This window comes from Pleurocapsa sp. PCC 7319 (genome assembly GCF_000332195.1).
GTDB lineage: Bacteria > Cyanobacteriota > Cyanobacteriia > Cyanobacteriales > Xenococcaceae > Waterburya.
This window is the reverse complement of record NZ_KB235922.1, coordinates 2,336,924-2,394,248: the sequence shown is the minus strand read 5'-3', so window position 1 is coordinate 2,394,248 and position 57,325 is coordinate 2,336,924. Positions and strand designations below refer to the sequence as shown.

Genomic DNA, 57,325 nt, shown 5'->3' with positions numbered 1-57,325 from the left:
GTTTTTCTTCTGTTAGAACAGTTTCCATAAGATAAAATTCTTGTGGACATAGTGAACTAATAGTTTCTAATTCAGTATTAATTTTCTTAGTTAGTTGTTCTAGTCCTCCCCCAGCATAAACAAAATTAATTTCTGACCATTGAAATTGCAGAGCGTCGGTAATTTTTTGTTGGTATAAACCTAAAATATAACTATGAATATATTCAGTACAGTTTGAATACTCAACAGTGAGATATATGTACTTTTTTTGCTCTTCTTGAATAATTTTGAGTTGGGATTCTTGAATAACCTGTTGAATAGTAAATATCCAACTATTAGAGATAAATGGATTTAAATAATCACTTCTTGAATGGTTAATATTTTGTTGAATACATTTAAAAAACTGCTGTTTATCTCGATTTATTTTATTGAAAGCTTGACGGATTTTCGACTGATATTGCTCTGGGGGTTCTCCTTGAAGGTATTTATCTTTAGTTTGCTTTATCTCTCGCCATACATTTTTGATCTCTGTTGCAAAAAAATGCTGAATTTTAGTGATTGATTGTTCGACTATCCTGGCTACAAATTTTTCTTTTACTGGTTTAGATAGCTCAAATAGCAACTGCTGATAAACTATAATATTTTGCTCATCATCCAAGTTGATAAAGTCTTCTAAAGGTAATAGTAGCTGATTGAGTTGGGAACAGTTTTGGGCTGCTAGCCAATCTGTTAAATTAGCATAAAGCGTATTTATTTCCTGCTGTTCAACCAAAAGGATTAAACTAATATTATTTTTATTTGCTAGTTTAATTAATTTCTGATGAGCGGCGAGAATATTTTGGCTTGAGTTATAAATTAAACAAATTACATCACAGTCTATAGTTATTTTCTTGAGTTGTTTGATTGGAGAAACAACCTGAAATTCATAAAGCGATCGCAATTCTTGATTAGCTTCATTTATTGCTTGAAATTTTGTTGCCAGAGTTAAACAGGGACTAACAATTTTAATGATAGGTTTATTAGCTATTTTGAGATTATAAATTTCTGAGTCTAGTGTTTCGATTAATTTACTATAACTAGGTTCAGCTAAAACTTTTTGCGATAGATAATGATTACTTTTCTCTAAAATATTAATTAATTTACTAAGTTCAATATGGTTAGACCCCATGGAATAATAAATTTATGATGATAAATTTTATTACAAATAACGTAAAATCTAACACAAATAAATCGCGTCTACTCCTAACCCCAGTAAGGGCAAACGGCTGTTCGCCCCTACCAATTCTGAACTATCCACCACTAACGGGAGGAATTAAGACAACTTCATCTCCATCCTGAAGCTGTGTGTCCGATGAGACAAACTTTAAATTAACACCAAAACGAGTAACTTCTTGCCATTTAGCCAACTGAGGCTTTTGCTCAATTAAAGACTGCAAAACATTATTTACCGTAGACTGTGGAAGAAGAACTAAATCTAGCTCAGGTGTATCAAAAACCTCTTGATAAATCGCAAATAATTTAACTTTAACTTGAATAGTTTTAATAGTTGATTCAACCATTACTGATTACTGATTACTGATTACTTAATTACCTACTCTTCAACTTGATAACCAAACTCAGCAAGCCTAATTCGAGATTGTCGCCATTGGGGTTCAACTTTGACAAATAATTCTAAGTAAACCCCTCCAGAAATTAGCTTTTGAATTTGTTTACGTGCTGCTGTACCAATAGTTTTTAACATACTACCTTTCTTGCCGATGATAATACCTTTTTGGGAACTGCGCTCAATATTGATTGCAGCATTGATTTTGGTGATTTTTGGCGTTTCCTCCATTTTTTCAATTGTAATTGCTACGGAATGAGGAATCTCTTGACGAGTATGTAACAAAATTTGCTCTCTAATTAATTCGGCAATAATAAAGCGTTCAGGCTGATCGGTAACTAAATCGGGAGGATAATAATAAGGGCCTGATTCGAGATTTTCGATTAACGCTTGTTGTAGCTGCTCTGTCCCTACACCAGTAGTAGCTGAAAACTTAACTGTTGACCAATCAGTATCGGCAATTAAATCGGCATAGCTATCATCAATAAATTGATAATTTTTAGGCTGCAAATCTACTTTATTTAACCCTAGTATTACAGGGACAGAAAGATGTTTTAAAATATTAAAAATAAAGTGATCGCCTGTGCCAGCATCCGTAGAACTATCGACGACAAATAAGACTAAATCTACTGACTTGATAGCTGTCTTGGCATTTTGAACTAAAAGTTTTCCTAGTTCATGGTGGGGCTTGTGAATACCAGGAGTGTCAACAAAAATAATTTGGGCTTCTGAAGTTGTTAAAATGCCCTGTAGACGATTACGAGTAGTTTGGGCAACAGGGGAAGTGATGGCAATTTTTTGACCAATCAAATGATTCATTAAAGTGGATTTACCCACATTAGGTCTACCGACAATGGCAACAAAACCTGACTTAAACCCTTCTGGGGCAATAGGAACTATAGCAGATTGATTATTGACACTTAATTCTTGTAATTCTTGCGAGTCCATAAATTATTACGATTAAATAATAGCTAGTTAACAATCCAAAATATCCATAACATATTCACCCTGATTAACACATTGATTGGCAGAAATATCAAACACTATTCCGTTATTTTCGGCACAGATATTAATTATTTCTGGTATTTGCCCTTGTTTATTAAAACTCAAAAGCTGATAGATTTGAGTGCCTACATTAACTTTAGTTTTTAAGGGTAATCTCGATTGAATCATACCACCGGTGGGGGCATAATAGCTTTTGATTTTATCCCTGGGAACTAGAGTTATAGCTGTCGTTGCAATTGGCTCAGGTATGGATAAAATCTTTTTATAGGCTAAGTAGTTTTTAATCCCAGCAAATCCTCTAGCAACTGAAGTAGGATTCATAACCATTCCTGTACCTAATTCTAGCGTCCAAGATTCGATATCAAATTTAATTTCTTTACCTAAGCTAGCTAACTCTTTTTCTAAAGCTAACCAAGGTTTTAAAAAAGCCTCGTCAAAAGCATCGCCATCATATTCATTCATCAAAATGCCATATTCTAGTAATAGATATTTGGCACTAATAATTCTTTCCTTAAAGCAAAATGTAAAGTCGATCCCTTGATTACTAGAACTATGAATATCAATTACATAATTTGCATCTAAACATAATGACTGTAATTGATAACGATATTGCCGACTAAGAGGCACACTACTGGGTCGATTGATAGCATCTAGTTCTTCTTGCCAAGCTTGCTTAATTTTAGCCAGATAATTACTCCGAATTGTTTTTGGATCATGATCAATCTGCGTTTGGGCAAACTCAGTCAAATCTTTTGCTTCTTTCTCATAATCCCAGAAAATACGATTCCAGTTTTTACCATCGTAACTATTAAATCTACCTGTGGAAAAAAAATGCGATCGCTGATTTACTCCTAGAGGATTACATACCGGTACCAACCATATTTCTCCCTGTAATTGAGAGTCATCTAAAGTGGTTAAAAACTCAATTAACTGCTGGATCACAGCATTTCCCACTATTTCTGCACCGTGTAAATTAGCTTGGATATAAGCCTTTTTTCCAGGTTGCTTACCTCTAAACTTATATAGTTGCAAAGATAAGACATCACCAGAAGCTAATTTAAATAAATCTATGCTGGAAATACTGGGAATCATAATCAAAAAATTCGAAGTCAGCAAGCAGTATCGCAGAGATTTAATATAGCAGCTAATTAAGCCGAAATGCTGACTGTTTATTTACTAACTGCAATTGCTGCATTCTAGCTATTGAATTAAGCGATATTTATTGTAGAAAGTTATCTAATTTAATTTTGTTGCCTAATTGCATTTTAAAATTATATGTAACGTATAAAAACATATAAATAAAATTTAGATAAAAACTGGCATTTTGAAACATTTATTATTTTTTTAGCACTACAATTGTATTAGAGCAACTTATTATTTAATTTATATCTTTAAAAATATAATCACCTTTTTCAGTGGAGTAATGACGATGAAATTCAACTTATTAGCTCAAACCATTATTGGACTGAGTGTAGTTGTCAGTTCGATCGCTGCTAGAGCAGAATCTAGCTATGCTCAAGATCGTTTCTATTGTGACGGCAATCAAATTGCTACCACAGTTCAAACCGAAAGAGGTGCAATTCCTCTGATTAGATGGACAGATCGTTCCTTTCCGCCTCCATTTACTCCTGAACAACGTTGCCAAATTGTATCAGATAGATTCCAAAAATTTGATAATAACGGGACATTAAAATATATCAAGGCAGATACCCTCAATAACTTGCCTGTTCTATGTGTAGCAGCTTATAAAGGTGGTTCTTGCTTACCTGATGGACTATTAGTAACTTTAAAACCAGGTACAGATGCCAATCAAACTCTACTCAGAATCTTAGACCGTCGTGTCTGGGCAGCAAGTGGTCCAATCCCACTTAATAGCCAAAGTAATGATCCAGAAACCTTAATTTCTGAAGTAAACGGAGAAACCTATGTCAATATGGAAATGTTTCTTAACTGGAGTGACCCAACTCAGCCCTAGTTACTTAATGTTTTCTTGGTAACTGAGTAAATTGACATCATTCACAGCAACTATGTCAAGGAGAATAAATCTACTAGTACTATTGTATGGAAGTAGCAGTAGCAAGTAGCAAGCAATATATTGTGGGATTTTTCGCTTTATAGTGAGTTTATTTCGGTCCATGTCTAATAGTGACTGGTGACTTCTTACTTGATTAAACTATTGATATTAAACTTCAAATATTTAATTACTTTAATTACTTTTTATCGACTAATGAATTTTCCTCAAAAACTAGCTACCTTAATGGTTGGTTTATCCCTTATAGTTTTGCCCTTACAATCCACTAGGGTTATGAGCGAGGCTTTAGATCAAAATGAGATTCGTAATCGAGCAAAAAGTATTACTGTCAAAATTGTGGAATCTAATTCTTCTAGTAATGGTTCTGGGGTCATTTTTAATCGTCAAAATAATGTCTATTCTGTTTTAACTAATCAACATGTAGTTGGTCATAATGGAAATTATCAAATTCATACTCCTGACGGGCAAAAACACGCTATCACCAATAAAGAAGAAATTCCTGGTTTAGATCTTATGGTTGTACAGTTTAAAAGTAATAATGATTACCAAACTGCTCCCATGGGAGACTCGGAAGAAATCGCCCCTCTACAGCAAGTCTATGTATCTGGTTTTCCTGCTATCCAAGCAGATTTAGATATTGTGGATGGCAGAATTAGAAGTATTAGACAGGACGTTTTGAAAAATCCGCAAAAACAATTAGGTTATGCCTTAATTTATACTAACCAAACTCTTCCTGGCAGTAGTGGTGGTGCCGTCCTCGATGATCAAGGTCGTTTAGTGGGGATTAATGGCGAGGCAGAAAGAGATATTAGGAGTGGCAGAGATATTAGTCGAGGAATTCCCATTAATTTATTTATTTCTTTATCTATTAACTATCCACCTGGAGAAGCACCCGAAGAGGAAACACCCGAAGAGGAAGAACCTGAAGAAGAAATATCTGAAGAAGAAATATCTGAAGAAGAACCACCTGAAGCCGAAGTTGACCCAGAACCAGAGGAACAGATTGCTTATGTTCCGCAAGTCACAGGAAATTCTAATTACTCACTGGCATATAACCTGGCAAAACATCAAGATGAAATTAAAAGTGTCTCAATTACTCCTAACGGACAAACTGTTGTAACTGGCGGCAGAGATCGCGAAATCAAAGTATGGAATGCACTATCGGGGAGTTTGGAACAGACGATACCTGCTCATGATGAAGAGATTAAAAGTGTAGCCATTAGTGCTAATGGCAATGTCATTGTCAGTGCGGGGAGCGATCGCAAGATTAAAATTTGGAACCGCAGAACAGGGCAGTTAGAACGAACCCTAGAAGGTCATGAAGATGTTGTTAACAGCATCGCTCTCAGTTTAAACGGAGATACCATTGTTAGCGGTAGCGACGATCATAAAATTAAAATTTGGAACCGCAGGACAGGACAGTTAGAACGAACCTTAGAAGGTCATGAAGATGTCGTTAATACTGTGGCGATTAGTGCTGATGGAAATACTATTGTTAGCGGTAGTCAAGATACCAAAGTAAAAGTTTGGAGTTGGCGTACTTGGGAATTAAAGCAGACTCTGGAAGGTCATGAAGAAGAAATTCGGACGGTGGCAGTTAGTCCAAATGGGAACACCATTGTTAGTGGTGGCGACGACCATACCATTAGAGTTTGGGATGCTGCGGGCAATCTTAAACATACTCTGCGAGGTCATACGGACAACATCCATGGCTTAGTCGTTAGTACTGATGGACAAACCATCATTAGCGGTAGTCGCGATCGCAGTATCAAAACTTGGAATATCGCCACGGGAGCATTAGAACAAAGCCTCAAAACTGATCACTCTGACATTATTAACAGTATTGCTGCTAGTGCTGGCGAACAGGTAGTCATTAGCGGGAACAGAGATAGAACCTTAGCAATTTGGTATTTGAAACAGTAATTGTAGCCGTACAAAGTTGTATTAGGACAAGTTTATTTGATTGTTCGTAAGTAATGAGTAATGAGTAATGAGTGTCCTAGTGTAAGTCCGTATTGCTATAAAAATTATGACTTAAAATTTATGACTTTCCAGATTGTGTTTTTGAAGATTTTTTGCTGTCTAAAACTGGAATACGAACTATAAAGCAACTACCAATATTAAGCTCACTAGTGACGATAATCTTGCCACCATGTCGTTTAGCGATCGCCTTGGAGATTGCTAAGCCCAGACCTGTGCCACCTTGGCGACGAGAGCGAGCTTTGTTAGCCCGCCAAAAACGATCAAATACTTTAGAAATTTGGTCAGGGGCAATACCGATACCAGTATCACGAACACTAACCATTGCATAACGATTTTGTTTATATAAATCTAGACTTACTCGACCTTCCTCGGGAGTATATTGCAAAGCATTTTCTAAAAGATTAGAAAATAAACGCGAAAGCTGGGCTGTATCTCCCATAATCTTAATTTCATTCCGAAATTTAGACTGAAAGACGATCTTTTTCTCATTTGCTAAGGGTTCTAAGAGGACAAAACAGTTTTGCAGAATCTGGTTGAGGGAAATTGGCGTCAGCTTACGGGCTTCTACAGGCATACTGGGATCCGCATCGGTGCGAGCTAAAAACAGCAAATCCTCTAAAGTCTGATTCATTTGCAAGCTAGCACCAGCGATCGCCTCTAGTTTTTTGGCATCTTTGGGATGAACTCGCTCAGGATGATTACGCATTATATCTACCGAGGCTTTAATTGCCGTTAAGGGACTGCGTAATTCATGAGAAGCATCGGCAGTAAACTGTTTAAGCTGTAAAAAACTAGCTTCAATTGGTTCGATGGCCTTCTGGGTCAGCCAAAAACCACCTAAGCCAATTAAAATCAGGGTTAGCAACCCACCAATCACTAAAATCCAAAATAGTTGTTCTTCAGCTTCTTCTATTTCTCTACTAGACTGAGTAGCTCGAATAAAACCAACTAGAGAAGGCGGTCCTGCTTGACCACTATTACGAATAAATACCGATAGAGTATGGGTCCTAAATATTGCCCCCGTTTTCGGCTGTTCGATGATTGCTGGTCCTACTTCTGGAGGAGCATCCAGGTGAATTACTCCTTTTCTACCAAGTAATTTGCCGTTATCATCAAACCATTCTAAGCTTTGTTGATCTCGATTAAAAATATCACGCCAAGGAACTTCTTCTACCTGATTGAGAAACTTGTTACCACGATCTCTTACAGCTGTAAAAGAAGGAGTTGCTGATTGAGCTAGGGTCAGCAATCTTTTATCTAGTTGCCGATACAGGTTACGTCGAAATACGACATATACTCCTGTGCCGAAAATACTCAGTATAGCTGCCATCACTATTAGATAAGATAGTAACAGTCGCGATCGCACACCTTGAAACATATTTTATACTTGTTGAGGTTCTTCTTTGAGACGATAGCCCAAACCATAGACAGTTTCGATCAGGTCATGAGGTGCGCCAGCAGCTTCTAGTTTTTGTCTTAATCCCCTAATATGCGCTTTGACAGTTGCCTCTTCAGGTACTTGCTCAAAAGACCATAAATGCTCCAGGATTTGAGCGCGACTAAACACACGGCGACCGTTGCGCAAGAAAAACTCTAATAACTTGTATTCTTTGGGACTTAAAGGTAGGATTTCGTCTTGATAAAAAACTTCGCAACTACTGGGATCTAAGCGTAATTTTTCCCAGGTCAACACAGGGGGTAAACTACCTGCACCCCGACGAAGTAAGGCACGGATACGAGCCGATAGTTCATCTAGTTCAAATGGTTTAACCAGATAATCATCTGCCCCCGCATCTAATCCTTCAATTTTGTTGTCTAAAGTGTCCTTGGCAGTCAACATCAAGATGGGAATATCACAACCTCTCTTACGAAGCCTTTGGCAGAGGGTAATTCCATCCATCTCTGGTAGCATGACATCTAGTAAAATTAGGTCATAGGAAAAGACATCTAATAAATCCCAGGCACTTTGTCCATCGTAAACAGCTTCAACAGCATAATGTATGTCTGATAAGTATTCAACTACAGCGTCGCTGATCCGCTCATCATCTTCTACTACTAAAATTTTCATAAATCTTTCCCAACAAAACTAGTTAACTTAAAACTCGTAAATATAGCTGCACTCTGGCTATAGTATCGTATGAAAGTGAAGAACAACAATCAAGCCTTTGGTTCTGCTGCATTCAAGTCAAAAATATGTATTTAAATACTTACTCCGATTAAGCTCTAGAATATCAGCAAAGTTGAGGGCGACTCAAAAACAAGCTAAAAAGTAAATGATTCTTCTATGATGAAGATAGCGTAAAAAAAATTAACATAAATTAGATAACAGTTTTTATGGGACTATTCAGTTTAGGAAAAAAAGCCACAATTCCTGCTCCAGAAGAGGCACTGCCAGGGCGTAGTCAGTCTATGCCCGTACCAGACAAGCATCATGTAAATGGCAATCCCCTTACACCTCCTTTTCCCGACAACATGGAAAAAGCCATATTTGGTTTAGGGTGTTTTTGGGGAGCAGAAAGGAAATTCTGGCAGCAGGAAGGAGTTTATACTACCGCAGTTGGCTACGCAGGGGGACATACTCCTAATCCTACTTATAAAGAAGTCTGTAGTGGCATGACAGGTCATAACGAAGTCGTATTAGTTGTCTACGATCCTGACAAAATCAGCTATGAAGAATTACTGAAAGTATTTTGGGAAAGTCACGATCCGACCCAGGGAATGCGTCAGGGCAATGACAGAGGAACTCAGTATCGTTCTGGCATCTATACTTATACCCCAGAGCAAAAACAATTAGCAGAGTCTTCTAAAGAAGCTTATCAGCAAGAATTAAACCAAGCGAATTACGGTACTATAACCACAGAAATTCTTGATGCACCAGAATTTTATTATGCTGAGGATTATCATCAGCAATACCTCAGCAAAGTACCTAACGGCTACTGTGGATTGGGTGGTACTGGTGTTACATGTCCTGTTGGCTTAAAAAAACCAGTATAATCAAGACGACCCAAAAAATACTTTGGTTTAGCAATAACCTATCTTTGTATAGAGATTTGTTATATGTGTCTTATTGATTTTTATCTTTGATCTCACAACGAAGATCAACTACTTGTTATTAAAGCCCGTATTGTAATTGATGCGGGCTTTTGACAAGAAAAAATCAATCGAACTCTAGGAATAAAGCTAGAAGACTAGTAGCCAGAGCGCACGAAAAGATAAGTAACGCTCGAATTGATTTTTTACACAAACTTTCTCGTAAATTAGTAAACAAAAACCAACGTTATAGATAGAGACATCAATGCTGCTAGAAATTGCAGATATGAAGGCTTAAGACTTATTTTTCAGGTAGTCCTAAAGATGTAAGGATGAATTGTAGTGATATATGAAATACCATGTATCTACAATATGATTTTCTAATTTTTGAGAAAAATATTCTCGCACTAAAAAGTCGAAAAATAACGCTGCTTGAACTATATTTTTGGAGCTTAGTTATATAATTCAGCTATTTTTAACTGGTCGAATTATTTTGTGCTGTTTTTTTTAGTCTAAACCACGGTAAATTACTTAAGCCAATGTAACTTTGCTATACTCAGCATAAGTACATAAAAATTCATACTTATACTTGCTAAAAAATATAGCTATATCAAAAATTAAGTGGTATAATCCGTTACACTACAGGAGAAAATCGGACTATCCTGTATTAGTACCATGTAGTTTGGTACTTTACAGTTCGTGGGACTCCAGAGGTGTCAGTAGTAGTTGCTGATGCCTTTTTCTTATTTATTCTTGATGTTGTATCTATAACATTACAAAAATTGAGCAAACATATCTTCAGTCATTTAACTTAATTTTCCTAAGTAATTCAGCTTATAGTCAATGACTCAAATCACGTAAGAGAAAGACAAATGTTGCGCAATAAGTTTTTAGTCACTTTGAACACTAAAAATATAAATAGTTTTAGATCAAATACAGTTTTTAAGCTGATGAAAATAGCAATTTTGTCGCAAAACTCTGCTCTTTATTCCACCAGGCGTTTTAGAGAGGTGGGAAAAGAACAAGGATTCGTCTCCTGGATTAGAGGGAATTGAAAAAAACTACAGGAATTAACGTCGCTAGCAAAATTATCGATTTTGTTGCCAAAAATGCCATGCAAGCAGACAATAGCGATTACCCTTCGGGCTTGCACTCGAATGGGTGTACATTTGACGATCGCATTAAATTTTAGTTAGCTGTAAGGTTTAAAATCAGGTGACAGATAATACCCTCGAAATTGCCAAGGAAATAATTTCACCAGGGCAATTACGCCGTTTTGAAATTCCTGTCAGTCGTTTGGCTACCCAGACTTTAGTATCTCTTCCTGTTACCGTAGTTAATGGTATTGAACCAGGACCCAAATTGTGGTTAAGTGCAGCTATTCATGGTGATGAAATAAATGGCGTAGAAATCATTGCACAGATACTTGCCAGAATAAACCCACAAAAGTTAAGGGGAACAGTTATTGCTGTTTCGATCGTTAATGTATTTGGCTTTATTGAACAATCGCGTTATCTTCCTGACAGGAGGGATTTAAACCGTTCTTTTCCTGGTTCCAAAGGGGGGTCCCTCGCTTCTCGATTAGCTAATTTATTTATGCAAGAAATTGTTGCTCACAGCACTCACGGTATCGATCTTCATACGGCTGCAGTTCACCGCATTAATTTGCCTCAGATTCGTACCAACCTAGAAGATGAAATAACCTACAATTTTGCTAAGGCATTTGGCGCACCTATAATGTTCCACGCCAGTACTAGAGACGGTTCTCTACGTCATGCTGCTACGAAGAAAGGTATTCCGGTCTTACTCTACGAAGCAGGAGAAGCCCTACGTTTTGATCCTTTGGCGATTAAAGTTGGTGTGGAAGGTATTTTACGAGCTATGAATTACTTAGAGATGTATCAAGATGAGCTGATATCTCAAGTTCCTGCTTCTCTGGAAACACGTAAAAGTAAATGGATTAGAGCATCATGTGGTGGAATTTTTCATCTTGAAGTCAATTTAGGAGAACAAGTTTACCAAAAACAAGAATTGGGCTTTATCACCAATGCTTTTGGCGAAGATCGGGTTATAGTCCGCGCTTCCGTTAATGGCATGGTCATTAGTCATATTCAAAATCCTCTAGTCAATCGAGGAGATGCGATTGTACATCTTGCAGTTATCTAAATTGAACCTCTTAGATCATTGTTTTTTCTTAGCTGCGATCGCCAGTTGTACTTGGGGAATTTGGCGTAATTGGTCAATTACATCAACTACTTGACCATGTTCTACAGTTTTATCGGCATTGACGATCACAGTTGTTGATGATTCGTTTTTGAGCATTTCTTCTATTTGTGCTTTTAACTCCTCAAGTTGTGCGGGTTGACTATTGATAGTTAACTTCCCTTGACTATCTAAGCTAACTGTTATTGGTTGCGACTTTTGCAGTTGGGCAGTTTTAGCACGGGGAAGATTGACAGATAAACCTTCAGAGCGAGTTAGATATAGGCTGGAGACCAAGAAAAATACCAAGATCGCGAAGATCACATCGATCATTGGCAAAATATTGATTCTGGGGGGTAAATCTGGTTCTTCAGGTAAGCGCATCGTAAACTCCAGGCTGTTCATGTTTGTCGAGATGTATAAGTTCCAGTTGTCCGCCAACTTCTTGAATCTGGGCAATTTGTTGTAAATATAGCCCCCGAAAAATACTAGCAAAAAAGAGAGTGGCGATCGCAATAATTAAGCCCGCAGCAGTAGAAGTCAAAGCCTCTCCAATGCCACCAGTGACTCCTGTAGCCTGGGATGATTCTATATCTCCCAATTTCAATGAAGATAACGAGGTAATCAAGCCTAGAACTGTACCTAATAAACCAAGTAGGGGTGAGACACTAATCACGGTCTCAAAGGAATTACTAAACCGCTTCAGGATTGGTATTTCGGCTTGAGCAGCACTTTCTAAGGCTAGCTTAAATTTCTGTGGTGTTGATCTTTCTAAAGATAAAGCAACCAAAAATATACGGGCTATGGGCAAGTTACGATGACGTTTTAACATCATGTTTGCTGCTTGAGCATCATCTTGATAGAGATTTAGCAGTTGCTTAGTTACTTTGCCTTGCTGACGAGATATTCTCAGCCAAAAAAGCGATCGCTCTAAGATCATCGCTAGAGAGAAGATTGAAAGTCCTAGGAGTGGAAACATCACCACTCCCCCACTTTTAAAAAGTTGTAATATTGTTTCCATAAATTATGAGCAAATGATTTTGATCGAGTAATTAATCACGCATTTTAATAGATATAGATATTAAAACTAAATTCAACTTCCAAATCTTCCAAAGGAAAACCAGCAGGCAGAGGATCGAAAGGAGCAGCGTTCTGCACCGCTTCTAGGGATTCGCGATCGACTCTTTGTGATCCAGAGCTTTTCGTAACCCTAAGTCCAGTAATTTGACCATTTTGTTCAATCGCAAAAGTCAAAAAAGTAGTATATTCTTCAACTGCAAAAGAAGGTTGCCAATTGCGCTTTACCCTTCTTTTGATCTCTGCAAAGTATTCGCTTAGATCGATATCTTTGAGGGCATTTAACTGAGAGGGGTTGAGAACACTTTTATGTGTCAAAGCTTCAGGGCTAAAAAAGGCATCTCCTCCACCATTAGCAATAGTTCGCTTATAATCTCCTCCCAGCAAACTGGCTGCATCTGAGTTCGATGGATTAGCTTGCTCTGTAGATGTTGAAGTCTGAGGAGGAGGAGCTTGATTTGACTCAGGAATTGGCTCACTAGGTTGTATTTTGGCAGGTAAACGAGTAGCAACTTGGGAATTTTCCTCTGGTTGATTAGGCTGGCTAGTAGGAGCGGGTTCTGGTTTTGATTCTGGAGCTGTTGAATCTAAATCTGTTCGCTCTGAAGGCTGATTTTCAGGTGGAGATTTGGTTGGTTCAGTTTGAGGTTGAACTTCTGGGAGCGGCTTAGAAGGTTTAGTCGGTTTGGGAAGTACTGGAGGAAGGGTCGCTAATGGTTTAGTCGGTTGTTTAGAGGGGGTGGGTTCTGGTTTTGATGCTGGTGCACCTGAATCAGACCCTGTTAGCAGAGAAGGCTGATTTTCAGGAGTAGATTTAGGTAATTCAGTTTTAGGTTGAGTATCTGGGTTAGGTTTAAGAGGTTTGATCGGTTTATCAAGTGTTTGAGGTGTTGGAGATAGGGGAGCTATTTGAGGTAATTCTGAAATTGGTTCAGCAGGTTTTACTGGTTTAGAAACTGTAGGGTTTATAGGAGAAGATGTGGCTATCTTACTTGGTTCTGGGGTTGGTTTAGGAGGTTTGAGTAGCTGAGGAGGCGGGGAAGTTGGGGGAGAAGGTGTAACTATTTTGGGAGCTTGAGTAGGAACTTCTGGCGGTATTGATGTTGAACTTGCCTGAGTTGGGTTGGGGGAATTTTCGTCACCAATTTCTTCAGATGCAGCCGTTTTCTCTGGCTTAATGCTTTGTTTGGCAACTGAATTTTCTGTAGCTCGTTTCTGAGTTTCTGGCGGTGGTTGTTCGGTAGATTCTTCAGGAGGAACAACTATAAACTCAATTGGTTTACTTTCATTTTTATCTTTGGTAACAGGTTGAACACGTTTATAGATATCAAAAATAAACAATCCTAAGCTATGAACTAATAAAGAAACCAAGATAAACAAGATCAGATGGCTACGACGAAATTCATGCTGACTAACAGCAGAGGCTTCTTGATCGCGCTGACTTTGTTGTTTAGCATTGATCATTGCTCAAATCCACTTACCGAAACCGTTAATAATCTGAGTAATTTTACTCGCATCTAACCCTAACAAATTTAGTCAGTTACTTTATGAGTTTTTGTTAAGACATATTTGGTTAAATTTAGGAAAATTCTAATTATATTTGATGTTGACTAGCATACTCTGGGAATAGTCCCGGTGACTGTTTACCTTAAAAAGCTATAAGCTCTAAGCCTTAAGCTTTAAGCTCTAAAGTTTACGCTTTGTAAACGGCTAACAGCTTATAGCTATCGGGTTTAATGCCCCCAGCAAACGAAGTTTGGTGGTCTACAATTAGGAGAGGTTAAAGCCTCTTATAATTGGCTTACAGCTTACAGCTTATAGCTGCGGCTCTGCCGCTTTACTTAGTCCCAAAGTTAAAGGAGTTAAAGTTAAAAAAGAAAACGATAAAATAGAACTAAATAAATATCCCATCCCCATTGCAGATAATGACTCCCAATCCCCAAATTGTTAAGTCAATCGAAAAACTAGATTATCGTGTCACCGTCGGTGACGTAGCAGCACAGGCAGGGCTAGAATTAAACTTTGCTCAACAGGGGTTATTAGCACTGGCAAGCGAAGCGGGTGGACATCTTCAGGTTGCAGAGTCGGGAGATGTGGTTTACTTGTTTCCCAAAAACTTTCGTTCCATCCTGCGTAATAAGTATTGGCAACTGCGCTGGCAACAAACTTGGGAGAAAATCTGGCGAGTTTTATTTTATCTGATTAGAATTTCTTTTGGGGTTATTTTGATTGCTTCGATTTTACTAATGTTAGTAGCAATTATCGCAATTTTTATTGCTATAAATTCTAGTAATGATGAAAGAGAAGGCGGAAGCAATCGCAGCTATGGTGGAGGTGGATTTTTTATCCCTCGCTTCTGGATAGGTGATATATTTTGGTTGTTCGATCCTGGTTATAATCATCGTCGGCTTCAACGCAGGAGAGAGACTAGGGGGAATTACCAAATGAATTTTTTGGAAGCAGTCTATTCCTTCTTATTTGGTGATGGCAATCCCAACGCAGATTTAGAAGAGTACCGTTGGCAAGCTATAGGAGCAGTAATTCGCCGCCATAAAGGAGCAGTGGTAGGGGAACAAATTGCTCCCTATGTAGATGAGACAGATCAATACGAAGATTATATGTTGCCAGTTCTCAGCCGCTTTAATGGTTATCCTGAAGTTTCTCCCCAAGGAGAAATTATTTACTATTTTCCTGAACTTCAGGTAATGGCAAACCACAGACAAGCAAACACCATTTCTCCTGCTAGTTATCTTCAAGAAAAGCTATGGCGTTTTAGTCAAGCTGATAGCAGTCAAATTACGATGGCTGTTGGTTTAGGTGCGGTTAATATTATTCTGGCCTTTGTCCTAGGATCTCTGTTGAGAGATGGCACAATTGCTGCTCAATTGGGGGGAATAGTGGCATTTGTTGCTTCAATTCACTGGCTACTATTAGTTTATGGAATTCTATTTCTATTTATTCCTCTGGTGCGTTATTTCTGGATTCAAGGACGTAATCCCAAAATTGTTGAGCGTAATCAAGCACGTAGTACTAGAGCGATCGCCCTAAAGCAACCCGATTCATCTCTGCGTAACAAGATTGTCTATGCCAGTCAGTTTGCTCAACAAAAAGTAATTGGCGATCGCGATATTACCTACACTACTGAAGAGGAGCTCCTGGATCAAAATCTAAAAAATAGCGATCAGATAGATCGAGAGTGGCAACAAAGGTTAGAATCAGGTTCGTGATTAAATTAATAATTTTTTTAAAAAGAGTTATCGAACCATGAGCCAAGTTAAAGCAATATCAGGTAAGGCGATCGCCGTCACGGGAGATGATATCGATACGGATCGCATAATTCCTGCCCGCTATCTCCGTTGTGTCACTTTTGATGGTTTAGGGGAACATGCTTTTGAGGATGATCGCGCTCAAGCCGATGGTCAACATCCTTTTGATTTCCCTCAATATCAAGATGCTAGTGTCTTAGTTGTAAATAATAACTTTGGCTGTGGTTCATCTCGTGAACACGCTCCCCAAGCACTAGCTAAATGGGGTATTCAAGCAATTGTCGGTGAAAGTTTTGCTGAGATCTTTTTTGGTAACTGTGTGGCGATCGGTGTTCCCTGTGTAATTGCTTCTCCCTCAGAAATTAAGCAACTACAAAAATTAATTCAAGAGAATCCTCAAGCAGAGGTTTTAGTTGATTTAGAATCTATGCAAGTTACAAGCAATGATTTATCGGTGGCAGTACAAATGAACGAAGGTTCACGACAGATGTTTCTTCGGGGGACTTGGGATAATTGCGGACAATTATTGGACAATATTGCCAATATTAAAACTACTGCGGCTAACTTGCCCTACGTTGATTGGCAAAAAGTCTAGAAAATCGCTACATCAGCCGATTGATCTAGCAAGGGTAGTTTTTCTCCAAAAGCATTAATCCATGTCCCTTGGGATGAGAGAGTAGGGTTGCCTTGACAGTGCCAGCATGACACCGTAATTGGTGTGTCCGTAGAATCTTCTACCTTCGAGATTCTGCAACCATAGCGATAGCTTGGTTGTAGAGTATGTCAATGAATGCCAAGATGAGCGATCGCCTAACTTCTCATCGTTGCTGATGGCTCAACAGCAAGAATACGATACCCATTTTCTGCTAGAGCAAAGGCATATGAATAACTATGTATTATAGTCATTTCAATTAGTTTCCGCATGATAGGAGATTTCGTTAAAACAGATAATTATCGTAGGGGCGAATTGCAATTCGCCCTTACACAATCGTATAGTTTTTATTTGGAATGACTATATATGGCTGGGAATCGACCCATTAGAATGACGTTCATTCCCCTAGAAATATAGTTATCGAATCGCTCTTTTAACAAGACCGGAACCTCAACTGGCAATACTTCTTGGAATCCTATTTGCTGATAGAACGATCGCAGGTGTTGCCACGGAATACAATAACAAACTCGATCCGCAAGTTGCTCTGCGCACGCCTGAAGTAATTGTGTACCAACACCTTGACTCTGAAATGAAGCTAGAATCTGCATTCCTCGCAACACAACAAAACCATTATCTGGACACAAACGTACTGCACCAATAATTTTTCCTTCTAATTGAGCAATCAGTATCAGATCTTCTTCGTTCAGACCACCTTCATAACCACATTGATTGTAAAAAGCTTTAATGTCTTCAGTCTCAAATAGTTCTGCTAGGTTGATTGTCGTCATACTGATGAATAAAAGAGGCGATTGCGCTCCGCGCACCAGCAAAGCTGATCGCCGTCACGTTACTAGTTTGCATCTCACCTTCGTACGTCACAATGTAATACAAGGCAGCTATACCGTTTTAAATTTAAAAGACAACAGATCGTTTGTGTAGGGGCGCATGGCAATGCGCCCTTACGATCAATGTGTAGTCAAAGCTATTCAATTTGGTATTAAAAACCTGTAGAAGAAGAGAAAACAATAGACAATTACCAATTAAGCTTTAACAACAAATACTTAAGCTTGCTCACACCTATCTATTAGGCATCAATGACTACTGAACTAACAGGTTTAGAGCAACAGGTTAAAATTTGTCCTGGTTCTAAATCACTCAGGGCATCATAATCTTCTTCGTAAGTTACTTCTCCTTTGAGAATGTTGGCAACGCAAGTACCACAAGTCCCTGCACGACAGCTATTCTCAATTTCTATATCTACTTTTTCGGCTGCATCCAAAATATATTCTGGCTCAGAACAAACAGCTTCTTTCCAGGAATTAGCGAAGAATATCTTAGTAGTCTTAGCAGAATCTGCTGCTGACTCTTGAGTATCTGATGGAGGAGTTTCTTCCGTGGGAATAGACTCTTCAATAACCACTCCCTCTTTTAATTTGGCATCGAATTCTTCAATTAATAAATTACGCAATGTTACTTTGAGATCATCACAAGCAACACCTTTATTGATCAAAGTTCCTAATTCAGCATTCTGACCAACTTTACCACCAGTAAATACTTTCGCTCCTTCTACAGCTTGACCATCTTTACGAACCTTGGTCCCCATTAAGCCAATATCTCCTGCTTGAGGCTGCCCACAGGAATTAGGACATCCTGTCCAATGAAGGCGAACTCGGTTGGGAATATCTAATTCTCGATCTAATTCTTGAGCTAATTGCCAGGCTCTTTGTTTGGTTTCAATCAAAGCAAAATTGCAATACTGGGCTCCCGTACAGGAAATAACTGAGCGAGAAAGAGTGCTGGGGTTAATGGTAAATTTCTCTAATAATGGTTCACTGAGAAAAGTGTCGATATTTTCATTAGCGATATGAGGAATAATTGCGTTTTGCTCTACTGTAAGACGAATTTCCCCGTTACCATAAACTTCTGCTAATCTAGCTAGGTCAAACATGGAGTCAGCAGTTAAACGCCCCATGGGAACGTGCAAACCAACATAACTGTAGCCTGCCTGCTTCTGGGGATGTATCCCCAAATGATCTTTCTTATCTTGAGTAATTTCATCTTTTGGTGCAGCAGAGGCTAAAGTTTTGCCAAATTCTTGCTCTACTTCCGCTCGGAATTTTTCCAGCCCCCAAGTCTCGATTAACCACATCATACGAGCTTTAGGGCGACTAGCTCTCAATCCTTCCTTACCTCCATTTACGGTATAAACGGTAAGAACAGCCCGAGAAAGCTCAACCACATCTTCATCGTTAGCAGGTATCCAAACTCCTAAAGGAATTGATTCCGCACAGCGTTGAGCTGATAGATAACCACCGACTAAGACATTAAAACCCAAAACGCCGTCTTTATATGCAGGAACAAATGCCAGGTCGTTCAATTCAGCGTGAATAGAATTGTCTCTGGCTCCCTCGATCGCAATATTAAATTTGCGGGGAAGATTAGTAAAAGCATAATTACCTTCACTGTTATTGGTAATCATGTCTTGAACCTTCTTCATCATTTCCCGAGTGTCAATCAATTCATCAGGATCGATGCCCGCTACAGGAGAACCTGTTAGATTGCGAACATTGTCCATGCCTGACTGAATACTGGTCAGTCCTACTGCTTTAAACTGGCGAAAAATATCAGGAATGTCTTCTAGGCGAACACCTCTCAATTGAATGTTCTGACGTGTAGTAATATCTGCTGTTCCTTCTTCTCCGTAGCGTTGGATCGCACTAGCCAAAACCTGCATTTGTTCGCTAGTAACAACTCCATTGGGAACTCGCATTCGGACCATAAACTGACCAGGGGTTACTGGACGATAAAAAACCCCTAACCACTTAAGACGCATTTCTAAATCGGTTTTATCAACTGCTTCCCAGCCAATTTGGGCGAAATGTTCTAGTTCGTTTTTAACATCTAGACCATCCTTGGCTGCTTTTGCTTTCTCTAGTTTGTTGAGTTTGATTTTTGTATCGGCTTCAATAGTCATAAATCTAAAACTTAGTGGTTATGGAGATTCAACGCAGTTAGATTTGGTCCCAATTCTGTGTTTGCTCTTATTTCATAAGACTAAGTAGATTTATTTAGATATTTTGTATATCTAGATACGAAATAATCTTTGACATGCACTAATTGCATTACCTTTTGTTTTATTTTGCATGGTTGTTGGGTTAAAAAGCGCTGCCAAATCTAGCTTTGTTAAATGATTACATCTGAAAAAATAAACTAAAAAATTAATTTCGGCGTTGCTGATTTGAAACATGAATTTTTTAATGATCAACTATGCAATCGGATTTGCTGATAAGCTCCAAGCAATCGCTAGTTAGAAAGCTAGTTTTAGTATCAAATTTGTTTAGCTGGATCGAAAATTAGAGATAATTGGCAATGAATATCATATTGAGGAAAATTATGGGTGAAGCCAAACGACGCAAAAGATTAGATTCTACCTATGGTAATACTCCTCTGTTGAACAGTCCCAGTCAAAAGCAAAAGCACGTTGATTTAATTGTTAATGCTTTGTCGAGTCAATTTGAGACGGAACTCAAGCAAATTGCTTCGGCTGAATCAATCATTGAGCATTACGATCGCTACAAAGACAAAGTATCTGACTGGCTAAACGAAAAACTACAATCTTATCGTGAACAAGATCGCACTTTAATTGCTAGCTCAATTATGGCTTGCTATGCTGAAATTGCAATGGAATATGAAGCAAGTCCGTTGTTAATCAAATTTTTCTTTGAAATTTTAGAACCTCTACTGTCCGAAGATAAATCCCGTAGAATTGCCTCGATTGTGCAAAAAATTGAAGCAGAGCTGACTAAATCAAGTTAAATTCCGGTAGAATCTATGCTGCCAAAAAAATGAGGGAAAAAAGCGGTTTGAATACTAGTTTTTGCATCTTGAACACCCAAAAAGTTAGAGCAGATCCAGCGATCTTTATAGTTCCCAAAAATTTTCCAAGTAATTTTTTTCCTTTTTTCTAGACCTTGGTAAATTTGAGTGTGTGAGTTTTGCTTATCAATACTAATCACCACCGTCTTTTTCATGCAGAATTCTCCAATACTCTACGTCAAATTAGTTCTCACCATGGCAATTTGGGGCGGAACGTTCGTAGCAGGGAGAGTAGTTTCTCAAACTATAAACCCTTTCACTGCATCTTTTAGTCGTTTTGCGATCGCTTCTGTTTGTCTTGGATTGTTAACATTCCCAGGACAGAATAAACTACCCCGATTAACATTTCGACAAGTCCTCCTAGTTATCTTATTAGGCTTGAGCGGAGTTCTTGCTTATAATATTTTTTTCTTTGTCGGCTTGAAAGAAATTTCTGCCAGTCGTGCGGGATTGATTATTGCCTTAAATCCAGTGGCTATTACCATCAGCTCTCGGATTTTTTTTCAAGAGAAGCTTACTTCCTTAAAGATAATTGGAATTTTCATCTCGTTCTTAGGAGCAGCATTGGTAATTACTGAGGGAAATATTAGTAGCTTGATTGCTCATGGAGTTGGCAAAGGTGAGTTGTCTATTTTGGGTTGCGTTGTCAGCTGGGTAATTTATTCTCTTTTAGGAAAACTAGCAATGCAAGAATTGTCTGCTTTAACTACTACTACCTATGCAATTTGGAGCGGTACGATTTTGTTATTACCTTTAGCTATAGGGGAACAAAAAAATCAGCTACCAAATATCAACTTATTGACAGGGGTTAGTTTAGCTTATTTAGGTGTTTTAGGGACTGTAGTTGCATTTAACTGGTACTACGATGGAATTAAAGCGATCAGTGCTGCTAAAGCTGCTATTTTTATTAATTTAGTACCCGTATTTGCCATCATCTTTAGTGTTCTTTTTTTACAAGAATCCTTGTCTTATATCTTGTTGCTAGGCGGTAGTTTAGTAATATTGGGCGTATCGTTAGTCAACAAATCAAATGCCTAACAGCTTACTACTCAGCATGATCTTGATCCTTTTATTGGGATTCCTTGGTGGTCAATTAGCCAGTAAAGTCGGCGCTCCCTCATTACTGGGAATGATGATTGTAGGAATATTGCTTGGCTCGCAAGTTAGTAATTTAATTTCCGAGAGTGCTTTGAATCTAGCTGATGATTTGAGAACTATGGCAGTCATGGTTATCTTAATGCGAGCAGGTTTGGGACTAGATCGGGAAAAATTAGTTAGACAGGGCAGTGTGGCTTTGCGATTGGGTTTTCTACCCGCTATGACAGAAGCGATCGCTATATCCTTTGTTTCCATCTGGCTATTTCAGTTTGATTTCTTAACAGGTTTACTCTTAGGCTGTGTAGTCAGTGCGGAATCTCCTGCGGTAATTGTCCCGGGAATGTTACGGCTCAAAAGTTTAGGTTGGGGGGTTTCCAAGGGAATAGCCGACGCAATATTAACCGGTAGTGCTTTATCAGATGTGCTGGTACTATTGGTTTTCAGTCTGGTCTTGAATTTTTTAGCTCAAGGGAGTATCGCCTCTAATGCTTTATGGCTAATGCCAATACAGGTAATCACCCAAATTATTTTTGGAGTAATAATTGGTTATTTAACGGCAAAATTAATTGTTTTCTGCGTCATTAAACAACATTGGTGCCAAAATCCCGTACAGGAAACCTTAATTACCGCTAGTCTGGCTTTACTACTAGTTGTTTTAGCTAACCAACTTCCCTATTTTTCTGGTTACTTAGCAGTGATGGCGATGGGCTTTTTTCTAATTGAATTTAGTCCCCCCCTAGCTCGCAGATTACGTCAGGAATTTAACTATTTGTGGATTGTGGCAGAGATATTATTATTTGTACTGATGGGAGCATCTATTCAGTTAGAAGTATTAGGTGATGTCTTGTTCTCAGGAATTATCTTACTCGTAATTGGCTTGATTTTTGGTCGTACAATTGGTTGGTATTTATCCACTCTAGGAAGTAATTGGACTTGGCGCGAGAAATTATTTTTATTACCAGGAAACTCAGCTAAAGCAACGGTACAGGCAGCTATTGGAGCAATTCCACTTAGTTTGGGTATACCAGGAGGAGATATAATTCTAGCGATCGCTGCTTTATCAATTCTAATTACGGCTCCCCTTGGTGCTTGGGCAATTCCCACATTTGCCCCCAAACTCTTAACTCAAGATGCGGTAGATCCTACAAAAACGACCGTTACATTTCGTACTGTTATCTTAGGTGCGATCAATACTTCCTCGATGGCGATTTCTGTCTTAACCAAAGTTGCCGACTTAGCTCGGAGAACCAATGGCAAAGCTATGATTATCCACGTTGCTGATAATATTTCAGAATCAGAACTGCAAAAGTTGGAGCTACTGACTAACAAATTGCTGTTAGATATTCCTCATCAGTTTGTAACTACTACAGGTTTAGTATCAGAGGAAATTGTACGATTAGCTCAAGAGTGTCAAGCTACGGAAATTGTTTTAGGCAAATCTCAAAATCAGTTATCACAAGAATTATTGACTACTTCCGTATCCCAAGCAGTTTTGCAAGCCACTAAAATTCCCGTGATCATAGTTTGAAAAAATTCAACTCCGAACCAATCTATAACCTATAACTCCGTTGCGCGACGCGATAGCTAGTCCTTTAGGGTAGCTTCTGGCGTAGCGAATACTCCGAACTCCGAACCCCGAACTCCGAATTCCGAATTCCGAACCCCTAATTCCGAACTTTTAACTCATATTTACTTAAAATAGACTCGATCGCATCTGGTTCTAGAGGTTCAGCAAATAAGTATCCTTGCACGAATTCACAACCCAGACTTTTGAGACGTTCAACCTGGGCGATATTTTCGACCCCTTCAGCGATTGCATCCATTCCCAAAGTATGTGCCAAGGTAATAATAGTCTTAACAATCTCGAAGCTTTCTGGATCCGAATTAATACTATCAACAAAAGAACGGTCTATTTTCAGATTATCTATTGGTAATCGACGTAAATAACTGAGAGAAGAATAGCCTGTACCAAAATCATCGATACTTAATTTGATTTTTCGGCGTTTAATTTCTGCTAAATTGTTTTGAGTAACGTGTCCTGAATCTACCAAAACTCGTTCTGGTTCTAACGGATTTTGTGGGTAGTAGAAATACTCAGGATAATGGGGCTTGAAGCACAAAAGAAATCAAATTGAGATAAAGTCAACAAACAATCAATTGATTTTCAGTAAAAATTCAAGCATGGCAGTTTCTATCAGAGGAGATAAAAGTATTTGTTTACCCGTTAGCAGTGAAGAACAATATCAACAACTAATCGCCAATAATCACAATTATAGAGCCTATTTGCTGCAACTTTATGCCAAGTATCCTGAAATTTTTCCCAGAGAAATGGAAGCAGGGTTCAGCTTTCATGATTGGGTGGTCTCCAGCAAACAGGAACTGTCAATGCGCCGCATTAAGCTCAAAGCTAATCAGCAGGTCTATCAATTGCGTCCTGACTTCATTATGCCTTATATGGTAGGAAAAACCGACGAAATAGACAAACCAATGTATTTAAGACAATTTGGTGTGCCTTTTGACGCTTTAAGTTATGTTTTCGGTCGTAATGCCATGTACTGGTATCGTATTTACCTGTCTTTAGGTCGAGCCTCGATTGTGGGAACGACAATCAAAGACGCTCAAAAACTGCCTCCACATCTGGTAGCGGATGAAAAACATACTTGGTTAGGGGGTTCACGAGTTTATCTTCCTACTACCGTAGCATCTGGCTGTATTTTGGGAGTTAGCTTGACCGAATCAGCTAGTGCGCCAGCTTTAACTAAAGGATACGCAGAATTTCAAACCGAAGCTCGTCTTCTCGACCCCAATTATACCCCAGTGACAGTCAATACAGATGCTTGGGACGGAACTAAACAGGCTTGGCTTAATCTATTTCCCACGGTGACTTTGGTACTGTGCTTTTTGCACGCGGTGCTAAAAGTGCAGAAAGGAAGCCCCAGTTATCGCAATTTAAGAAACAAGCTCAAAGCTCTGCTCTGGAAAGCTTATAAATCCTCTACTGCTGCTAAATTCTTGCAAGGAATACGATTAGCTTTGATTTGGAGCAAAAAACATATCAGACGGAAACGCACTTTAAGCAAGATGCGTCAATTATGCCGTCGTGCTGCTCAATTCACAGTCGCTTATCAATTTCCCCAAGCTCATCGCACTAGCAATATGGTAGACCGGTTGATGAATCACCAAGACCGTTTACTCTACACTATGCAATACTTTCATGGTGACAAGGAGTCGGCAAGATTATATCTACGTTCGATGGCACTGATCTGGAATTTCCATCCCTACGCAGCTAGAACTCGCTCAAAATGCTCGTCACGGATATCGCCGTTTAGCGATCTCAATGGTTTTAGCTATCATCACAATTGGCTTCACAATTTGTTGATTGCTAGCTCGATGAACGGTCGCCAAACCCTTCAAAGTGGTTGATCCACAAAATCCGTTAGAACCAGGACGTGATAGAGCTTCAACCGCTTTCAAATAAGCTTGACTTCCAGCTTTATAGTCATTCTAAATAGGAAACATATGAAATAATATAAGCTAGATGAGAAATCAATCAGGTTAGATGACTTATAGTGTAGATTTGCGAAAGCGGGTAGTGGACTTTGTAGCGGCTGGAGGCTCCAAAGCCGAAGCATCAAGAAGATATGAGGTAAGTCTATGGTGTGTGAATGATTGGTGTCGAAGAAAGAATTTGACTCCAGCACCACAACTTGGAAGAAAGCGAAAACTAGACTCTCTAGCAATTGCCCAACATATTCAAGAAAATCCAGATGCTTTGTTAAGAGAAAGGGCGCAATATTTTGGAGTGCATACGAGTGCTATTGGGTATGCCCAGAAGCAAATGAAGTTAACTCGTAAAAAAAACGCTGAAATACACTGAACGTAAGCATAGTGAGCGAATCAGCTTTCTGAGAAATTTACGTAAAATTGTCATTCTTGACGGATCAAGCAATTTAGTTTACTTGGATGAATCAGGCTTTGAAGAATATGTCTATCGTCCTTATGGCTGGTCAAAACGAGGACAAAAAACTTACGGCGATTGCCCGAAGGGCAGTGGCTTCGCCAATCGCAATGGTAAAAGAGGAACAAGAACAAGTCTGATAGCTGGCAAAAGAGGCAAAGAGTTGTTAGCACCAGTTCTTTTTAAAGGAAGTAAATGGTGCTTTATGGTTTAATCAATGGCTCGAAGAGCATCTAATTCCCGAATTGAAACCAAACTCCACTCTAATTCTTGATAATGCGGCATTTCATCGCAAGGATGATGTGTTTCGCATTGCCGAACAAGCGGGTCACAAAGTTTTGTTTTTACCACCCTATTCACCTGATTTTAATCGTATCGAACAAGACTTTGCGACGCGAAGCTAATCCTTTAGGGCATCCTCAAAAAAAGACGTATTTATTCCGCTCCTGGTACTTCCTTGGATGACATCGTTAAATCATACGGAAATTATTTAGAATGACTATACCTAAATATTGATGACGAGAAGGATTGCCATTTTTGGTGACAAAAATCGGCTCATGGGACATCCATTTGTAATACCAATAACGACCACCCTTTTTTCCTTTAGCTTGGTAGCGCACAATCCAACAACCAGACGGAGCAATTTCACCTTCGTCCCTTATGTCTTGAATATCTTGTTGGAGTTGTTTAATAAGATGTTTAAGTTCATCTAGACGAGTGGCTAGATCCTTCTGTTGACGGGCATTAGCCATAGTTCAGCTCAGAAATAATCGGATATAGTTGTGTAACAAAGTTCGCCAACTATATTCTCATTCTAGTCCTCTCCAAAGTTACAATCAACTCGCTTCTAAACTTCAACCAGGGGAGCGTAATTGCCATCCTTCACATAAAGATTGCAGCTCTAAAAAGCCACGCCATAACACCGTGATGCCAATATTACTCTTTCGGCGATGACTCAAGTAACCGCCCAAACGAGCTACAGCTTGTATCGCCCAAGCTACCGTTAAATCTACTGCGGTGACTGATTTTCCAAATTTGGCAGCTAAAACCTCAATTTGTACCTGATTTAAAATTGAAGATGCAGGTGCATCTGGTTTGGTTCGATGAACATAGGTCATTTTTAACAATTGTGCAGCGATATTCGTTAAAAATCCCAGTAAAACTTGCATACTATCTCCAGATAGACGATAGCTTTCCGCTTTACACCCTGACTTGAGAATTTTATGATATTCTTCAATTCGCCAACGGTAAGTATACCATCGTAAAATGGTTTGTGCTTGTTCCCCATTGGTAACGGGTTCGGAGGTCAAGATCATCCATTCTACGGGTTCACAGCCTTCTGGGGGGTCAATTTCTACGGCATAAACCCCATAAACTTCAAAATATTCTGGTTCTTTCATTCTGGCAGGACTGCGAAGTTTGATGGGTGCATATCTAATTGCCAGAGTAGCGGTTCGCTCTTTTCGATTTGGGGTTTTGGCTAATTCTACTGCTACTTCCATCTTGATAGATTGAGATGGGAGCCATGACCATAAATAACTGTTTGACTCTGATAATGCCCTATTATGTGCTGCTCTTACCACTAACCCTGTATTTGCGGTTTGACTGACTTGTTCAAAGACTTCCGCGATATCTCCTTCTCGGTCAAATACATGAATTACTTTGGTGCTAATACTCTCTGGTTCGGATTTTTCTAAGAGTTTCTGGACGGATTGGAGAGCTTCTATCCATTTATAAGATTCTTTTTGTTCAATCGGACGTCTTCTTGCTTCCGCTTGCTTTTTCTGCTTCTGTTTCTGAGTTAAACTCTTACTTTCTTCATGATTTCGATGCCACAGTTTTTCTGTTAATAATCCTATGGGTTGTCCATTCTCCCCATTTACAGCTAAGGTGCTATGTAAAATTAGTCCATTCCCACCATTGCCAATGGGTCCATATTCGGCTCTTTTTTCGCGGATTTTCTTGTAATCGAGATAGGTTGTATCTCCTACTGCTAATACGATTGAGAGTTCTTTAATCTGCTCTGCTGTTTGAAGATGATAGGGTTGGCACACACTGTTTAGGCTAGTTTTCGGATTGGCAAAGAATTCATAAGCTCTTTTCAGGTCACTTGCTCTCTCAAAAATCGCGGAGAGTGGTTTGCCATATTTTAACGATAATCTCGATTCGATGAACATAGCCCTTTTGGTTAAACGCTGATCTCCAAAGTCACATTTTTCGGTTATTAAATTTTTGGTCTGATTCATTCACCACTCAAAATCTGCTCAATTATTTTGCTCTATCGAGAGGGCAGATTTCTCGAAATGGATAAAATTGTTAGCGAATATTGTTACACAACTTATATACCCTTCAAAAGATGCCGTGAAAAGTCAGAATTATCTTTACTAGTGTCAAATATCGCTGCTCCTTCTAAACAAGAGCTTACCAGTAGCGAGCCATAGCGACAGCAGTGGTCTGGTTGTGTTTTAAAGAATTGATGGCGAATGTTGTCAATCAGTTCCTTATTGCCAAAGTAAACGCTTTTACCCGAACTAAAGATGACACCCCGCTTGATGTTGTCGCCAAAATCTACTTTATCTAACTGATTCAAGTAAACCTTCGCAGCCTTAGAGGGATCGCCAAACTGTAACTGCCTACCACGATTTTTATCGAGTTTGACAATAACCAAGGAAGACAAGTCATGTTCCTCTCCCAGCAATTCTAATAAAGAATCGTTAATAGTTTCTGGCTCTGATAAATATTTCCCCGATTCAGCTAAACTCAGATCGATTACGGGAATTTTTAGTCCTGGCTCAACAGCCAAGTTGTTTTTATCCTTTTGATTGCTCATCTTTTTACTACTCCTGCGCCAATAGTATTTTCTTTCTCAAAAAAATAAATCCGACAGGATGACTTTTTAATTAGTCTTTTGAAATGAGCAAAAATAACCAATTAATTTACCTAAAGCTACTAGGTACTGGCAGTACAACTGCGCTGTATAATCTGCAAAACAAAAGTAAATAGAGAAAAACGGTCTATGAAGAATAAAGTAACTAACGTCGGTCGCGATCGCGCAATCGAGAAAAATCAACCGATTATGAAACGAAAAAAAGAAAAGATTAAAGTCCACCATAGTTTGATGGAATTTTACACGGATACAGGATTAATCGATGAATATAGAATTGAGGTAGATTATTCAAATGACAACGATAATCAAACCTATGGAGTCACTGAAGAAGAAATAGACGATCCTAAATTTTGGCTAGATCTTTAGCGTCGGGAACTATTTTGGCGATCGCCTCTTCGGTAATAAAAGTAGAGGTGGCAAAACCACTATTGAGATCTAAATAAGTAGCCAAACGATTTAATTTACCTGTTACCAGTTGAACTAGATAGCTTGCTGCCTCTGCTGCCATGCGCTGATTAATGGAAAGGCTTTGAGTATTAAGCAGGGCAAGTTCGGCGCAAGAGACGGTATTGTCATCCAATTCCTCTGGTTTTGGCTTTAATAATTCGGGGTGTTGTAGACAGGGCGCGGGCAATTTAATACACCCCAACTCATGAAATTTGTAAACATCAATCTCCGTTGATAAATGAGAACCGATTAATACCTGCCCGCTATTTGAATGATTGCCACAATCAAGCCACCAAAGTTCTGTGGCGACATCTCTGGTATGCCAAGATTGATATTGGGACAAAGCATGGGTAATTGATTGGCGAGCGAGCGCATTATCGACACAGCCAATGATAATTTTGAGCTTGTGTTCTCTCTGATAATAGTCTCTGGCAACTATTTGTGAATCGAACAAAGCTGGTAATGCATTAATCTCAACGCCCCAACTGATGCTATATCTTAATGCCAAAGTTTGAGCTTTATTTAATCCGATTTCAGCATCACAGAAGTTTTGGCGTAGGACATTTTTTCGTTCTACGGTATCTGGATCGATGAATATTAAGGTTGTTGCTTTGCCTTGCTCGTTCAGAGTTCTGGCGATTCGACAAAGACTGGGGGCAAGCCAGCTACCAGTACCACCGCATCCGACTAGGTAAAATTCTACCTGTTTATATACAGAGAGTATGATGGACTTGGCGTGAAGAATAGAGTAGTCAAAAGACATATGAGTAAATGTCATAAATGGTTTAGAAGTTTAATAGAAGCGGTAGAAAAAGATCCTACTTGGGACATTGAGCCTGAGAAAACCGCTTCTAAATTAATCCCCGAAAGGGCAAAACAAACTAAACCAAGAACGAAGGCTAATAATCTTATTTATGACCTAAAATCTAAAGCCTAAATAGCTTACAGGTTTATTCGATCTGTAAAATACACATTTATTTAATCTCAGATAATGCCAAATTGAATATTTTACGATAACGTCATAGTAAATTTGTAAGCAGTGTTTTTTGAGACAATATATGACAGATCAAATTATTCTGGTTATGCTCTCGGAGGCGGGGGGAGTTGGTAAAACAACAATCGCTGTCAACGTAGCTTATGAATGGAGTTTACGAGGAAGATCGGTCACGATAATCGATCTTGATAACAATCATAGTTTAGATGCTTTTGTTGGGTTAAAACCAGAGCGAGATCTACGGCAAACGACCGCTATAATCTTCGATCGCGATTTTAATGGTTCATGGCCCTTAAAACCTATTTTCGGCTCTGAATTGATTTCAGTGTGCCAGGGATGTCGTGGACTTAAAGAAGTAGGAGAAAGCTTGGTTTTACGCAAAAGAAGAGAGTACACTCTCAATAAAATACTAAAAGCTTATCCTCTTGACTGTGAATTAATCATTCTTGATTGTCGAGCAGGATTCGATCTTTTAACTGAAAATGCCTTAGCAGCCAGTACAGACATTTTAATTCCCGTTGATATGGGAGTAAAAGCAAGAACGGTATCTTCTCTCGTTAATATTATCTGGCAAGAGTTTGAGGAATTAGAGTTGTCTCCATCGCCGAGAATGATGGGCTTAATTCCCAATCATTACAACAAAGATGCAGCTTTCCACGAAGATTTTATCGAAGCACTAACCAGAATCTCTCAGCAGCTAGAGATTAAGCTTTATCCACCACTGCGTACTTGGCAGTATCTCAACAATTCAGCTATTTTGGGTAAACCTTTGAAAATCATCAGATCGGGCGATCGCATGAATTCAATTTTTGCTGGTATAGTAGACGATTTAGAAAAAATTAAGGAGAACTAGTTTAATGGGTAGAAGACAATCTGTTGCTAATTTAATTGACGAGGATTTTGATTCGGCGCTCGCTGCTAAGAAGCGACACGACGTAATTCAAGACCTGAAGCAGCAGCTCGATCGGACTCAAAAAGAAGTTGAGAAAAGAGAAGAACTATTGATTCAGTTACGTTCTCAACTAGAACAAGGAAACGGCAAAGTATTAGTTTCAATTGAGAACATTACACCTAGCGATCAATGCCGTAAAACATTTACTGAAGCAGTAATTTTGAAAAGAGTTGAATCTTTAAAGCGAGAAGGACAGCTTGATTCGCTAATTTTGATTCCATCAACAGACAAAGCAAACCAGTATCAGCTTGAAGATGGAGAAGTGACTTGGAGAGCAGCTAAATATTTAGTAGAAGCTGGAAACGAAAAATGGAAAAGCTTGGAAGCGGTCATTTCTCCTCTTGTCGGTAATGAAAAAGAGATTCACCGCCGTACTCTACTACACCATCTCCATAGCGAAAGTTTGAATTCTCTAGATCGGGCTGAATCGCTTGTACGAGAACTTAATTGGAATGTAGATTTAGATATTTATGAAGATGAAGTAGAAGAAGGACAATCAAGATCTCAGGCAGCGGTTGCCAAGCTCAAAAAAATCCTCAGAAATCTTGACTATCAATTCCGCAAAAACGAAGCAGCAGATCGAACTTTGCAGTTAATCGAAAAAGCTACTAGAGAAGAACAGCAGAAAGCTTTAGAGAAACTAGAATTAAATCCCTTACAGATTGAAATAATTCTGATCCTACTTGATTTTCAAGTAGAACTACATTCATTTGTTGCTAATGACTTAGCAATGATTTCTCTGACGGAAGATCTAAAACAAGCCGTTCGTGAAAGAAATTTACCCTGCCACCAGGCAAAAGCATTGGGCAAACTTACCGCTAAAAAACTGGGTAAAGACGATGCTGCTGCTTTGGAAATAAGAACCCAAGCAGTCGAACGCGTTTTGAAAGAAGCTCTTAGCGTTAGAGATACCAGGAAATTTGTAACAGAGTTACTAGAAGAACACGGAACTAAGAAACTAAAAACTGAAACCAAGGAAAAAACTATCGATCGATATCAAGAAGTCAAACAGGGGCTGTCAAAACTTTCTGTTAAACAGTTAAAAGCCAATCATCTAAAATCTCTAAGAAAAGCAATGGAGAAGAAAATGCGTGAAATTGACTCTATTTTGGCAAAAGAAGAAGGTTCTACAAGCTGACGCTGTTATGCTTTTGAGATAATTAGACGTTTCTATATTCTCAATTACTATAACGTCATCGTAATTGAGAATATACCGCATATTAAATTTCTTAAATTACTTTTCATTTAGCTTAATTTCATTTAGTGGATTTTGTTACGTATTCCACTGCTTCTTCCACGGTCAAGTTATCCCGAATAGGAATGAGATCGGAGATTGGATAGCGAGAGCGATTAGAAATTCTGGCTCTTCGATTCTGGAGTTTTAGCTGCTCGACAACATTATCAAACTTTATCGATTTACCCTGAGTATAATCTTGGTTAAATGTACTGCCGATAAACTTCCACCAGGTGGATTCTATAGTTGATAGGCTAGCGATTAGAGGACAAATATTTCCCCAGCAAACTCTACCGTCGTTCATCACGTTGGGTAGAGGTGCATGATGTATTAATAGCTGAGAATTAAATCTTATCTTTTTAACCGCCCAGACATAATAGCTACTAGAAATTCCGACAAAGACAAAGCTCGGTAAGGGTACGTATAATTGCTCTGACTGTATTTGTAGACGATAACGCTGTTGAGGAAAGAAGCAGACAACCCAGTCTCCAAGCACGCTGCTACCATGACGAATAACGTTCTCAGGCAGCCATCCTGTGTCGGCAGGTTCATTGTCAAAAGCACGACGTAAAATGTCTGAGGTCAGGCTTTTATAGATATGCCTGTTACCGTCTAAGTAATGAAGAATATAATTGCGATCGACAAATAAAAGTTCGGCATCTAAATGGTTTAGATTTCTTGGTGCTTTGGAAATAATTTCTCTAAGGGTATCTCCAGATATTATCGGCGAGTCGTGCATTGATTCCATATTTTTACAATGTATTGAAAATTAGTAGTTAAATCGCTTTCTAGCCAGTCAATAAGAGAACCCACAATATTTAAGATCCTCTGAGCTTTTAGATACTCTTTGTGAAGGTAGTTAACATTTTCCATTGACCAATCCAAGGTTGTTCCTCCCATTCCTTGTGACCAACCTCCATCTTCATCAAGCCAAATATTGTTAGTATTTTGGTTTAGTAACTTTAACGCTATGGGTAGATAGCAAATAGGCGATCCTGCTTCAAAACATAAATGCCTAAGCTGGCGATAATTAACGTTGTTAGGATGAGCAATCTCATTCATCTCAGGCATAGATGAGAATTCTGCGTCAAACCACTCGCTGTAGCAATCTTCTCCGAGATGATTTTGCCAATGCTCTAAGTTTTCTCTACCAATATTGGACATAGGTAATAAAGCTTTGTCGGCGATCGCTAAGTCACAGTAAGACATTTCATAATCTTCTAGCTGTCCCATTCCTAGGGGGGTTACAAGAATTTGACTCGGCTCGATAAGGTACGTGTGTTCTTCCAAGAGGTAGTCCAAATAACCTAAAGGAAACAAATTATTGTTGATGAGCTGGAGAAATTCCAGTTCTCGCTCGGTATACTTCAGCCATTCTTCCTCTTCTTCCAAATTGGGATAAACTGAAGCTCTGCTTTGACTGTATTGCTGGGGAAAATAATAACTGTAAAGAAATAGCAATTGATATCTTAATGCTCTCTGTTCCAGATATTTGACAGCATCGCCAATTCCAGAAATGACAGAGCATTGACTCAGAACAGCGATCGCTTGTTCGACGGTATTAATTCTTGATATTTGAGTATTTACATTCATTCACATAAGCGATTTAAAAAGTTGTATCCGCTCTACTTGCGTTAGCCAAAGCGCGATCTTAAAAAAAGTAAAGATCTAATGAAGCGATCGATGTAGTCGTATTAGTATCGATAAGCTAGAACGCTAAAATAATTACCGTGTTGAGTTATCAATTAGACAAATATCTATATTCTTCTTGGCAAAAGGATACAAGATTCTACATCATTGAGCTATGCCAGGACTTGTGGGGAAATTGGCTGCTCAAAAAAACCTGGGGTTCAGCAGCGAAGAGAGATTTGGGTCGCTCTATTTCTACTGTTTGTCCCAATTATCAAATAGGGATAGAGCTTTACTGCAAAGCCGAAAAACGCCGTTTATCTAGAGGATATGATGTTATATCAGCTAGTTCTCGATCTGACCTCGATCGCAAATCCCTCATAAAAATCTCCTGACTGTAGCAGTTCAAAATCACCAAAAAGTAAAGAAATAAATACTTGAGCTATAGACAAAGCAGTTGCTTTGGAGATTTGAGGCAGAGTGTTGATTTCTATATTGGATTCAAGACATTTGGTTATTCGTTCGATCCAAGCATTGATATTTTCGTTATGAGCCAAAGATATGACTTGGGGTTCAATTAGATCGAGGTCAAATAAACCTACCGCTTCAGACGAGGTTAAAGATTGAATTTTAACTGATGTTTCCCGCTGGTACTTAGCTCTACTCTGAGGTTTGAGATATTTTTGTAAAAAGGAAGTGCTTATACTTTGTTGAGTCAGAGAAGCTAAAAATTGACAAAAGCTATTGTCTATAGGAGTATCCGTTAAATCTACATTATCTTGTTGAGCATTCTCTAAGGCTGCTTCTGCTTGCGCCAGAAGACAAACACTTCCCAGATAAAAAAGCTCACCCGTTCGCCGTAATTTAATTTCATCTTTTATGTGTGATGAATCAATTTTATTTACCTGTTGGATAATGGCGCTAAAGGAGTAATCCATTCTTCTTAGTTTAAAATTTTATCGGTAAATACTTTGCTTTTACATTCAGGACAGTCAGCAGGATTTAGCCAGTAAATTAGACCATAACAATCGATCCCATACTCTGTTGACAAATGATCTAAGAGATTTCGGATGTAAGCTTCAAGCTCTGGCTGTCTGAGTCCTTGGGTATGTTGCGGTAGCATTTGATGGGAGAGTTTATTACCTTGGTATATTTTAAGGGCGATCGCATGAACAAATTGGTTCTCTTTGCCGTAAATTTCTAGTTCTGCTCTATATGCTTCGGGTAGTATTGGTTCTATCGTAGTGATGCCCTTTTTCTTAGCAGCATTTTGACGACGTTTAGCGTTTACCTTACCAGAATTTCTCAGACGGTTACGTTTGATACGACAATTATGCCCGACATAACATTCTGGATGCTTTTCTTTAGCCTCGTCCTCTGTGCGGTAATTCTTGGCACAATAGAGACATACTGGATTAGCTTTCCTGCCCATTATCCGAATCAATAAGATCTTTTAGTGATAGGGGGAACTGCCCTTTTTTAACCATCTTGGCAAAAATACGATAGCAGTCTTTCTTGTCTCCTTCTTTGCGGGGAAAACCCAACCACAAAATAATAATTACCTTTTGTTGTGGAAATACTTTGAAGAAAAGTCGGTAGCGATGCCTGGAGGCATCCGCCAGCGAAGCTGTCGAATCGGCAAAGCCGATTGGCAGCCCCATCTTTTTCAAACGACTGTATTTATCCAAAGGCTTCCTCAGAGCAAAGTATGAAGCTAAGGGATCATGCGGAATTTTTTCCTCAATCCCGACGGTAAGAGCTTTGAATAGCTCAACTTGCGGATGTTTAACAAAGTCGTCAGTTGGCAAGCGTGAATGTAAAGACTTGACCTGATGAAGCAATTGCTGCCATTGGTCGTTAAATAATGGATGAAACAAGATAGTCCACCCATTAATCTTCATCGATTTCTACCCCAGCTAACAATTCGTTTGCCTCCTGACTCATTTGATTCGTATAGGGAATAAGAGATTCAGGTTCTTCAACGGCAGACTTCATTAGAAAGTCTAGAAATAAACTCATCATCACATCGTCATCATCTTCTTTGACCTTTTCAACAGGATCTAAACGAACTAACAACGTATTTTCATCTAAAACTTCAAGATGACCGCTAGCATCAACTAGTTCGGGATGATCTTTGGAGAAAGCGCGAGGTAAGCGATATCCATTCTGATTGCCAATCTTGGCTGGAGAAACTGGGTAATTATTGTTTGAGTTGTTAGGCATCAGATCGAAGTGACTTTAGCAATGTTATTACAATTTATTATAACATTTTTAAAAACGAATTCTGTAGTGTTTTGAATAATAGCGTATCTTTTACGTATCAAATGCTAATTGTAAAATTTATAAATGCTTAAAAAGCTTGTGAATTATTATTTATATTAATTTATTGTCAATTTCTAGTTCTGATTAGAGTAATTATCAGAAGTAAAACTATATCTCTTAGGTATTAAATAAAATAAAACTATATCTCTTAGGTAAGTTACAATAAAGCTAGGTAATTTAGTAACTAAACATGAAAAATACTGTTATTCACTCGATTGAGATACCCAAAGACAGAGATAAAGTAGCAAAAACTTTGCTGCATCATGTAGCAACTTCCTTAACTGAAGCAAGTACAGAACATCTGGAGCAAATAGCCGAATCCCTCAAACCAAAAGTAATCGACCCAGCCAAAAAAGCTTTGGCGAAAAAGATTGCAGGTGATGACTACAGTGAAGGTAATTTAGCTGTACTGGAGTTGGCTAATTTAGAACGGTATTATCAACGTCGTCGCGAACTACTAGCCCGAAGTATTACGACGCCAGAAGTAGCAAAACTGATTGGCTGTCAGGCAATTACCACCGTACACGATCGCCGTAAGGCAGGTACGCTATTGGGATTAAAGGATAATGGTGTTTATAGATTTCCCTTGTGGCAGTTCGATCCAGAAGGAGATGATGGGGTAATCGATCGCTTGCCCGAACTGATAAAAACCTTACAAATATGCGATTTTGCCAAACTCAATTGGTTCAGTAAACCATTAAGAGCTTTTGAAAATCGTACTCCCTTTGAGATACTAAAAAGTGGTAATGATAGGGGTATTGAAGATTTGCTAGTCGAAGCGAGAGGAGTGGGTGTCGCTCAGTAATGGTAGAGATTCGCTATCCACCACCAACCCGTAATATTAGTCCTCAATGGTTTGAATTAAAACCTGGAACGACAATTCAAAGAATATTTGACCCTACAAGTTATGGAGCTACCGCCACGGGGTTTAGATATTATGGTCCATTGAGTAGGTTTGACCATCAAAAGGGTAAACAACCCAAGATAGATAATGAACGGGGGATTATTTATGCAGGATTTAACTTATCCTGCTGCTTAATTGAGGTGTTTGGCGATGATGAAGCAATTAAAATACAAAAACAGCAGATTGCTTTTATTACTTTAAAACAAAGTCTTAGATTACTCGATCTAAGAGATTCTGGTGCCTGGAATGCTGGTTCGGTAGTCGCAATGGCAAGTGATGGAAGAAGGAAACTAACTCAAGCCTGGAGTCGTTATTTCTATGAAAATTCCGATTTATATGGAAATATTGAGGGACTGATTTTTAACAATGCTCATGACGGTAAGCCCGCAATAGCTTTGTACGAACGAGCAGCTTCTAAATTGTTATCCGCTGATGTCTCTGTCTTAGATCTTAATGAGCCAACGATTAGAGAAACTGTACTCGCGATCGCTACTAAATTAAATTTGTTAGTTGAAATCGAACTATGAAAATTGACATTATTTCTGTAGAAGAAAGTAAAACTACAAATACAGTAGAAACAAAGATTGAATCGATAAAGAGTGCGACAGCTGTCCCCAAAACAGAAACCATTAAGGAAACCACTAACCTAGAAGATATTTTTGCCCGATTCCTCCAGATGGAAGTAGGAGATGGTGCAGCTTCCGTCGATACTATTCGCAACTATTTATCCCAAACCAAACAGTATTTGCAGTGGTGCCGAGATAATTTACTCTCGCCTACCGAGGCAGAACCAGAAGACATCAAGCTTTACCGACAACATTTAGTTAGCTCTGGATACGCTAATTCTACGATCGCCACCAAACTGAATATTGTCAGAATATTCTACAATGCTGCGATAGCTCATGGATTAATCGAACACAATCCCGCACTCAAAGTTAAAGCTCCCAAAGACAGAAAAGATCCTGCTGCTCGGATTACCTTTATGGAAGCAGAGGAGTTAAAGTTTTTACTCGACTATATTCAATCTCAATTAGATCGGGCTAAGACAAATAAAGAAAAACTGAGCCTGCTGCGCGATCGCCTTTTAATTGGCATCATGAGTTTAGAAGGATGCAGAACGGTAGAAATGCACCAACTAAAAGTAGCAGATATTGTCAGGCAGGGCATTAAGACTGGTTTACAGGTATCGGCAAAACGGGCTAGCAGGATCGTTCCTCTAACTGAAAATTTGACAGTCCAGCTAAATGATTATCTTCAGATGAGGAGAAAAGTTCTAAGAAGGAAAATTAAACCTACAGATTTTGTTTTTGTCTCACTTAGTAACAACAACAAAGGAGGTCAATTATCTAGACGCAGCATTAGGGAGATATGCGATCGCGCTCTGGTTGAATGTAACTTGAAACATACTCCTGGTAGAACACTTACAGCACATAGCTTACGTCATACTGCTGGTACGCTGGCATTGAGAACTGGTGCGGATTTAAGACAGGTACAAGATTTGCTGGGTCATGCCGATCCCAGGACTACCTCGATTTATGCTCACGTAGGCGATCGCTGGGAGCATAACCCTGGTGCTAGTATTGAAGAGAAGCTCGATCTATCGTCATAATTGACTTTTTAGTTTGAGAGAGATAATGGTAATTATCTTAGTTTAAAAAGACCAAGCAACTTGTACTATTTGATTTTTCTCTAAAATTGCTTACAATTAGGAGTTAGAATTGGAAACTAATCTAAGAATAGCTATTCTTAGATGTGTCGTTGGTGAATTAAGTTACACCACAAGAGTACAACATGATGTCTTGATTTTGAGATGTTCGGTGAAATTTTCAAAGCTCAAAGCTAAGAACAGAAACATCTTATACGTTATATACAAGATCGCTAACGCCCCCAACATTTTTCTCTTTAATAGCCAAATAGAAAACGGACATAATTTTGTCAGCTAAATAGAAATATTTTTATGATTCGCATCTTGCTAGTAGACGATCAGAACATCGTAAGGCAAAGAGTTCAGACATTGCTTGAACCCAGACCGAAGCTACAAGTAGTAGGTACTGCCGAAGATGGTAACAGCGCAATAAAACAAGTGGGTACTCTCATGCCCGATATTGTGTTGATGGATATTGAAATGCCAGTCATGAATGGAATAACTGCCACTCAAAAAATTTGTCAGCAGTTTCCGAAAACTAAAGTGCTCATTCTTAGCAGCCGCGAAAACAAGGAACATGTAATACAAGCTTTGCAAGCAGGAGCAGAAGGCTATTTACTCAAAAAAACCCTTGCTGAAGAGTTAGTGCAGGCAATTTTGTCAGTAAATCGAGGTTACTCGCAGATAGAATCAAAACTACTTAAAAAAGTTGTAGCTGGACTTTCCTCTTCTGATTTCGTCACCTTATCCGAGCAAAATGGGTTTATTTCAGTTAATAAACAAGTATCAAACCTCGAAACAAGTACTAATGGTAAGCAAAGATTTACTTCTAATAATCTAACTGAAGTACCAGGCTTCGATAACAAGTCTTTACAAAAAAATACAGAGAATATACAAGAGATTAAGAATAAACTGCCACTTAAGATAAATAAAACTGATAGCTCAAAACTAGTTTTAAAACCGCTTATATCAGAGGCAGAAAAACTGAAGCTAAAAAATTCAAGGCAAAAAGACGAAACATCTTTTAAAAATTGTAAAATCTGGCTTAATAATCAGTTGTCAATTATTCCTATCTTATTAATAACAACAATGATTCTAATTTCCTTTTTTTATCACTCTGGTACTCAGTTTGCTTCTGCTCCAGCTCAACAAAAAAAAACAAATATTATTCCTGTCAAGACTAAAAAAATAGAGCCAGTTAAATCTTATAAAACTTCTCAAACCTACACAGGAGAGGTAACAGCATCAAGAACTAGCGAGGTGGGTTTTGAGCGTGGAGGTAAATTAGTTGAAATATTTGTTGAAGAAGGCGATCTCGTCTCAGCATATACTCCTTTAGCAAAACTAGATACCGCTAACTTAGAAGCACAACGTCAGGGATTAATCGCCCAAAAAGAGCAGGAAGAAGCGGTTCTTGCAGAACTTAAAAATGGTGTGAGAACAGAAGAAATAACAGCATCCCAGGCTCAAGTAGAAGGCTTGAAACAGCAGCTAGAATTAGAAAAATTAAAAAATTCTCGTCGAGAATATCTATATAATGAAGGTGCAATTTCTCGCGAACAGTTAGACGAAATTGCTTTTAATCGTAAAGCTTTAAATGAACGTTTAGCTAATGCCAAAAGCAATTTAGACAAGTTACAAAACGGCATCAGAGTCGAAAAAATAAGCGCGCAACAAGCAGCCGTAAATCAGCTTATCGCCGAGATTAAAGATTTAGATATTACCATTGATAAAAGTATTCTCAAATCCCCTTTTAGGGGCATAGTTTCTACCCGTAATTTAGATGAAGGAACGGTTGTCAAAGCGAGTACATCTATTTTGCGGTTAGTCGAAGATACTCAACCCAAGGTCAAAATCGGCGTTCCAATCGATGTAGCTAACCGAATGCAGTTGGGTGGTAAGCAGCAGGTAACAATAGGCGGTAAAAATTATAGTACTGTAGTTGATTCTGTTTTACCAGAGGTAAATACCGCAACTCGTACTCGTACTATAGTTTTGAAGCTTGCAACTACAGCAGCTACTCAAATATCGCCCAAACAAATTGCTCGATTAGCTATTATCCAGACCAATAATACCGATGGTTATTGGTTACCTATTAATGCTTTAGCTAGAAGCGATCGCGGTTTATGGTCTTGTTACGCCCTGGTAGAGTCGTCAGAGGTCAATAATAAAGCGGAACGCAGATATGTAGAGATATTAGAAACACAAGAGAATCGCGTTTTTGTCAGGGGAACACTTCGACCAGGGGATGAAATCATTACAGATGGTACACATCGTTTAGTCCCTGGTCAATTAGTAACTAGTCAGTAGAAAATAAACTTTGCTATGTCTACCTTGTTCTATCGTAATAGTCGTTTACTGATCTCAACCATTGTTCTAATTTTTGTTTGGGGTATTTCTTCTTATTTTGCTTTACCTAAATTAGAAGATCCAGAATTGCTGTCTCGCACTGCTTTCGTTAAGACTTTTCTGCCTGGTGCTAGGGCAGCTAGGATTGAATCACTAATCACAGACAAAATTGAAGATAAATTTACAGAAATAGAAGAAATAAAAAAGTATAGTTCAACTTCTAGTTCTGGTGGTTCGATTATTCTTCTGTATCTAAAGGATAGCGTACAGAAAGAAGAGTTGGAAGATGTTTGGTCTCGGATACAAAATAAGATTGATGAGGTTAAGTCAGAGTTGCCTGCAGGTGCTAGCGAACCAGAATTAGAAAAGCTTAAGGTTAAAGCTTATGCTTTAATTATAGCTTTGACATGGCAAGATAAACATCCAAACTATGGAATTTTAAATCGTCAAGGGGAAGTTTTAAAAGATCGTATTCAAGCTATTCTAGGAACAGAAGAAGTAAAATTATTTGGCGATCAAGACGAAGAAATTCTCATAGAAATTAATCCTACTACGATTGCTAGTTACAATCTAACCGCAGCCGATATTTCCCAGCAGATTCAACAAAGCGATTCTAAAGCATCGGCTGGACAACTACACAATAGTAATAGTGATTTATCAATTGAAGTAGCTGGAGAATTAGATACCCTTAATCGAGTACAGAATATTCCAATTAGCTTTGGTAGCCAGGGACAATTTGTTCGCATACAAGATATTGCAACAGTAACTAAAGGTGTTACTTCTCCAGCTAATGAACTGTCTATTATTAGCGATCGCCCTGGAGTAACTCTTGCTGTTCATGTAGAGTCGGCAACTAAACTAAATATCTGGGCAAAAAATGCTGAAAAAGTTTTAAAGGAATATCGTTCAGAACTTCCTAGTACAATTGAATTAAAAACCGTTTTTGCTCAAAACCGTTACGTCGAAGATAGAATAAATAGTTTAATTCTTAATTTAGTTTTAGGTGGTGGTTTAGTCTTTCTAGTCACGCTGATAATGATGGGATGGCGATCGGCAATCATAGTTGGTACTTCTTTACCCCTATCAATCTTGATGGTGTTTGGCTGGATGAATATAATGAAAATTCCCCTACACCAGATGTCAGTTATGGGATTGATAGTAGCATTGGGAATCTTAATTGATAATGGAATTATAATGGTCGATAAGGTAACTAACCATCTCAAAAATGGCTTTAAACCCATCGATGCCATCAACAATAGTTTAAATCATTTAGCTGTTCCCTTATTAAGTTCAACCATTACTACTATCCTTTCTTTTCTACCAATTGCCTTATTACCAGGAGAGACTGGAGAATTTATAGGAACGATTGCCGTCAGCGTTATTTTAGCGGTATCTTCCTCTTTATTTCTAGCATTGGCAATCATTCCAGCCTTGACAGCAAAATTGACCACGGTAAACGGCTATTCACCCTTAGAAAAATCGTGGTGGCAAACAGGTATATCTGTCCAGCTACTAACAAGATGGTATAGAAAAACCTTGAAATGGGCTGTTGATCGACCAGTACTAGGTATTTGCCTAGCTTTACTGCTTCCTGTGATTGGCTTTATCCAAGTAAGTCATCTACCACTACAGTTTTTCCCCGCAGCAGATCGCGATCAGTTACAGATTCAATTAGAGTTACCCGCAGCAACTTCGATTGCCAAAACTCAAGCTGTTACCAAACAAATACGCGATCACCTGTTAACTTACGAAAACGTAACTGATGTTCACTGGTTTATTGGCAGAAGTGCGCCAAAATTTTATTACAATGTGGGGGGAGGTAGACAACAAGAAGCTAATTATGCTCAGGCTATAATTCAACTGAATTTAATTGCCTCTAATTCTCTAGTTAAGGAATTGCAGGGCGAATTAGATCGGGTTTTTCCCTCTGCTCGCATTTTGGTTCAACAACTAAAACAAGGACCCTTTTTTAATGCGCCAGTGGAAATGAGAATCTTTGGTTCGGACTTGGATACGCTACAACAATTAGGAGAAAAGGCAAGAAGTTTATTAATTGAGTTAAGTGAGATAACTCATACCCGCGCCAGTTTAGCTGAAATTAGACCTCAGTTAGAAATACAGGTAAATGAAGAAGAAGTTCGTTTGGCTGGTTTGAACCGTGATGAGATCGCTCAACAGTTAGATTCTACTTTAGAAGGTGCCACAGGTGGATCTATTTTGGAATCTACCGAAGAATTACCCGTCCGAGTTAGATTATCCGCAGCAGATCGCGCTGGATTAAATAATATTGCCTCGTTAAATTTATTACCCGCTCAAGATGGTTCGAATAATGTAGTTGAGAACGTTCCTCTATCGTCTTTGAGTAAAATAACTCTTAAACCAGAACTGGCAAAGATTACTCGCTATAACGGACAAAGAGTTAACACGGTGCAAGGCTTTTTAACCGCTGGAACTTTACCCGATGAGGCATTAACCGATTTTAAGCATAAATTAACTGAAACCAAATGGCAGCTTCCCAATGGCTACAGCTATGAGTTTGGCGGAGAAGCAGAACAAAAAGATGATGCTCTTGGGGGTTTAGTTTCCATTGTAGGAGTTCTTACTGTCTTGATGGTGGCAACTTTAGTTCTATCTTTAGATTCTTTTCGTTTGGCTGGTGTTATCGGCGTAGTGGCGATTGCCTCTTGTGGTCTGGGTTTATTCTCTATCTGGCTGTTTGGCTATCCTTTTGGCTTTAATCCAATTATCGGTACAGTAGGCTTGATCGGAGTAGGGATTAATGATTCCATTGTGGTATTAGCTGCTATTCAGCAGAATCCTGTATCCAGAACAGGCAACAAACCAGCCATCAGAGAAGTAGTATTACATTCAACTCGCCATGTAATTGCCACTACCTTAACTACTGCCATTGGGTTTGTACCTCTATTATTAGGCGGTGGTGAATTTTGGCCACCTTTGGCAGTTGCGATTGCAGGCGGAGTTATGGGAGCGACTCTGTTGGCACTATATTTAATTCCCGCAGCATATTTAATCATAAAATAGCCAGCAAAACTGCGATCACTTGTCTTACAATCAATCCAACCAAAAATCTTAAAATCGTTTAGAAGAAAATTCCGTATACACGAAAATAGAAGGTTCGTGTCACCAGACACAACCTCGCCCTGAAACTATTACAGTGTCTGACTCACAGCCTATGATGGAAAGCGAAAAAAAGCGGGGGAGATAAAGATCGCGACAAATTTTCCACGGGCGATCGCGCTTTACAATCAATCCAGCCAAAAATCTTGAAATCGTTTAGAAGACAATTCCGTATAACGGACAGTATGCTGAATATTTCGATGACCAAGATATGCCTGGATAGCCCTGGTATCATGCCCTCTGCTCGCCAAATAAAATCCACAAGCATGGCGTAGCATATGGGGATGAACGCTTCTTCGATAATTCCGCCATCTTACCCGCACGTTGGATAATTCCTCTCGCAGTCGCAGCAGCCATTACCGCACCTCTCTCTGTTACAAACAAATAATTTGAGTTAGGATATTTTCTTTGTAATTGTCGCAAAGCTCTAAGTTCAATACCCCGAAGAGGATGAGTCGAACTGACACCATTCTTCAGTCGGTTGATGTAAATCGTACCAGCAGTAAAATCAATCTGCTCCCACCTTAAAGCTACCAACTCCGATACTCTCAAGCCATGACGATACGCCATCAAAATCAGAGTTGAATCTCTCAATCCATGTCTGCCTACTTTCAATGCAGCAGCAATCATCGCGTTCACTTCAGTCGGAAACAGATGTTCGCTTCGGACGTTTATCTTGATTGGGAATTTTAGGTGGAGGAGCAGTGCATGGCATTTTCTTCACCAACTTGTTACTCACGGTTCGCTTAAATAAAATGCATTGAATCAAATAAAGAGGATAGAATCAAGTCACAGCAATTATTTGCTGGATTGGAGTCAATCAGGAACTAGCTGGGGAAGAATGTAAATCGATTCAGGAATCTTCATCAGATTTAAAATCTGTCTTTGAAGAGAATTAAGAGAACTAATTTCAGTAGAGCCATCAGGATAAAGATACAAAGTTAGATCGCCAAAAGCAGCTAGCAATTGTTCAGCAGTGGGACGAAAAGTAGTGCGCTTGGGATTGCCTGAATAAAGTCCAGGAAGTGATTGCTTTGTCACCGCTAGTTGGCGACGAACCACAAATTCCATCAAGGTAAACAGAGTCAGGGCGATCGTTAGTAAAAACATCAGCCCTCGAATCCGTTCTTCATCTTGAAAATAGATGGGTAAAGCGGGAAGACGACCTCGTTTAAAACGATGAAAACCTCTTTCAGGTTGCCATTGCTCCCGATAAGAGTTAACAGCTTGCTCAAGAGAAAGACGCTGTGAATTAGCATTAGTTACATACAATCTCCAACCAGCGATGGATTGTTGATGGGTGATAGCGGTCTCACAACGTTGATAAGTCAAGGAAAGAGTAGTTTGACGAACACGACGAGAGGGACGATTCTTACTTCCTCGACCAGCACCTTGATAAACTTTTTGATAGCCAATTTTCTTCTCAATCGCAGTTAAGATCTGCCCCGTAACTCGATAACGTTTCAGAATAGTCTCCACTTTGGTTTGTAGAGCTACCTCATCTTGTGGTGGTTTTTTAGCGAGTTTTTCTAGGGCAAGTTCCGCTTTACTCAGACGAGCTGACAAGCTTTTAAGTTGACGCTGTTGTAAAGCATAAGAACAAACCACTAACCATCGTTCTGACCAACGATGCCACTTTTGATGTTCTTTTTCATACCAGAGACTGCCCAACGGAACTTCAAAACCCTTACCAATGGGAGATTCTGACTCGGCTTCGGAGTTGAGACAAATTTCTTGCACTGCTGTTGGTGGATTAGCCACCCATTGCGATAACAGTTTGGGACGAGGCTGATGCATCGCTAGCGGAAAACAGTAAATTCCTCCTTGTTGATTAATTTTCCCCCGATTATTCCAAGTAGAGCCTTTAGAATCGGCGAGAAACAAGAAATCTTTGTGACCAATAATCTCCACCAATTGTTGCCATGTTGGTAGATAATGAGATTCATCTGTTCCATTTCCTGATAATGTAGCTCCCAATAGAGGCATTCCCATGGGGTCGAGAGTAGCTAACATTTGACGATATTGAACCAAATCAGGGCGGCGGTCTTTACTATAACCAAAATTCAGCAAGTTAGTTCCTTCTGTTTCTTTTGTGGGCTGATGATAGACACTAAAACTTGTGGTATCGCTTCTGGCTTTGTCCGTTGGTAATTCATAAGCTCGTATTGTGCTTTGTCCCAATTGAATTGCTACTTTCTCTCGCCCTTGATTTTCCGATGAACCGATGACACTTAATAAGTCAGCTAGTCGGTCATCTGTGGCATCTTTGCCCCCAATGTTCCATCCTGTTGCTATTTCTAAGGTTTGCCGATGTTTTTCTACCCATGGTTCTACGGCACATAATCGATGGTCTGATTGGCTCACTACATAACTTAGAAATAGGACTGATAATTGACCGTAGCTTAATCCTTTTCGATTCCCATGAGGAACAGGTAGCTCTCGATCAATTATTGATGCTATTTCCATTTGCTTTAGCCAATGAATAATTAGAGGAAGATCATCTGCTCTTTCTGAGTTAGTTCCTTTCAAGACGGGTTGGTCTCTCTATTCTTTCAACTTCTTTCTCAGCATACAGTTGAGCTGTTTTATTTTTCTAGCCATCTTTGATTTAAGCGAACCGTGAGTTGTTAGAGTCGAGGGAGACTATTACGTCTCGCCCCTCTCTGTGAAATCTGGGCGTGCAAGTTTCCCCGCACCCAGCTTCCGAAACTCTTAGCTGTCGCTTTTTGCTCATGTGTTGATAATCGTGACAGGACTCATGTATTGCTACTAAATTGTCCCACTTCCAGTTATCGTGGTTTCCGTCTACGTGGTGTAGATGAACCCTTTCCTCACTCGTGAAATTTAATCCACAAGCAGCACATGAATGGTTCTGCTGTTTTAAAGCAGAAGAGGTATAGTTGTCATAGAGCTTACTGTTACGCTTACTCCAGTAGACTAAATCCCCGTCATATGGTGATTTGTCTCCTTTGACGTTTACAAATTTGTTTTCGGAGCTGGGAACTGCTGGGAATGCTTGATTGACGAGTTCTCTCGCTGAGTGGCGATTCTGTTTTTGTTCCTTATTGAATACCTTGAACGCTCTGTTATTGATGAACCACAGACTATTTCTAGAGCCGTCCATTTTACAGAAGCGGTGGTAATTCCTCCATCCTCTAACGATAGGGGCTAATTTCTTAGCTTTCACTATCGCACCATAGTTAGAGCTATTGATGATGACTTTAATCTTCTTACGAAAAGCTTTATAGTTCTCCTCTGAGGGATAGCTTCTGAATTTTCCGTTTTTCTGGACTAGGAAGTGCCAGCCCAGGAAGTCAAATCCATCTGTCGCAGCCGTTATCTTAGTCTTCCTTTCGCTAATTTCCATTCCTCGTTCGGCTAGAAATTCCTTGATTTCGTCGAGTATCTGTGTTGCATTATCTTTAGGTTTGAGAAGAAACACCATATCGTCGGCATACCGTATTGATTTGTGTATATCTTCAATCCCGTTCAGTGCAATGTTGGCAAGCAGTGGGCTAACCACTCCACCTTGGCAAGTCCCTTGTTCGGGGAATTTTGGATTAACCCCAGCCTTTAGGCATCGAAAAATACCTAGTTTTATCGCTTTGGGAGCAATGAGCCGTTTCATGATGGAGGTGTGGCTTATTCTATCGAAGCATTTGGATATATCGAGTTCTATAACTCGTTTTTGATGTCCTTTACTTTGAGAGTTTAGATTATGAAACAGTTTTTTCTGTGCATCGTGTGCGCTTCGTCCTGTTCTGAACCCATAACTCTGCGCGTGGAACGTTGCTTCATGTGCTGGCTCTAGAGCAAACTTAGCAAGACATTGCCAGGCTCTATCGCTGATGGTGGGTACTTTAAGTATCCTTTTCGTGCCGTCCTTCTTGGGGATTGGAATAGAACATAATCCTTGGTGTTTCCAGTTGGAAGCTTCGGTTTTTAACTTTTGTTCTAGTTCAAATCTATCCTTGAAATCTAAAGCTAACTTTCCATCGATACCAGCAGTTTTCTTGCCGTTATTCAACTGAGTTACTTGACGTATTGCCAGAAATCTAGCTGCGCGGGAGCGCAAAATTAGTTTCTGTAATGACTGAGCTTTAGCTGTATCTCCTTCTCTAACTGCTTTGTACGTGCGCTTCTGTAGACAGAATAAATCTTTACGGAATTGCTTCCAGGGTAGATTCATCCAAGATTCACTATTGAAGTTTTCAATGTGTCCAATCGTGTTCTGCATTAGTTTACGTATTCTGAGTTCCTTTCGGCAATTACGCTTCATCCTAGCCACCGTCTGGTTTTCCGCTACTCGTCTAGCCTATCTGGGTTTTGACTACCCCCAGAACCTGATATCGGTGTTTTTATTCGTTCCGTCCGTAAGATTGACTGACATTTTAGGGCGGTTCAATTTGCCTACTATCTTCTCGGAGAAGCAGCTATTATGAGCGAAATGCTGCGAGAAATGAGCGATAGTGGAGTCCATATTTGTTATTCAGATTATGGCTCTCATTTAAGGCACTTTTCTAGAACCTATTTACCCGTGATATCTCCCTATTAACGCCAGTGTTGCTATCTGCTTTGATTTCAACTGATTGGTCGGGTAAGGTTCAAGAGTTACCTCTCTCTCCTCCCCTAAGAACCGTGCATGAGACTTTCGCACTCACACGGCTCAAGCCTTACTTCAAGCGATTTGTCTTGGATTTTGAGTGTTCCTGTTTGTGACACGGTTTGTGTAGATGCTGAAGGTTTTCAATGTCGTCTTGTCCGCCTTGAGCAACAGGAATTATGTGATGGGTTTCTATTTCCTCTCCATTGAATAATGGTTCGCCACAAATTGGACATTTCCAGTTTTGGTTTTGAGCAATATTGAAGTTTCGCGAGTTGCGTTCCCAATAGCTTTTACCATGTTTTTGGTGGCGTTTTTTCCAATATTCTTTGAGATAGGGGTCATCTGGTGACGCATTTCCTTTAACCTTTATGTGGCGTTCAATGGATGTATATGCAATAGGGTAGAGGACTAAAAGTTTCTCCTTCCTTTCGCGGTTGCTTGTGTTACAAGCAAATGTCCAATTGTTTCCTTTGTAGGTTTTAAAGTAGCGTTCTCTTATCCATCTTTTTCCTTTGTTGGAATGTCTACGTTTAGCCCAACGCCAAAGGTATTGCCATATTCTAGATGAAATATAGCCGAAGGTTTCTTTGCTAACCACTCCTTTGTAATAGTTAGCAAAACCTCGGAGAATTGGATTCAGTTTCCTTATGACTGCCTCTTGTTCTATCCCGTTCATTGCTTTTATTTCTTTGCCAATACGCTTACAAAAGTCGAGGACTTTCTTCTTCGATGGCTTGATTAGCAATTTGCCATTATAGTGGCGGTGGTTGAATCCAAGGAAGTCAAAACCATCTTCCATTGACGTGATAAGCGTCTTCTCCGCGCTAAGTTCGAGTCCTCTATTTGACAACCATTGTTGTATCTGAATTTGGACTGTTTCGAGACTTCCTTTGTCTCTAGCTGTGACGATGACATCATCAGCGTATCTAACCACGCCTAATTTTGGGTTGGTGGTTTTTATGATTGTTTCTAATCCATGCAACCCTATATTGGCTAATAATGGCGAGCAGCTCCCGCCCTGTGGTGTTCCCGTTTCTGTTGGATTGTATTTTCCTTCAAAGATAAATCCAGCTTTTAACCATCCTTTTATTAGATTTCTTTTCGGGAAATTTCCTAATTGTTTTAAAATGGCTTCATGGGCAATGTTGTCAAAGAATCCCTTAATATCAGCTTCTAAAACCCAAGTGTCTCTGCCTTTATGAACTCTGAGAAAGTTTTGTTCAATGGCATCTTGACAGCTTCTTCCGCATCTGAACCCATAGGAATTAGATTCAAACACGGCTTCCCATTCGGGTTCTAGCGAATTAACTATTACTGCCTGTTCGATTCTGTCGCGTACGGTAGGGATGCCGAGCGGTCGTTTCTTACCGTTGGGTTTGAGAATCATTACCCGTTTAGTTGGGCATTGGCTTCCACCTTTCCAGTTGTTTACCAGCTTCACTCGTGCTTCAGGGGTATTGACTATTTCTTTGTCAATTCCTGCCGTTTGTTTACCTTGATTGGTCTGAGTGATTTTCCGTACAGATAGTAATAGGTTTGCGTAGCTTCTTTGCATTAACTTTTGGAGATTTCTCAATTTCCGCCAGTTACCAAGTTTTCTCGCGAGAAAGATTCTTTGACGTAGATTCCTAACCGCTTTGTAGATTTGGCACCAGTTAATCTGACTCCAATCTTCTAGCGGTTTCCGCAGTCCGTTTGTTGTATTTAAGTACGACATCTAACTTGTCCTTGGATTAAGTTTCCTTGTTAAGTTTCTATTCTCATAAGACCCAGAAGAAGTCTGCTATTCCTTTCGGTCATGGGCAAAGTTTGAACTCATATCCCATTTATTACAAATGGGCTTTCGCTTTTTCTTCCATCCTTTACCCTCCAGAAGCTTCTGCTTTCCTTGCGGTTGGCTTACTCAGAGTATTCGACTTTTCTGAGATTCTGTAGGGTTTACCTTGTTGTATCGTCTAGTGTATGTTCTCTTTTAGGTGTTGACTCTTCTGCGATGGGAGTTGTATTCACACGCTTCACCCAAGGACGATTGATGAAGCTACCCATTTACCTTTTTGGTGAGAGCCTGTCAGCCTGATTTGGCTCTTTTGGGAATCACGCAGTTTAAGCATCAATTCATTTTTATTCACCATGAGAGAACTCCTTCTTGCTCCCAGACCACTTTTTAGGCTAGTAGTTAGGGTTACTTTTGTGGTCTGCATTCCACCGTTTTCGTTGCCTACTTGGGTGTGACCACACTCTTTGTAGAGTGTTCTACATGAAGGTAAGGGGTGTGAATCCCTTAAGAGAGTAGGCTCTCCGTTCTATACGACCAGTTCAAGTCGCGCCGTCCTGTTCCCAGCTTCAGCCTGTAAAATTCCGAGTTTACTCACTGTGGGCAGGTAAGGAGTCACTAATCTCCGTAGTGGTGGGACTTTAACCCACATCCTATAGACAGTTCAAGGTACTTGTGGTTTTCTCTCCACCATTCCTTGGATACCTTATGCTCTCTATTTTCTAGAGGATTCGGGTATCAACGAATCGCACGCCCATAAATGATAGTTGGGCATTACTGAATCAGGTACGGAAAATCGACTCCTCACAACTCTCATGATAAAGAACTTGCCCTAAATCGACTCTTTTTGGGTAAGTTTTTTAGCTGACTTCTGGTATGGGTGTTAAATTCTCATACCAATTATCTATGCGTTGACGTAATTCCTGATTGATAACCAGATTTCGGACTTGAAGCAATAAATGTGCGCCCTTGAGACTCCATCGCATCTGCTGTTTTTTGACAAACCGTTTGCTGACCACTTGATTGACCGTTGATTCGACAAAAGACGAAGCAATCCTTTCCCCACAACGATAACGCTCGCCATAATTAGGAATCAAACTGGCATTGTTCTCAATATAAGATTGAAATTCCTCTACCTTTTTCAGTAACTTCAAGGGAGATATTTCTAGATCGGGGTCAAATTCAGCATCTTCGTCTATATCGTCGTAATCTCCATAGCATAAGTCTTCTAGAGACTCTATCTCCTGTAAAGCTTCAAATACATTGCCATGCCAGATATACCATTTGATACTCTCTAGCCTTTTGAGTAATTTTTTGCGCCATTTTGGTTTAATGTCAGGATTTTTAGCCATTTGCTTCATCACCGTTATTCGCATGGTGATGTGAAACCAATCTAATAAATGTTCTGCTTGGGGATTGAGATAAAGCTGAAGCTCTCTAATATTCTCTCCACCATCAGAAAGGAAGGTAACTTGTTGGTTCATCTGCATTCCCTGAGACTTCAGAACCTCAAACAACCTTCGTTTGGGCTTTTGGTCGTAACTAGTCACTCCACCAAAGCATTTGGTATCTCCCGAATCAGTAATGCTTTTTCCCACAATCACTTCAAACCATTCTTTAGCCTTCTTTTTGGGAGAACAGGAATGGATATAGCCTCCATCAATGCCTACAGTAATCGGCAGATCGGGTCGTGGTAGTTTGCTCCATTCCATTTCGCAGCCGTCAGCAAATATATACTCTTCCTCCCCCAGTTCGGCTTCAACTTTTTGAGCAACTTCATGAAGATTATTCCTCACTGAAGCTGCATTGAGTTTGCCTTCCAGGGGCAGAATTTCTTCCAGAAGTTTGACTGTCAATCCATAGGACATTAGAGATGCGAATTTGGATTCTAGATATAATCTTTCGGGTGAGGTTCGCTTTGAAAGTAGAGTAGCTAAAGGGCTAAAACTTTTCTGTTCTCGTTCTCGGCAGTTACAGTGAAATAATCTTGGGCTGTTGAGTTTTAATGTCCCAAATAGGGTGCGATAAGTCAGAGAATGTGTTCCTTTATGTCTTAGTTGGCGATCGCACTTTTTGCATCGAGATTGTGTTTTTTGGTACTGATTTATTTGTTCTTCAACTAGAGTCTGTTGAATGTTTTTGAGTAATTCTTTGGATTCTGCCAAAGCCAACCCTAAATTTGATGGCTGAAGGGGTTCATTTCTTTGCCATTCTCCGACATTAGAGATTTGAGGAGTATTGTTATTTTCTGACTCTATGACCAGTTGTACTGTTACTTTCATCCGATTGTAATTGTTTGATTGAGACAATCTTTCCAAGCTTCATCACCTGTAGCGTACTGACTCAGCAATTTATTTATTTTGGCGCAGTCTGTCTTATCGTTGATTGTCGCCCAATAATGAAGTTCTTTTAATTCTTCTCTATGATTGACGATTTCTTCTATTCCACCTTCTAATATTATTTCTCCCATCCTCACCGCTAATTCAAATCGACTGTGTTGTTGGCGTAGAGAAATAAATCCGATCGCACCACCACAGTTTTCAGGAGGACAATTTCCTTTGCCTGCGGTACATACTGGTAATACTTGTCCGCTTTCTTCGGGTAAGATAGCTTCTACTCTAATTTGATGCTTCCAACTACAATTGAAGTTGTATTCGTAGCTGAATTTTTCTCTTTCTCTGAAACCTAATTTGGATAGTTTGATTTCATGAGCATTACCCATGAGTCCGCCCGTGCCAGGGTAACTGATACCGTAATGTACGCCATGAATCAGGAATTTATGTAGATGTTCCTCTTTCCAACCCATGACAGTCTGGATGATGTAGTGGAGATCTGCAATGGTAATATCACTACTCACTTTGATCCGTCGCCAAATCATCGGACTGATGCCGACTAACACTATTTTTAGCTGATATGTAACGGGCGGGATTAACTCTGGCATGAGTTCATTTTAAGCGATTTCCCCCGCTTTTTTTCGCTTTCCTATATCTGCATCTAATCCCTCTTCTGTCAGACTCCGAAAAAAGAATTATAATTAAATCAATCAGAAGACAAGTAAAAGGTAACCAGAGCAATGGATGTGGAGCTACAGATTCTCAAACATTTGAAACGAGATGCTCGCCCGACAATATCAATCATTGACCAATATTGCTTTGCTTATCATGACCTATTTCCTGAAGTTAGAAGTTACGAATGTTTCAAATATTTACATCAAGGTATTATCTCACCAATTAAAAGGAAGTCATTGCCAGAAATAGCAAAGGTAGTGGGAATATCATCACCCCAATCGTTACATCATTTTATAGCTAACTCGCCTTGGTCAGTAGAAGATTTAAAGCAGAAAAGATTGGAATTGACGATTAAAGCTTTAAAAGAGAAAAAAATTACAGTGATAATTGATGAAACAGGAGATAGAAAGAAAGGAAAAAAAACTGATTATGTTGCCAAACAGTATTTAGGAAGTGTAGGTAAAATAGATAGCGGTATTGTCTCAGTAAACGCTTATGGAGTCTATGAAAATGTTACTTTTCCCTTAATATTTAAAATATTCAAGCCAAAAGGAACACTAAAACCAGAAGATAAGTATAAAACGAAGATTGAACTAGCATCAATAATTATTACAGAATTAGTAGAATTTGGATTCAATATCGAATTAGTATTGGCAGATAGTCTATATGGCGAAGCCAGTAATTTTCTCTCAACTTTGAATAAATACAAATTACCGTGGATTGTCTCCATTAGAAGTAATCACGGAGTCTGGATGCCTAACAATCAAAGAGTAAGAGCTAATAAATGGTGTAAATTTACCAGAACTTTTAGCAATCAAAAATCTGAAAATAGATATATTCGCGAAATCATTTATGGTAAAAGACATCACATAACTTATTGGCAATTAACCACTGATACAGAAACCATGCCAGAGAATTCTACTTCTTTTGTTATGACCAATATTCAAGACACTAAAAGTAAGATGAAAAAGACTCTTGGTAACTTATATGGATTAAGAACATGGGTGGAATATGCTTTTCGACAATGCAAACAAGAACTTGGTTGGACTGATTATCGATTTACTAATTTTGCTGAAATTAATAGATGGTGGGAAATTGTCATGAGTACCTATTTGATGATTAGTTTAAATACCCAAGTTTTCTTATCTTTGAATACATCTGATAGTCAAAATCATCAAACAGAAATCTCAGCTAGTTTTACTACTCATCCACAATGGAATTATCAAACTGGATGGAAGAATGTTTTGAATAATTTTCGTCTTCTGATTCAACCAAGCCTTCTTTTGTGGTTAATTTTTCCTTGGCTAGAGATATTTCCTAATTCTTCTTTATTGCTAGGATTACATAACTTAATTGATAGCATCAATCAATTAACAACACTGCCTCTTTCTGGATAAATCTTCTTATTTCCTACTCTTAAATCTCGGAGTCTGACAGAAGAGGGTTATATCAAGTACGGATGAACAGTTAAATTAAACTGCTCTGGTCATCGGCCACCAATGATAGCAAGTTAATCCCTTGACCAAATCTTGTTGTTTTAACAGTTTTTGACACCGAATCATCAGTAACTCTTCTAGCTCACATAGCGAGCGCGGAGTGTAATTGGCGATAACTTCATTGGTCAATGGCCATAAGCGTTCTGCTGGTTGTAGCTCAGGAGAATGGGCAGGCAGAAAAAATAGATCCAATCCTTCTGGTAATTTTAATTGGTGAGAGATGTGCCAACCAGCTTGGTCTAGCACTAGCAATACTCTCTTGTTACGATTGAGCTGAAATTCACGAGCAAAATCTGCTAGAACTCGATTAAATAATTGAGTATTAGTGTATGGCAGAATCCACCAATAATTTTCTCCCGACTCTGGATGAACAAATCCATAGAGCCAAAGCCATTTATATTGTATTTTGACTCCTGCAGCAGGCTGCTCTCCAACTGCTGTCCAGACACGGCGTAAAACTGGTTGCAATCCTAAGCGATGTTCATCTTCACTCCAGACTTCAATATCTGCCTCTGGGTATTGTGCTTGAAGCAAAGATAATTCACAACTCAGTTTTTTTTCCACTCTTGTTGCTCGACCAAGGAAATTTCCAGATGTTCTGGTCTTGGTACTTTGAGACTATATTCCATTTGCTTGAGGTATTCCCACCCCCTCATTCGACTAACCTTCTTGCCTGTTATTTGACTCATCCATTCAGCAACCTTTCGACCATTCCATAGTCCTCCATCGGCAGCAGGATTGGTCAAAACCTGATGTAATTGTGCTTGCTGTACATCATTGAGCAACGGCTCTTTGCCTCTATTTGAAGCTCGTAAATCTCCCAATCCTTTCTCTCCTTCTTGATTATATCGGTTGATTAATTGATAAATCCAAGTTTGACTATATGCCGTTATTTCTGCTACTTGTTTGGGAGTTTTGCCCGTCGATAGCAACCAAATTACTTGATAATGACTTTTTAGTATTACGTTCTTAGCATTACGATACCTATCTAGTAGCTCCTGCGTACTTAAATCCTGAGTCAGGGAGAGTTTTTTTGGCACTATTTCTCTGTTTGAATGGATGCCATTCTATTTTAATTGATTATCCGTACTTGATATAACACATATTTAGGTTTAGACCTAATTGCTCTAAAAATTGCTTCTATAGCATCGTGTGCGCTTCTTCCTGAACGGAATCCGTAGCTGTTTGGCTCGAATTTTGATTCCCATTCAGGTTCTAGGGCAGCTTTGACTAATGCCTGAGTTGCTCTGTCGCGCATTACAGGTATACCAAGGGGACGTTCCTCATCCTTTTCAGGTTTAGGAATCGAGAGATGCTTTCGGTCAGAAAACGTCTCCAATCGACTTGTTGAATCTATTTTAGACATATTAATTGTTACTTACTCACTTCTTTCCTTTAAACAGTGAGGAGATAAGCATATACCATTTATTACAAATGGTTGTTAGCTTTTTCCTCAATCCTTCGCCTCTAATAACCTCTAGATGTTGAGATTTTGCATCTTAGTTGACTACTTACCCTTTCGACCATTGGGTTAAGAGTTATTAGAGGATTTCCTCGTTCCGAATAATCCGTTGGTTTGAAATCTTTAGGATGTCTCTATGTACCGATCTCTACCTGAGTGTTGACTCTGCTACGGAAAATTTCAGAGTGGTAGTATGAGGCGTTGCCTTTTGGCTACAGCTTATCAGATCTGGTTTAGCTGTTTATAGCTTACGATACTTACGAGGCTTTGAGCGTTCGCTCTATCCTTGAATTTCTTGCTAGAAGCTAACCAGGTCAGACTCCCAGTTAGTACCCCGTTTAACCCCGCTTTACGGATTGAAGACCACTCTCTACCGTAGGGGTTATGCTTTCACATCCAACACCTGATGGGTAAGACTTGATGATAATTTATCTCACTTAAGTAGGTAGGTGCAATTAAATATAAGATAGAAAAGCTGAGTGGCGAAAATAAATGCCCGCACCTTTAAGAGTAAAACTAAGTCAGTTGGAACGAGAAACATTAAGTCAATTGCATCAGGCAAGCTCAGTACCTTATCGAACCCGTAACAGAGCGCAGATGCTAAAGCTGAATGCTCAGGGCATAAATGTTCCAGAGATTGCTCGAATATTTAATTGCCATGAACATACAGTTAGAGCAGCAATTCAACGTTGGAAGGAGCAAGGACTAACAGGATTA

General features: G+C 39.2%; 53 protein-coding genes and 5 pseudogenes (2 of these 58 cut by a window edge). 25 read left to right on the top strand and 33 right to left on the bottom strand.

Translation table 11 applies throughout. The annotated features are described in order from the left end of the window. From PLEUR7319_RS0114705 to PLEUR7319_RS0114690, 4 genes are all read right to left on the bottom strand, one after another. Nucleotides 1-1,147 carry the 5' portion of a hypothetical protein gene (locus PLEUR7319_RS0114705; RefSeq protein WP_019505989.1) on the bottom strand. Its footprint begins 503 nt before the window's first position, so only the first 1,147 of its 1,650 coding nucleotides appear in the window; it begins with the start codon at nt 1,145-1,147; its stop codon lies off the left edge, out of view. 121 nt (nt 1,148-1,268) lie between these two features. Beyond that, nucleotides 1,269-1,538 carry a MoaD/ThiS family protein gene (locus PLEUR7319_RS0114700; protein ID WP_019505988.1) on the bottom strand — a complete coding sequence of 90 codons (270 nt, stop codon included), beginning with the start codon at nt 1,536-1,538 and terminating at the stop codon, nt 1,269-1,271. A gap of 32 nt (nt 1,539-1,570) precedes the next feature. Continuing rightward, nucleotides 1,571-2,530, bottom strand: a complete 960-nt coding sequence (gene era, locus PLEUR7319_RS0114695; protein ID WP_019505987.1) for a GTPase Era — start codon at nt 2,528-2,530, stop codon at nt 1,571-1,573. 27 nt (nt 2,531-2,557) lie between these two features. Continuing rightward, complete coding sequence (locus PLEUR7319_RS0114690; protein ID WP_019505986.1) at nt 2,558-3,679, bottom strand: succinylglutamate desuccinylase/aspartoacylase family protein; 1,122 nt, start codon at nt 3,677-3,679, stop codon at nt 2,558-2,560. Nucleotides 3,680-4,016: 337 nt separating this feature from the next. Here PLEUR7319_RS0114690 and PLEUR7319_RS0114685 point away from each other — a divergent pair, with 337 nt between their 5' ends. Together PLEUR7319_RS0114685 and PLEUR7319_RS38160 are read left to right on the top strand one after the other, a co-directional pair. Then, nucleotides 4,017-4,562, top strand: coding sequence for a COP23 domain-containing protein (locus PLEUR7319_RS0114685; RefSeq protein ID WP_019505985.1), 546 nt, complete (start codon nt 4,017-4,019; stop codon nt 4,560-4,562). A 252-nt stretch (nt 4,563-4,814) separates the two neighbouring features. Next, on the top strand, nt 4,815-6,542 hold the full coding sequence (locus PLEUR7319_RS38160; protein ID WP_144054311.1) for a trypsin-like peptidase domain-containing protein: 1,728 nt from the start codon (nt 4,815-4,817) through the stop codon (nt 6,540-6,542). A 118-nt stretch (nt 6,543-6,660) separates the two neighbouring features. Here PLEUR7319_RS38160 and PLEUR7319_RS0114675 read toward each other — a convergent pair whose 3' ends face one another. Together PLEUR7319_RS0114675 and PLEUR7319_RS0114670 are read right to left on the bottom strand one after the other, a co-directional pair. Beyond that, on the bottom strand, nt 6,661-7,980 hold the full coding sequence (locus PLEUR7319_RS0114675) for a cell wall metabolism sensor histidine kinase WalK (protein WP_026102530.1): 1,320 nt from the start codon (nt 7,978-7,980) through the stop codon (nt 6,661-6,663). Nucleotides 7,981-7,983: 3 nt separating this feature from the next. Continuing rightward, nucleotides 7,984-8,670: a response regulator transcription factor gene (locus PLEUR7319_RS0114670; protein WP_019505982.1), complete on the bottom strand. Its 687-nt coding sequence runs from the start codon at nt 8,668-8,670 to the stop codon at nt 7,984-7,986. Between the two features lie 266 nt (nt 8,671-8,936). Here PLEUR7319_RS0114670 and msrA point away from each other — a divergent pair, with 266 nt between their 5' ends. The 4 genes and pseudogenes from msrA to PLEUR7319_RS0114655 all read left to right on the top strand — a co-directional run bounded on the left by msrA (nt 8,937) and on the right by PLEUR7319_RS0114655 (nt 11,798). Next, nucleotides 8,937-9,596: a peptide-methionine (S)-S-oxide reductase MsrA gene (gene msrA, locus PLEUR7319_RS0114665; protein WP_019505981.1), complete on the top strand. Its 660-nt coding sequence runs from the start codon at nt 8,937-8,939 to the stop codon at nt 9,594-9,596. A gap of 149 nt (nt 9,597-9,745) precedes the next feature. Further along, nucleotides 9,746-9,877, top strand: a pseudogene (locus tag PLEUR7319_RS39450) (transposase); the annotation flags it as partial. Between the two features lie 806 nt (nt 9,878-10,683). Continuing rightward, nucleotides 10,684-10,824 (top strand): hypothetical protein, encoded by a 141-nt coding sequence (locus PLEUR7319_RS41310; protein WP_019505980.1) that lies wholly within the window; start codon nt 10,684-10,686, stop codon nt 10,822-10,824. A gap of 23 nt (nt 10,825-10,847) precedes the next feature. Continuing rightward, nucleotides 10,848-11,798 (top strand): succinylglutamate desuccinylase/aspartoacylase family protein, encoded by a 951-nt coding sequence (locus PLEUR7319_RS0114655; protein WP_019505979.1) that lies wholly within the window; start codon nt 10,848-10,850, stop codon nt 11,796-11,798. A gap of 15 nt (nt 11,799-11,813) precedes the next feature. Here PLEUR7319_RS0114655 and PLEUR7319_RS0114650 read toward each other — a convergent pair whose 3' ends face one another. Genes PLEUR7319_RS0114650 through PLEUR7319_RS0114640 form a run of 3 tightly spaced genes read right to left on the bottom strand, consistent with a single transcriptional unit; the run spans nt 11,814 to nt 14,375 of the window. Then, nucleotides 11,814-12,218, bottom strand: a complete 405-nt coding sequence (locus PLEUR7319_RS0114650; RefSeq protein WP_019505978.1) for a biopolymer transporter ExbD — start codon at nt 12,216-12,218, stop codon at nt 11,814-11,816. Then, nucleotides 12,205-12,855, bottom strand: a complete 651-nt coding sequence (locus PLEUR7319_RS0114645) for a MotA/TolQ/ExbB proton channel family protein (protein ID WP_019505977.1) — start codon at nt 12,853-12,855, stop codon at nt 12,205-12,207. The genes PLEUR7319_RS0114650 and PLEUR7319_RS0114645 overlap by 14 nt, the downstream gene beginning before the upstream one ends. Before the next feature lie 44 nt (nt 12,856-12,899). Beyond that, entirely contained in the window at nt 12,900-14,375 is a 1,476-nt protein-coding gene (locus PLEUR7319_RS0114640; RefSeq protein ID WP_019505976.1) for an energy transducer TonB, read from the bottom strand. A gap of 461 nt (nt 14,376-14,836) precedes the next feature. Between PLEUR7319_RS0114640 and PLEUR7319_RS0114635 the strand changes: the two genes are divergently transcribed. The 3 genes from PLEUR7319_RS0114635 (at nt 14,837) to PLEUR7319_RS43135 (ending at nt 17,079) form a co-directional block, all read left to right on the top strand. Continuing rightward, complete coding sequence (locus PLEUR7319_RS0114635; protein WP_019505975.1) at nt 14,837-16,138, top strand: hypothetical protein; 1,302 nt, start codon at nt 14,837-14,839, stop codon at nt 16,136-16,138. A gap of 37 nt (nt 16,139-16,175) precedes the next feature. Continuing rightward, on the top strand, nt 16,176-16,772 hold the full coding sequence (gene leuD, locus PLEUR7319_RS0114630) for a 3-isopropylmalate dehydratase small subunit (RefSeq protein WP_019505974.1): 597 nt from the start codon (nt 16,176-16,178) through the stop codon (nt 16,770-16,772). A 172-nt stretch (nt 16,773-16,944) separates the two neighbouring features. Continuing rightward, nucleotides 16,945-17,079 carry a hypothetical protein gene (locus tag PLEUR7319_RS43135; protein ID WP_256380635.1) on the top strand — a complete coding sequence of 45 codons (135 nt, stop codon included), beginning with the start codon at nt 16,945-16,947 and terminating at the stop codon, nt 17,077-17,079. Between the two features lie 97 nt (nt 17,080-17,176). Here PLEUR7319_RS43135 and PLEUR7319_RS0114625 read toward each other — a convergent pair whose 3' ends face one another. The 3 genes from PLEUR7319_RS0114625 to PLEUR7319_RS35430 form a co-directional block, all read right to left on the bottom strand. Then, the gene (locus tag PLEUR7319_RS0114625; RefSeq protein WP_019505973.1) at nt 17,177-17,617 is read right to left on the bottom strand and encodes a GNAT family N-acetyltransferase; all 441 of its coding nucleotides are present in this window, start codon (nt 17,615-17,617) and stop codon (nt 17,177-17,179) included. Beyond that, nucleotides 17,586-17,708 carry a hypothetical protein gene (locus tag PLEUR7319_RS43130; RefSeq protein ID WP_256380634.1) on the bottom strand — a complete coding sequence of 41 codons (123 nt, stop codon included), beginning with the start codon at nt 17,706-17,708 and terminating at the stop codon, nt 17,586-17,588. The genes PLEUR7319_RS0114625 and PLEUR7319_RS43130 overlap by 32 nt, the downstream gene beginning before the upstream one ends. A 205-nt stretch (nt 17,709-17,913) precedes the next feature. After that, entirely contained in the window at nt 17,914-19,803 is a 1,890-nt protein-coding gene (locus tag PLEUR7319_RS35430; protein ID WP_019505972.1) for a ferredoxin--nitrite reductase, read from the bottom strand. 395 nt (nt 19,804-20,198) lie between these two features. On the opposite strand from PLEUR7319_RS35430, the gene PLEUR7319_RS0114610 reads away from it, so the two are divergent. Further along, complete coding sequence (locus tag PLEUR7319_RS0114610) at nt 20,199-20,645, top strand: hypothetical protein (protein ID WP_144054310.1); 447 nt, start codon at nt 20,199-20,201, stop codon at nt 20,643-20,645. Here PLEUR7319_RS0114610 and PLEUR7319_RS0114605 read toward each other — a convergent pair. After that, nucleotides 20,642-20,860, bottom strand: a complete 219-nt coding sequence (locus PLEUR7319_RS0114605) for a hypothetical protein (protein ID WP_019505969.1) — start codon at nt 20,858-20,860, stop codon at nt 20,642-20,644. The genes PLEUR7319_RS0114610 and PLEUR7319_RS0114605 overlap by 4 nt on opposite strands. Here PLEUR7319_RS0114605 and PLEUR7319_RS0114600 point away from each other — a divergent pair. Together PLEUR7319_RS0114600 and PLEUR7319_RS0114595 are read left to right on the top strand one after the other, a co-directional pair. Beyond that, the gene (locus PLEUR7319_RS0114600) at nt 20,859-21,743 is read left to right on the top strand and encodes a DMT family transporter (protein ID WP_019505968.1); all 885 of its coding nucleotides are present in this window, start codon (nt 20,859-20,861) and stop codon (nt 21,741-21,743) included. The two genes, PLEUR7319_RS0114605 and PLEUR7319_RS0114600, sit on opposite strands and share 2 nt — an antisense overlap. Further along, a complete protein-coding gene (locus PLEUR7319_RS0114595) occupies nt 21,736-23,331 on the top strand; it encodes a cation:proton antiporter (protein WP_019505967.1) in 1,596 nt (531 codons plus the stop codon). The genes PLEUR7319_RS0114600 and PLEUR7319_RS0114595 overlap by 8 nt, the downstream gene beginning before the upstream one ends. A gap of 136 nt (nt 23,332-23,467) precedes the next feature. Here PLEUR7319_RS0114595 and PLEUR7319_RS0114590 read toward each other — a convergent pair whose 3' ends face one another. Next, a complete protein-coding gene (locus PLEUR7319_RS0114590; protein ID WP_144054309.1) occupies nt 23,468-23,923 on the bottom strand; it encodes an EAL domain-containing protein in 456 nt (151 codons plus the stop codon). Between the two features lie 61 nt (nt 23,924-23,984). Between PLEUR7319_RS0114590 and PLEUR7319_RS0114585 the strand changes: the two genes are divergently transcribed. Together PLEUR7319_RS0114585 and PLEUR7319_RS43515 are read left to right on the top strand one after the other, a co-directional pair. Then, a complete protein-coding gene (locus PLEUR7319_RS0114585) occupies nt 23,985-25,226 on the top strand; it encodes a hypothetical protein (RefSeq protein WP_019503788.1) in 1,242 nt (413 codons plus the stop codon). A 136-nt stretch (nt 25,227-25,362) separates the two neighbouring features. Then, nucleotides 25,363-26,260, top strand: a pseudogene (locus tag PLEUR7319_RS43515) (IS630 family transposase). On the opposite strand, the gene PLEUR7319_RS35420 reads toward PLEUR7319_RS43515, so the two are convergent. The 3 genes from PLEUR7319_RS35420 to PLEUR7319_RS0114565 form a co-directional block, all read right to left on the bottom strand. After that, nucleotides 26,232-26,513 carry a hypothetical protein gene (locus tag PLEUR7319_RS35420; RefSeq protein ID WP_019503389.1) on the bottom strand — a complete coding sequence of 94 codons (282 nt, stop codon included), beginning with the start codon at nt 26,511-26,513 and terminating at the stop codon, nt 26,232-26,234. The pseudogene PLEUR7319_RS43515 and the gene PLEUR7319_RS35420 sit on opposite strands and share 29 nt — an antisense overlap. A gap of 102 nt (nt 26,514-26,615) precedes the next feature. After that, entirely contained in the window at nt 26,616-28,007 is a 1,392-nt protein-coding gene (locus PLEUR7319_RS0114570; protein ID WP_019503390.1) for an IS4 family transposase, read from the bottom strand. A 92-nt stretch (nt 28,008-28,099) separates the two neighbouring features. Then, a complete protein-coding gene (locus tag PLEUR7319_RS0114565) occupies nt 28,100-28,591 on the bottom strand; it encodes a hypothetical protein (protein ID WP_019505965.1) in 492 nt (163 codons plus the stop codon). A 186-nt stretch (nt 28,592-28,777) separates the two neighbouring features. Between PLEUR7319_RS0114565 and PLEUR7319_RS0114560 the strand changes: the two genes are divergently transcribed. After that, entirely contained in the window at nt 28,778-29,014 is a 237-nt protein-coding gene (locus PLEUR7319_RS0114560) for a hypothetical protein (protein WP_019505964.1), read from the top strand. Here the strand turns inward: PLEUR7319_RS0114560 and PLEUR7319_RS0114555 are convergent. Continuing rightward, on the bottom strand, nt 28,992-29,858 hold the full coding sequence (locus tag PLEUR7319_RS0114555) for a ThiF family adenylyltransferase (RefSeq protein ID WP_019505963.1): 867 nt from the start codon (nt 29,856-29,858) through the stop codon (nt 28,992-28,994). The two genes, PLEUR7319_RS0114560 and PLEUR7319_RS0114555, sit on opposite strands and share 23 nt — an antisense overlap. On the opposite strand from PLEUR7319_RS0114555, the gene PLEUR7319_RS41305 reads away from it, so the two are divergent. From PLEUR7319_RS41305 to PLEUR7319_RS0114540, 3 genes are all read left to right on the top strand, one after another. Further along, complete coding sequence (locus PLEUR7319_RS41305) at nt 29,859-30,032, top strand: hypothetical protein (protein ID WP_019505962.1); 174 nt, start codon at nt 29,859-29,861, stop codon at nt 30,030-30,032. It begins immediately after the preceding gene. A 121-nt stretch (nt 30,033-30,153) separates the two neighbouring features. After that, nucleotides 30,154-30,942 carry a ParA family protein gene (locus PLEUR7319_RS0114545; protein ID WP_019505961.1) on the top strand — a complete coding sequence of 263 codons (789 nt, stop codon included), beginning with the start codon at nt 30,154-30,156 and terminating at the stop codon, nt 30,940-30,942. A 4-nt stretch (nt 30,943-30,946) separates the two neighbouring features. Further along, nucleotides 30,947-32,179, top strand: a complete 1,233-nt coding sequence (locus PLEUR7319_RS0114540; RefSeq protein WP_019505960.1) for a hypothetical protein — start codon at nt 30,947-30,949, stop codon at nt 32,177-32,179. A 118-nt stretch (nt 32,180-32,297) separates the two neighbouring features. On the opposite strand, the gene PLEUR7319_RS0114535 is transcribed toward PLEUR7319_RS0114540, so the two are convergent. The 6 genes from PLEUR7319_RS0114535 to PLEUR7319_RS0114510 all read right to left on the bottom strand — a co-directional run bounded on the left by PLEUR7319_RS0114535 (nt 32,298) and on the right by PLEUR7319_RS0114510 (nt 36,127). Then, entirely contained in the window at nt 32,298-33,023 is a 726-nt protein-coding gene (locus PLEUR7319_RS0114535; protein ID WP_019505959.1) for a hypothetical protein, read from the bottom strand. After that, nucleotides 32,996-33,868 carry a hypothetical protein gene (locus PLEUR7319_RS0114530; RefSeq protein WP_019505958.1) on the bottom strand — a complete coding sequence of 291 codons (873 nt, stop codon included), beginning with the start codon at nt 33,866-33,868 and terminating at the stop codon, nt 32,996-32,998. The genes PLEUR7319_RS0114535 and PLEUR7319_RS0114530 overlap by 28 nt, the downstream gene beginning before the upstream one ends. Before the next feature lie 377 nt (nt 33,869-34,245). Continuing rightward, nucleotides 34,246-34,842 (bottom strand): hypothetical protein, encoded by a 597-nt coding sequence (locus tag PLEUR7319_RS0114525; protein ID WP_019505957.1) that lies wholly within the window; start codon nt 34,840-34,842, stop codon nt 34,246-34,248. A 5-nt stretch (nt 34,843-34,847) separates the two neighbouring features. Next, nucleotides 34,848-35,336, bottom strand: coding sequence for a hypothetical protein (locus PLEUR7319_RS0114520; RefSeq protein WP_019505956.1), 489 nt, complete (start codon nt 35,334-35,336; stop codon nt 34,848-34,850). Next, nucleotides 35,320-35,805, bottom strand: a complete 486-nt coding sequence (locus tag PLEUR7319_RS0114515; protein WP_019505955.1) for a type II toxin-antitoxin system YhaV family toxin — start codon at nt 35,803-35,805, stop codon at nt 35,320-35,322. The genes PLEUR7319_RS0114520 and PLEUR7319_RS0114515 overlap by 17 nt, the downstream gene beginning before the upstream one ends. After that, entirely contained in the window at nt 35,795-36,127 is a 333-nt protein-coding gene (locus PLEUR7319_RS0114510; RefSeq protein WP_019505954.1) for a hypothetical protein, read from the bottom strand. The genes PLEUR7319_RS0114515 and PLEUR7319_RS0114510 overlap by 11 nt, the downstream gene beginning before the upstream one ends. 289 nt (nt 36,128-36,416) lie before the next feature. Between PLEUR7319_RS0114510 and PLEUR7319_RS0114505 the strand changes: the two genes are divergently transcribed. The 5 genes from PLEUR7319_RS0114505 to PLEUR7319_RS35410 all read left to right on the top strand — a co-directional run bounded on the left by PLEUR7319_RS0114505 (nt 36,417) and on the right by PLEUR7319_RS35410 (nt 44,166). Then, nucleotides 36,417-37,031 (top strand): hypothetical protein, encoded by a 615-nt coding sequence (locus PLEUR7319_RS0114505; protein WP_019505953.1) that lies wholly within the window; start codon nt 36,417-36,419, stop codon nt 37,029-37,031. Continuing rightward, nucleotides 37,031-37,657, top strand: a complete 627-nt coding sequence (locus PLEUR7319_RS0114500; protein ID WP_019505952.1) for an RES family NAD+ phosphorylase — start codon at nt 37,031-37,033, stop codon at nt 37,655-37,657. The genes PLEUR7319_RS0114505 and PLEUR7319_RS0114500 overlap by 1 nt, the downstream gene beginning before the upstream one ends. After that, a complete protein-coding gene (locus PLEUR7319_RS0114495; protein ID WP_019505951.1) occupies nt 37,654-38,739 on the top strand; it encodes a tyrosine-type recombinase/integrase in 1,086 nt (361 codons plus the stop codon). Before PLEUR7319_RS0114500 ends, PLEUR7319_RS0114495 begins: the two co-directional genes overlap by 4 nt. Before the next feature lie 348 nt (nt 38,740-39,087). Beyond that, nucleotides 39,088-41,085 (top strand): response regulator, encoded by a 1,998-nt coding sequence (locus PLEUR7319_RS40095; protein WP_019505950.1) that lies wholly within the window; start codon nt 39,088-39,090, stop codon nt 41,083-41,085. A gap of 15 nt (nt 41,086-41,100) precedes the next feature. Next, nucleotides 41,101-44,166 carry an efflux RND transporter permease subunit gene (locus tag PLEUR7319_RS35410; RefSeq protein WP_019505949.1) on the top strand — a complete coding sequence of 1,022 codons (3,066 nt, stop codon included), beginning with the start codon at nt 41,101-41,103 and terminating at the stop codon, nt 44,164-44,166. Nucleotides 44,167-44,390: 224 nt separating this feature from the next. Here the strand turns inward: PLEUR7319_RS35410 and PLEUR7319_RS35405 are convergent. From PLEUR7319_RS35405 to PLEUR7319_RS35400, 7 genes and pseudogenes are all read right to left on the bottom strand, one after another. Next, nucleotides 44,391-44,892, bottom strand: a pseudogene (locus tag PLEUR7319_RS35405) (tyrosine-type recombinase/integrase). 186 nt (nt 44,893-45,078) lie between these two features. Continuing rightward, entirely contained in the window at nt 45,079-46,791 is a 1,713-nt protein-coding gene (locus tag PLEUR7319_RS0114475; RefSeq protein WP_019503630.1) for an IS1634 family transposase, read from the bottom strand. Nucleotides 46,792-46,870: 79 nt separating this feature from the next. Continuing rightward, a complete protein-coding gene (locus PLEUR7319_RS0114470) occupies nt 46,871-48,499 on the bottom strand; it encodes a reverse transcriptase domain-containing protein (protein ID WP_144054308.1) in 1,629 nt (542 codons plus the stop codon). Nucleotides 48,500-48,935: 436 nt separating this feature from the next. Continuing rightward, a complete protein-coding gene (ltrA, locus tag PLEUR7319_RS0114465; RefSeq protein ID WP_019505909.1) occupies nt 48,936-50,585 on the bottom strand; it encodes a group II intron reverse transcriptase/maturase in 1,650 nt (549 codons plus the stop codon). A 298-nt stretch (nt 50,586-50,883) separates the two neighbouring features. After that, entirely contained in the window at nt 50,884-51,069 is a 186-nt protein-coding gene (locus tag PLEUR7319_RS0114460) for a hypothetical protein (protein ID WP_019505910.1), read from the bottom strand. A 433-nt stretch (nt 51,070-51,502) separates the two neighbouring features. Further along, a complete protein-coding gene (locus tag PLEUR7319_RS0114455; RefSeq protein ID WP_019505947.1) occupies nt 51,503-52,924 on the bottom strand; it encodes an ISKra4 family transposase in 1,422 nt (473 codons plus the stop codon). Further along, on the bottom strand, nt 52,921-53,583 hold the full coding sequence (locus PLEUR7319_RS35400) for a plasmid pRiA4b ORF-3 family protein (protein WP_019505946.1): 663 nt from the start codon (nt 53,581-53,583) through the stop codon (nt 52,921-52,923). The genes PLEUR7319_RS0114455 and PLEUR7319_RS35400 overlap by 4 nt, the downstream gene beginning before the upstream one ends. Nucleotides 53,584-53,715: 132 nt before the next feature. Between PLEUR7319_RS35400 and PLEUR7319_RS0114445 the strand changes: the two genes are divergently transcribed. After that, entirely contained in the window at nt 53,716-55,047 is a 1,332-nt protein-coding gene (locus PLEUR7319_RS0114445) for an IS701 family transposase (protein WP_019505945.1), read from the top strand. Between the two features lie 75 nt (nt 55,048-55,122). Here the strand turns inward: PLEUR7319_RS0114445 and PLEUR7319_RS39440 are convergent. Together PLEUR7319_RS39440 and PLEUR7319_RS0114430 are read right to left on the bottom strand one after the other, a co-directional pair. Further along, a pseudogene (locus tag PLEUR7319_RS39440) lies at nt 55,123-56,186 on the bottom strand (IS630 family transposase). A 56-nt stretch (nt 56,187-56,242) separates the two neighbouring features. Next, nucleotides 56,243-56,512: pseudogene (locus PLEUR7319_RS0114430) on the bottom strand (reverse transcriptase/maturase family protein); the annotation flags it as partial. 588 nt (nt 56,513-57,100) lie between these two features. On the opposite strand from PLEUR7319_RS0114430, the gene PLEUR7319_RS42040 reads away from it, so the two are divergent. Beyond that, on the top strand, nt 57,101-57,325 hold the 5' portion of the coding sequence (locus PLEUR7319_RS42040) for a helix-turn-helix domain-containing protein (protein ID WP_019505941.1). Its footprint extends 210 nt past the window's final position; only the first 225 of its 435 coding nucleotides appear in the window; its start codon is at nt 57,101-57,103; its stop codon lies beyond the right edge, outside the window.

Bases quoted from the DNA above. Each gene is read 5' to 3' on its own strand.
- PLEUR7319_RS0114685 (WP_019505985.1), top strand. From the start codon at position 4,017: ATGAAATTCAACTTATTAGCTCAAACCATTATTGGACTGAGTGTAGTT.
- PLEUR7319_RS0114555 (WP_019505963.1), bottom strand. From the start codon at position 29,858: ATGTCTTTTGACTACTCTATTCTTCACGCCAAGTCCATCATACTCTCT.
- PLEUR7319_RS0114625 (WP_019505973.1), bottom strand. From the start codon at position 17,617: ATGACGACAATCAACCTAGCAGAACTATTTGAGACTGAAGACATTAAA.
- PLEUR7319_RS41305 (WP_019505962.1), top strand. From the start codon at position 29,859: ATGAGTAAATGTCATAAATGGTTTAGAAGTTTAATAGAAGCGGTAGAA.
- PLEUR7319_RS0114610 (WP_144054310.1), top strand. From the start codon at position 20,199: ATGAATATCATATTGAGGAAAATTATGGGTGAAGCCAAACGACGCAAA.
- PLEUR7319_RS0114585 (WP_019503788.1), top strand. From the start codon at position 23,985: ATGGCAGTTTCTATCAGAGGAGATAAAAGTATTTGTTTACCCGTTAGC.
- PLEUR7319_RS0114470 (WP_144054308.1), bottom strand. From the start codon at position 48,499: ATGCAGAACACGATTGGACACATTGAAAACTTCAATAGTGAATCTTGG.
- PLEUR7319_RS35420 (WP_019503389.1), bottom strand. From the start codon at position 26,513: ATGGCTAATGCCCGTCAACAGAAGGATCTAGCCACTCGTCTAGATGAA.
- PLEUR7319_RS0114455 (WP_019505947.1), bottom strand. From the start codon at position 52,924: ATGAAAGTAACAGTACAACTGGTCATAGAGTCAGAAAATAACAATACT.
- PLEUR7319_RS0114520 (WP_019505956.1), bottom strand. From the start codon at position 35,336: ATGGGCAGGAAAGCTAATCCAGTATGTCTCTATTGTGCCAAGAATTAC.
- PLEUR7319_RS0114540 (WP_019505960.1), top strand. From the start codon at position 30,947: ATGGGTAGAAGACAATCTGTTGCTAATTTAATTGACGAGGATTTTGAT.
- PLEUR7319_RS0114495 (WP_019505951.1), top strand. From the start codon at position 37,654: ATGAAAATTGACATTATTTCTGTAGAAGAAAGTAAAACTACAAATACA.
- PLEUR7319_RS0114535 (WP_019505959.1), bottom strand. From the start codon at position 33,023: ATGGAATCAATGCACGACTCGCCGATAATATCTGGAGATACCCTTAGA.
- PLEUR7319_RS0114640 (WP_019505976.1), bottom strand. From the start codon at position 14,375: ATGATCAATGCTAAACAACAAAGTCAGCGCGATCAAGAAGCCTCTGCT.
- era (WP_019505987.1), bottom strand. From the start codon at position 2,530: ATGGACTCGCAAGAATTACAAGAATTAAGTGTCAATAATCAATCTGCT.
- leuD (WP_019505974.1), top strand. From the start codon at position 16,176: ATGAGCCAAGTTAAAGCAATATCAGGTAAGGCGATCGCCGTCACGGGA.
- PLEUR7319_RS0114530 (WP_019505958.1), bottom strand. From the start codon at position 33,868: ATGAATGTAAATACTCAAATATCAAGAATTAATACCGTCGAACAAGCG.
- PLEUR7319_RS0114595 (WP_019505967.1), top strand. From the start codon at position 21,736: ATGCCTAACAGCTTACTACTCAGCATGATCTTGATCCTTTTATTGGGA.
- PLEUR7319_RS0114670 (WP_019505982.1), bottom strand. From the start codon at position 8,670: ATGAAAATTTTAGTAGTAGAAGATGATGAGCGGATCAGCGACGCTGTA.
- PLEUR7319_RS35410 (WP_019505949.1), top strand. From the start codon at position 41,101: ATGTCTACCTTGTTCTATCGTAATAGTCGTTTACTGATCTCAACCATT.
- PLEUR7319_RS0114505 (WP_019505953.1), top strand. From the start codon at position 36,417: ATGAAAAATACTGTTATTCACTCGATTGAGATACCCAAAGACAGAGAT.
- PLEUR7319_RS0114525 (WP_019505957.1), bottom strand. From the start codon at position 34,842: ATGGATTACTCCTTTAGCGCCATTATCCAACAGGTAAATAAAATTGAT.
- PLEUR7319_RS0114510 (WP_019505954.1), bottom strand. From the start codon at position 36,127: ATGCCTAACAACTCAAACAATAATTACCCAGTTTCTCCAGCCAAGATT.
- PLEUR7319_RS38160 (WP_144054311.1), top strand. From the start codon at position 4,815: ATGAATTTTCCTCAAAAACTAGCTACCTTAATGGTTGGTTTATCCCTT.
- PLEUR7319_RS0114700 (WP_019505988.1), bottom strand. From the start codon at position 1,538: ATGGTTGAATCAACTATTAAAACTATTCAAGTTAAAGTTAAATTATTT.
- PLEUR7319_RS0114635 (WP_019505975.1), top strand. From the start codon at position 14,837: ATGACTCCCAATCCCCAAATTGTTAAGTCAATCGAAAAACTAGATTAT.
- PLEUR7319_RS35430 (WP_019505972.1), bottom strand. From the start codon at position 19,803: ATGACTATTGAAGCCGATACAAAAATCAAACTCAACAAACTAGAGAAA.
- PLEUR7319_RS35400 (WP_019505946.1), bottom strand. From the start codon at position 53,583: ATGCCAGAGTTAATCCCGCCCGTTACATATCAGCTAAAAATAGTGTTA.
- PLEUR7319_RS0114605 (WP_019505969.1), bottom strand. From the start codon at position 20,860: ATGAAAAAGACGGTGGTGATTAGTATTGATAAGCAAAACTCACACACT.
- PLEUR7319_RS0114675 (WP_026102530.1), bottom strand. From the start codon at position 7,980: ATGTTTCAAGGTGTGCGATCGCGACTGTTACTATCTTATCTAATAGTG.
- PLEUR7319_RS0114445 (WP_019505945.1), top strand. From the start codon at position 53,716: ATGGATGTGGAGCTACAGATTCTCAAACATTTGAAACGAGATGCTCGC.
- PLEUR7319_RS0114650 (WP_019505978.1), bottom strand. From the start codon at position 12,218: ATGCGCTTACCTGAAGAACCAGATTTACCCCCCAGAATCAATATTTTG.
- PLEUR7319_RS40095 (WP_019505950.1), top strand. From the start codon at position 39,088: ATGATTCGCATCTTGCTAGTAGACGATCAGAACATCGTAAGGCAAAGA.
- PLEUR7319_RS0114565 (WP_019505965.1), bottom strand. From the start codon at position 28,591: ATGAGCAATCAAAAGGATAAAAACAACTTGGCTGTTGAGCCAGGACTA.
- ltrA (WP_019505909.1), bottom strand. From the start codon at position 50,585: ATGTCGTACTTAAATACAACAAACGGACTGCGGAAACCGCTAGAAGAT.
- PLEUR7319_RS0114690 (WP_019505986.1), bottom strand. From the start codon at position 3,679: ATGATTCCCAGTATTTCCAGCATAGATTTATTTAAATTAGCTTCTGGT.
- PLEUR7319_RS0114645 (WP_019505977.1), bottom strand. From the start codon at position 12,855: ATGGAAACAATATTACAACTTTTTAAAAGTGGGGGAGTGGTGATGTTT.
- PLEUR7319_RS0114545 (WP_019505961.1), top strand. From the start codon at position 30,154: ATGACAGATCAAATTATTCTGGTTATGCTCTCGGAGGCGGGGGGAGTT.
- msrA (WP_019505981.1), top strand. From the start codon at position 8,937: ATGGGACTATTCAGTTTAGGAAAAAAAGCCACAATTCCTGCTCCAGAA.
- PLEUR7319_RS0114560 (WP_019505964.1), top strand. From the start codon at position 28,778: ATGAAGAATAAAGTAACTAACGTCGGTCGCGATCGCGCAATCGAGAAA.
- PLEUR7319_RS0114460 (WP_019505910.1), bottom strand. From the start codon at position 51,069: ATGCAGACCACAAAAGTAACCCTAACTACTAGCCTAAAAAGTGGTCTG.
- PLEUR7319_RS0114500 (WP_019505952.1), top strand. From the start codon at position 37,031: ATGGTAGAGATTCGCTATCCACCACCAACCCGTAATATTAGTCCTCAA.
- PLEUR7319_RS0114515 (WP_019505955.1), bottom strand. From the start codon at position 35,805: ATGAAGATTAATGGGTGGACTATCTTGTTTCATCCATTATTTAACGAC.
- PLEUR7319_RS0114600 (WP_019505968.1), top strand. From the start codon at position 20,859: ATGCAGAATTCTCCAATACTCTACGTCAAATTAGTTCTCACCATGGCA.
- PLEUR7319_RS0114570 (WP_019503390.1), bottom strand. From the start codon at position 28,007: ATGAATCAGACCAAAAATTTAATAACCGAAAAATGTGACTTTGGAGAT.